Raw genomic sequence first — 54,062 nt, forward strand, 5'->3', positions numbered from 1 at the left:
ACAATTGCCATCCGTTCGTGCATGGCCGCTGGTCCTTCATGCATAATGGCCAGGTCGACAATTTCGAGAAGTTGCGCCGGCCGATCGAAAATCTTCTGCCGGATCATCTCTATGCCGCCCGCAAGGGTACGACGGATTCTGAGCTGATCTTCCTGCTGGCGCTGCATTTTGGCCTCGAAAGCGAACCGCTCGTGGCCTTGCGCGAGGCGATTTCCTTCATCGAACGGTTGGCGGAGCATTACGGGCTCGTGCCCGATGTCCGTTTCACCTCGGCGGTGTCGGATGGCCAGAGGCTGTTTGCCGTGCGCTATGCGACCACAAATCATGCGCCAACGCTCTATGCCGCACCGATGGGGGCTGCGGGCGGTTATTGTCTCGTTTCCGAGCCCTTGGATGACGACCGTGCCAACTGGGTGGGGATTCCCGACGGAAGTGCGGTGGTGATCGGGCCGGAGGGCCTTGATGTTCACGTCTTCGGCCCGGAGACGGAGGCGAATGACGGCATACAAAGGGCGGCCAAATAGCGATTACGCCAAGCCGTCGCAGAGATCGGTCACATCGCGGCGAGTTTTTCGGCAATCAAAGCGACCAGCCTTTCGGCCACAGCGTATTTGTCCATATCCGGCCAGGCTTCGATGCCGTCGCGGCCGACGATATTCACCTGATTGCGGCTGCCGCCCATGATGCCGGTTTCGGGCGAGACGTCATTGGCAACGATGAAATCGGCGCCCTTGCGGTTCAACTTCGCGACCGCATTCTCATGAACATTCTGGGTTTCGGCAGCAAAGCCTACCACCAGCTTCGGTCGATCCGCATGATGGCCGACCGTCTTGAGAATATCGGGATTCTCCGTCAGCGCGAGCGCAGGCGGCGCACCATCGGGATCTTTCTTGATCTTTTCGCCAGCCTGAGCCGCGACCCGCCAATCCGCCACCGCTGCGACCATCACCGCAATATCGGCCGGCAGGGCGGCCAGCACAGCATCGCGCATTTCCTCGGCCCGCTCGATGTGGATCGTACGCACGCCCTTCGGGTCGGGGATTGTCACCGGCCCGGAGACCAGCGTCACTTCGGCACCGGCGCTCGCGAGTGCTGCGGCGATGGCATGCCCCTGCTGCCCAGAGGAGCGATTGGCGATGTAACGCACCGGATCGATCGGCTCATGGGTGGGGCCAGACGTAACAATGGCCTTGCGGCCCGCCAGAGGCTTCGGACGATTGTCGAGCAAAGTCTCGACTTCGGCGACGATGTCGAGCGGTTCGGCCATGCGCCCGGTGCCTGCCTCGCCGCTTTCGGCCATTTCGCCGCGCATCGGCCCGATGAAATGAACGCCGTCGATCAGTAGCTGCGACGCATTGCGACTGACGGCCGGGTTCGACCACATTTTCGGGTTCATGGCCGGCGCCATCAGGACCGGTCGTTCGGTGGCCAGGAGAATGGTCGAAGCGAGATCATTGGCGAGGCCATTGGCCATCTTGCCCATCAGATCGGCGGTTGCAGGCGCGACGAGCACGAGATCGCATTCGCGGGCGAGCCTGATATGGCCGACATCGACCTCGTCATCGCGGGCGAACAGTTCGGTATGGACGCGTTCGGCAGCCAGAGCACCGACGGCGAGCGGTGTGACGAATTCTTCCGCCGCCTTCGTCATGACCGGGACGACCCGCGCGCCGCGTTCGCGCAGCCGACGGATCAGATCGAGGCTTTTGTAGGCGGCGATCCCACCGGAAATGATGAGCAGAATCTTCTTGTCGACGAGAGCCATGACGCTTTCCTGCCGTCTGGTGTGATTGCGGCGCGACGTTAGTCGAGTGCCATCAAAACCGCAATCTTTACCGGCAGGAAAGGCCAAGCGGGGTTAACCGGCGATCGGCCTTCACAAAGGCCGGCAAATCGGCCAAGACTCCGCCATCAGGACAAATGAGGTATGGCATGTCGGACATTATCGATCAGGGCAAACTGGAAAAGCTGGCTGAAGTCGCGGTCAAGGTCGGACTCGACCTGCAGAAGGGGCAGGATCTCGTCATCACTGCACCGCTGGCGGCCGTGCCGCTGGTTCGCCTGATCACCAAACATGCCTATCGCGCCGGCGGCGGGCTGGTCACGGCCTTCTATAACGACGAGGTCGCGACCTTGGCGCGTTACGAGAATGCGGCGGACGATACGTTCGATCGCGCGGCATCCTGGCTCTATGAGGGCATGGCGAAGGCCTATGCATCCGGTGCAGCCAGACTGGCCATCTCGGGCGACAACCCGATGCTGCTGGCCGCGCAGGATCCCGCCAAGGTGGCGCGCGCCAACAGGGCCATGTCGACGGCCTACAAGCCCGCTCTCGAGAAGATTTCGAATTTCGACATCAACTGGAACATCGTCTCCTACCCCAATCCATCCTGGGCAAAGCAGATGTTCCCCGATGACAGCGAAGAGGTGGCGGTTCGCAAGCTCGCTGACGCGATCTTTGCCGCAAGCCGCGTCGATGTGGCCGATCCGGTGGCCGCCTGGAAGGAGCATAATGCAGCGCTGCATCGCCGTTCGAGCTGGCTCAACGAGATGAATTTTGCCGCACTGCATTTCAGCGGTCCCGGCACGGACCTCACTGTTGGCCTGGCCGATGGGCATGAATGGCATGGCGGTGCCTCGGTGGCCAAGAATGGCGTCACCTGCAATCCCAACATTCCGACCGAGGAAGTGTTCACCACGCCGCATGCGCACCGGGTCGAAGGCGTTGTCAGCTCGACCAAGCCGCTCTCGCATCAGGGCACGCTGATCGACAATATCCAGGTGCGCTTCGAAGCTGGCCGTATCGTCGAAGCCAAGGCCTCGAAGGGCGAGGCGGTACTGAAGAAGGTGCTGGAAACCGATGAGGGCGCGAGCCGTCTCGGCGAAGTGGCGCTGGTGCCGCATTCCTCGCCGATCTCGGCTTCGGGCCTTCTGTTCTACAATACGCTGTTCGATGAAAATGCCGCCTGCCACATCGCGCTGGGCCAGTGCTATTCGAAATGTTTCGTCGATGGCGCGTCGCTTTCGCCCGAACAGATTGCGGCGCAGGGTGGCAATTCCAGCCTCATCCATATCGACTGGATGATCGGATCGGGCGAAGTGGATATCGACGGTATCCATCAGGATGGGCGCCGTGTTGCCGTGATGCGCAAGGGCGAATGGGCATGAGCTTGCGGATTGGCGTCATCGGTGGCGGCGGCTGGTTGGCGGGGGCGCTTCTGCGGCCGGCGCTGGCCAAGGGCATCATCGATCCGGCGGCGCTGATCCTGTCGTCACGCAAGGGAGCCGTATCGGGTTTTGAGGCCTGGCCGGCGATTGCGGTTACGAGCGACAATCAGACCCTGGCTGACGGGAGCGATGTCGTCATCCTGTCGGTGCGGCCGGGCGATCTCGATCAATTGACACTCGATCTCAGAGGCAAGCTCATCATCTCGGTCATGGCCGGCATTCCGGCGGCCGATCTCGCCACTCGTTACAGCAGCGATCGCGTTATCCGTTCGATGCCGAATGCCTGTGCGGAATGGCAACAGGGCTTTACGCCCTGGTTTGCCACCGAAGCGGTGACCGGGAGCGATCGCGATATCGCCACCCGCTTCTTCGCGGCATCGGGCAAGACGATCGAGATCCCGCGCGAGGAGGATCTTGATTATTTCACCGCACTCACCGGCTCCGGCGCGTCCATGCCGGCATTGATGGCCGATGCGATGATCGGCGATGCAATCGCTCGCGGCATCGCTCCGGAAATTGCCGAAATGGCAGTGCGCCAGCTTATGCTCGGCGCCGGCACGACGATTGCCCTTGGCGCGGCGAAACCCGGCGCGATCGTGCGCGAATTCTACGATTATGGCGGCACCACCGCCGCAGGGCTGAAAGCGATGATGGATGGCGGGTTGCCACAGGCCGTTGTCGACGGACTGAAGGCGGCGACCGATCGCGCCCGGGCTTATGCCATCAGACAGAGTGCGCCAGACGCCTGACCCGGTCGAGATGGGCCTTGAACTTCGCCTCCGAAGGATGGTCCATGTCATGTAGACTGATCATGCGAAAGCGGGTCTGCGGGCAGCAAAAGGCAACGACCCCGCGCTTGAGGATACGCCGCACCGGATCGCCCATATAGAATTTCACCACCCACCATTTCGAGCCCGTGGTGGTGAGCACATGGAAGAAGCGCAGATTGCCGAGACCCGGAATCAGTTTCTGGGTGGCAGGATCCATGGCAAAGGCCGAGCCGGGGGCGAAGACCCGATCGATGAAGCCTTTCATGATGGCAGGCATGTTGAACCACCATTGCGGAAAGACCAGCACCAGGCCATCGGCTGATTTTATCCGCTCGATAAGAGGGCGGACGGCTGAATCGTCAAAGGGTTCGGAAAAGTAGCTGCCGCGTTCTGCCACCGAAAGAACCGGATCGAAACCCTCGGCATAGAGATCGAGCAGATCGACATCGTGGCCCTTGGCCCGGTGACCTTCAACGGTTTCCCTTGCCACGGAGGCTGCGAAACTGTCGGCAAGCGGGTGAGCCAGCACTACGAGTATGCGCATTGTGATATATCCCAATGATCAGAACAACGAACCCTGGCCACCACTTTCCGGTCGCGACGGACGCGCAGTTGTCTTTTTCGCCTTCGGCTGTGGTTCGGATGGTGTCGTGCCGGGCGAGGCGGAGAGGCGCCCATCGGAAAACTCGATCGAGAGCAGGGCTTCCGTCGCCGCTGCCTCGGCCGAGGTCAGGATGCGATCATCCTCGCCGCGGACCACTGCATAGCCGCGCTTGAGCACATTCTTGTAGGAAAGTGACTGGAGGATGCGATCATGCGACGCCAGAGCCTGCCGGTGACCGTTGAGGATCATGCCGGCGGCGAGATCACCGCGCCGTGCCAGCCCCTGAAGCCTGTCGCGATTGCGGGCCGCCTCCCCTGCCAGTCGCACCGGTAGCGCCGCAAGCGCCGTATCGAAACGGGCAACGCGCGCCTTCAACTGGTCGAGCCTGCGCTCGACAACGCGTTCGGCCCTGACAGAGAGATCCCGGAGACGCTGGCGCCGGTCTGTGATCCGGCTTGCCAGAACATCCGGGCGCAGATCGGCGGTCGCCCGATCAAGAACGCGCCTCTTGTTGAGCACTGTCAGTTCCAGTCCACGCTCGAGCCGGCTTGCGGCCTCATCGAAACGGCGCCGGGGCAATGCGAGGAGCTGGTCGATCGATGGCAGCGCGCGCGCCAGCGCACGCAGGTTCTGACGGTCGCGATCCATCCGGCGATTGATGCAGCCCGACAGGCGCGCGGAGAGATCGGCCAGCCGCGCTTCAAGCTCTGCCTTGACCGGTACCGCCATTTCGGCGGCCCCCGTCGGCGTCGGCGCCCGAACATCGGCCGCGTAATCAATCAGCGTCCAGTCGGTCTCATGGCCGACGGCGGAGATCAGCGGAATATCGGATTGAGCCGCCGCCCGAACGACGATTTCATCGTTGAAACTCCAGAGATCTTCGAGGCTACCGCCACCGCGCGCAACGATGAGCAGATCCGGACGCGGGATCGCGCCGCCGGGTTCGAGCGCATTGAAGCCGCGAATGGCATTGGCGACCTCCTCGCCCGATCCTTCGCCCTGTACCTTGACCGGCCAGACCAGCACATGCAGGGGAAAGCGATCTGAAAGCCGATGCAGAATATCGCGAATGACCGCCCCGGTCGGCGAGGTGACGACGCCGATAACCCTCGGCATGAAGGGCAAAACCTGTTTGCGCGCCGCATCGAACAGACCTTCGGCGGAGAGCTTGCGCTTTCGTTCCTCAAGCATCGCCATCAGCGCGCCGACACCGGCCGGCTCCATGCTTTCGATGACGATCTGATATTTCGACGATCCGGGGAAGGTGGTGATCTTGCCGGTGGCAATCACCTCCATTCCCTCCTCGGGACGGGTTTTCAGGCGCTGGAAGGTTCCCTTCCAGACCACGGCCTCGAGCCGGGCCCGATCATCCTTGAGCGCAAAATAGGCATGGCCCGACGAATGCGGTCCACGATAGCCCGAGATCTCGCCGCGAACGCGCACATGTTCGAAGGTGGTTTCCATGGTCCGCTTGATCGAACCGGACAGTTCCGAAACCGTGTATTCGGCGACGTTGGAAGGCGAATCAGATTCAAAGAAGTTGCTCATGCGGTAACTTTGGCAATTTCCCCGGCCGTTGAACAGAATTACCAGGCGGCCCCTTCAACAACACTTGTGTAAAGCCGCGTCAAAACACCGCTCCGGCTCACCCGCAACTGTTGATGTTGCCTGACCCTTGTCATGGACGGAAGTGGTCTTTTCCGCTAAGGGAGGCAATCGCTCGCAGCACAGCGCGCCCGCGCCTTGCCTTACGTCAACCTGGCGGCCCTTCGCCTTTTCCGCCGCCTCGATTGGAAAAGACATGCAGGACAACAACACCAAGCCGTTTCGCCGGCAGGTTTTCTTCATCAGCGGTTTCGATCCGCGGGGCGTGCTGTTCCTGCACAAGAACATTCAGACCGAGACCGACAAATGGAGCGCCATATCCGGTCATTCGGTCAAGACGGGCGCGCGCAAGAACCATGGCAAACTCGTTCGCCGCTGGACGGTGTCGGGCGAACTTCCCGCCGGCCCCACGGAAACCGAGTTCGACTTTCTGCAGTGGGACGACATCATCCGGCAGAACTGGGACAAGCGCGACTGGATGATCTATCTGCAATCGTTCTTCGGCCTGTTTCGCCTTATGTTTGCCGGCGTCTATTTCCGGACCATTCGCGAAAGCTGGCCGATCGCCGTTGTGATGACTGCGCCTGCGGTTACCGCGCTCCTGCATGGGCTGGGCGTGCTCTTGCCGCTGATCGGACTGCTGGGCCTCTATTTCTTTCCCGGGCCGATCGGTAAGGTGATCGCCCTCGCGCTCATCGGTCTTGGCGCCTACGGGCTCTACTGGATCCGCAGGAACATGGACCGCTACAAGCCGGACTGGAATGGCCGGATCGGCCTCTTCTCAGAGAAAATGATCCGGTCACGCGATCATGTTTCGGGACTGGATGAACGGCTCAACCAGATGGTCGACCATATCATCGAAACGGTCGACAGTGGGAAGCCGGACGAAGCCCTGATCATCGGCCACAGCTTCGGTACGACGCTTGCCACCATCGTCGCATCGCGCGTCCTCGAACGGCGCCCCGAATGGGGCGGCAAGGATTCCCCCCTTGCCCTCATCACGCTCGGCCAGACCCAGTCGATGATCGGCTACCGAAGCAAACGCACCTGGTATCACGACGAGCTTGCGCGCTATGTCCGCTTTCCGGATTTCTGCTGGCTCGACTTCTCCTCGCCGCCGGATGGCGCCTGCTTTGCGATGGTCAATGTGCTCGACTTCCTGCCCGACCGACCGGAGGGCATGCCCAAGCAGTTGAACGCACAGTTTCATCGCATCTTCTCCGAAGAGCATATGAATGCCGCACGTTTCTATCGCATGCTCATGCATTTCTACTATCTCCAGGCCCCCGACTATCCGCAGCTCGACACCGATCTCTATGATTTCGTGCTGTTGATTGCCGGCACCCAGAAGGCACGGGATCGTTATGATGCCCGACCCAGCAGCAAACCTTTCTTCAAGAAGGACTGACATCATGGCCCGTATCACCGGACCCATGCCGCTTATCCGCAAGACACGTCCCTCCCCGCTTACCCGCGTGATCAAGGGACGGCATTCGTCGCTCGACGTCCTGTTCGAACGCAGCTACTCGATGAAGATGGGGGAATTTGCCGGCGCCCGTCGCCGCTTCTACTTCCTGACGCAGCCAGACATTGTCGACCGGATCCTCAACGAGGATGTCGACCGCTACCCCAAGAGCGATCTGATGGGGACGATCCTGCACCAGATTCTCGGCAACGGCGTCTTCGTCTCCAACGGCGAAGTATGGAAACGCCAGCGCCGGATGATGAACCCGGCCTTCGAATTTGCCCGCATTTCGGAAGTGTTCCCGCTGATGATGCAGGCGGCCGAAGCGATGAAAGAGCGGCTCGACAAGGTGGCGGACGGTCGTGAGGTCGCCATCGATTTCGAGATGACCCATGTCACCGCCGACATCATCTTCCGCACCATCTTCTCCGAGCCGATCCCGCCGGAAGATGCAGAATCGATCTTCGATGCCTTCAACCACTATCAGGAACTGGCCTATATCCACGGCGTCTGGAACATGGCCGGGCTGCCGCAGGCTCTCTCCATCCCCCGCCTGCGCGCCATCCGCCATGCACGCAACATTCGCGGCCCGCTGGCCCGCATGGTCCGCAAGCGTTTCGAACAGCTCGAAGCCAGCCCGGCCATCAAGCCGCAGGACATTTTGCAATCGCTGATCGATGCGCGCGACGGCGATGGCTCTCGCTTCACCGAAAAGGAACTGATCGACCAGATCGCGGTGATGTTCCTCGCCGGCCATGAAACATCGGCAAGCGCGCTTTCCTGGGCGCTCTATCTGATTTCGCAGGATCAGGAGATCCAGGAGCGCATGCATGCCGAAACCGAAGTCGCCTTCCTCTCCGATGGCAACTTCCGCCCGGCGCAGTTCAAGCATCTGCGGCTGACGCGCGATGTGTTCCGGGAGACGTTGCGCCTTTATCCGCCCGTCTCCTTCGTGCCGCGCGACGTCACGGTTCCCGAGATCATGCGCGACAAGCATCTCAAGAAGGGATCCGCGATATTCATCTCGCTCTGGCTGATGCAACGCCATCGCGAGATTTGGAAAAACCCGGACATGTTCGATCCGGATCGCTTCACCCGCGAGGATGAAAAGGACGCCATTCGCAGCGCCTATATGCCGTTCAGCCAAGGACCGCGCGTCTGCCTTGGTGCGTCCTTTGCGCTGCAGGAAGCGGCCATCATCCTGTCGGTGATTGCTCATAACTACCGGGTTGCGCCGGTTGAGGGCCATATTCCACGGCCCGTTGCACGGCTCACGCTGCGCTCGGAAAACGGAATTCGCCTGCGACTGACCAAACGCTGATCCTCCTCAAAACGGCAACGTACATCCCCGCCATTCAGGATCAGGGGATGATCGGGCGTTGTCAGTTTTCAGGAGATAAGCATGGCAGACCGTTTCCAGACCACATCACCTTCCCTTTCCGGACCGGCGACGCATGCCTTCGCCATTTCTCCGAATGATACAACCCCGGTGAGCGAGACCACGCGCGCGCTCTATATCGGGGTCGGTGGGAACCTGTCCGTGACCATGGCTTCCGGTGGCAATACCACATTTACGGCCATCGCCTCGGGTACGCTGCTGCCGATAAGGGTCACCAAGATTCTCGCAACCGGGACCACCGCAACCGATATTGTGGGGCTCGTCTGATGCTGGGGCTGCGATTATCGCCGACGTCGCCCGTCCGAGCGCCCTGGTGGCGGGCGCCTGGCTACAGTGCCGAGGGAATAGACAGCGGACAAAGCCTGCCACCATCGGCGATAGCGAATTTTCGCCAAGGACGATACGCGCTGTTGCAACCTCCCGCCGCCGGTATCGCCTCTGCCAGTCCGGGCGAACTCTGCAACATGCAGGAATGTCGGTTCTCAGATGTTTTCACCTTTAGCCGGGCGGGCACCGCGACCTATTGGGATGCCGGCGGCATCCTGAGATCCGCTTCGGCGGACAATCCCCGCTTCGACCATACGAACGGCAAACCGCAATTGCTGCTCGAGGGACCGGCGACCGAACTCGGATGCCAGACGGATCTGACAACTGCCGTGGCCGGCATCATCGGTTCCGGAGGCATGCTGCCCACCGGATGGAGCCACACGGCCGATACGGCCGGTATCACCATCGAAGTCATTGGGCGCGGCACGAGCGGCGTCCTGTCCTACCTCGATCTCAGGATGACCGGCACGCCCACAGCAGCCTTTCGCCTGCGCCCCTGCGCAGCAGGCGGTTTGGCCTGTTCGGCAAGCACACAATATGTCGCCTCAGCTTTCCTGTCGCTTCTGGCCGGGTCGCTAAGCGCTTCGGCACTCCAGATTGGCGCCGGCTGGTTCGATGCGGGTTCAGCCTATCTTTCGCAATCCGTCTCGGCGATCGGCAATCTGGTCGGCAACACGTTGTCGCGGCAGAGTTTTGCCGTAACATCGCCATCCAACGCTGCACGGGCAAGCCACATCCTCTACTTTGCACCAACGATCGGTACCCCGGTCGATTTCACCCTGCGTCTGGCCATGCCGAATCTGACGACTGGAGAGCGTGCGAGTTCACCGATCCTGTCGAGCGGCATGGCAAGCACAAGGGCGGCCGATCTTTGCCAGTTCGGTCCGCGATCGACAGCCTTGCTGGGGCGTAGCCAGTATGGGGCCATCATTCGCGGGCAGGGAATCTGGGGCAGTCAAGGCCGTTTGATCGGTGGATTGGGCACCAATGACCGGCTGGTCGGGATCAACTCATCGCAGACCTCCATTGGCCTTGGCGTGTCATCCGGCTACCTTCAGGTGGCGGCGATAAGTGTGCCCTTGCCGGCTTTCGGTATGGCGGTCGGCTGCAACGCCGCTGGAAAAGCGGGGGCCTATAATGGCGGTGCGGCGGTTTCCGACACATCGCCGCTCGCCATCAACATTGCGAGTGCCTATCTCGGACGCGATGGGGCCGGCAACTATTTTGCCCAGGGCTGGTATGACGAGCTTGCACTCTACGGCTTCAGACCCTCCGCAGTCAGCCTTGCCGCAAGGGCCGTGCCGTTGCCATGACCCGATGTGCTGCAAAAAAGCTATTGCGGCAGGGTGACTCGGAACGATTTGATTTTCGGGTCGTTGCCAAGATCGATCGCCTCGAGCCATACCGGGACCTCTCCGGCAAAAATGCGTCCGACCAGACCGCCCGGGAAATGCTCGCGCAGCGCCTTGACCTGCCCGTCGCCGTCGCAGAGCAGGACATAATCGATCTTAAACTTGCGGATCATGGTAAGCGCCTCATCCGGAGCGGCCATTTCCATTTTCAAGGCCGCCACCATGCCCGACTGATTGCGGTGATAGTTGCCGGTCAGGGCTGAATGGGGCGTATAGCGCAGGATCAGCGAACCCGGATTGGAGCTCGAAAGGATGCGGCCCGGCGGCAGGGTCGCCATGGCCTGCAGTGCCGATTTCGAAGGACAGGTCTGTCGATCGGTTTCCGATGCATTGTCAGCGGCGGCTTCTTCGCTTGCGCTGCCGAATGCCTTGCTGGCAAGCGCGCCTGAAAATGTCCATACCGAGGGAAGGCTCGCCAGCACGGCAAACACGAAAGCGAGTGCCGCGCGGCTGTTGGCGCGATCGGCAATGTAACGCGCGCGCAGACCGGCGATCAGCGCCGAGAGCGGAAGGAAGGCGAGAACATTGGAGAACAGGCTGCCGCGGATCTGGACCGCCGCGACCAGCCAGGAGACGCCAATCAAGGCAAACAGCACGCTATAGGCAAGCCGGTTCTCTGCTTTCAGGATGCGGTAGAGGCAGGTGACCATGGCCAAGAGACCGACGGCATAGAAGCCGCCGAGCGTTGCCGGCTTGTTGATCGCCTCCCTGACGATCGATTGCGCTTCGGTAATCCCGTCCAGCCAGAAGGCCACAAGGAGAGGATCGAGGCTGTCCAGCGGGCTGCGCAGGCATTCCGGCGCGAGCTTCACAGCAATTACTGCGACCAGAACGCCGATAACCGCCAGAGAGGCGAAGCGAACGACAAGCGAAGCCCGCGACACGTACATTGAGGCAATTGCGAGCAGGAAACCACCGGCAACAACGAGACTCAGATAGCCGATCGACAGCGTGTCGCAGGTGACTTGCGAATAAAGAGTTGCCGGCACGATTCCGACAAATGCGAGCAACGCCGAAACGTAAAAGGCCAGACCGAAGCCGATCGCGGCATTGCGATAACGTTCGCCTTGGATGCCCCAGAGCAGGGCAACCGACAGGGCCGCGACCGCCACAAAGGGCGTCGTCTCCGCACCGATTGCCATCGCCAGGGCAGATGCGACCCCGGCAGCGAAAAAATTGCTGAAGCGCGCCAGCGGATCAATAAGAAACGCAGCAATCGCGACGACGAGGATGAGCTGTACATTATGATGATCGATGGCGCCGGGACGGAACCGGACAATCGCGGCCAGCATCATCAGCAGAAGCGCAAGACCGATGAGAAGGCCATGTCTGCCGCCAAGCCTGAAGCAGGCAAGCCCCATCGCCGCCATCAGCGGCAGGATGAGAAGCACCGGCCAGACGCCGACCGCCAGTTTTTCGGCCAGCAGGGCGTCGGAGGTGAAGAGCTGAAAGAACAGGATCAGGGCGGCTATCGGCAGATCGATGAAGCGCGACCAATGCATGAGGGTCCCGCCCTCCGGGCCGAGCCTGTATTGCATGAGGTCGAACCAGCCCTGCCCGTTGAGGAAATCGCGGATCTCCACCAGCCGCATGGAATCGTCCGGATCCGGACCGAGATAATCCTTGAAGGATACAAAATGGGCGACGACCTGCCAGAGCGCTGCCGCAAGCGAAAACAAAAGCACATAGCGCCAGAACAGTCTTGCGGTCAGACCAGCCGTCCCATCCGTCTTTGGCAACCACGAAATCAATCCACCGGCGCTTTCGCCCGATTCCGCTTCGATTTTCATCATCGGGAAACTCTTCCGCGCTAAAACTATCGCCGAGAAAAGCTAGTCGTAACCCTCTCAAGAAAGAGTAAAGCCCGTTCGGGCCAGCTCGACGCGAGCCGAATAATCGGCCGGATCCGGATGAAAGACATGAACGCCAGCTACGATATCGCCGTGCTCATCCCCTGCTACAACGAATCGCTGACGATCGGCGACGTCGTGCGCGGCTTCCGGACGGCACTGCCGACCGCGCGGATCTATGTCTATGACAACAATTCGAGCGACGATACGGCCATGCGGGCCGCCCTTGCTGGCGCGACCGTGTTTCGCGAACGCCGTCAGGGCAAGGGCAATGTCGTTCGCCGGATGTTTGCCGATATCGAGGCCGACATCTATCTGATGGCCGATGGCGACGGCACCTATGCGCCGGAAGATGGCGAAACCCTGATCAACACGCTTCTGACCGAACGGGCCGACATGGTGGTTGGCACTCGCCGCGACGTGACGCGCGATGCCGGCCGCCAGGGCCACGCTTTCGGCAACATGATGTTCAACCGGCTCTATCGTTCGATCTTCGGCAAGGATTTTACCGACATCTTCTCCGGCTATCGCGCCTTTTCGCGCCGGTTCGTGAAGAGTTTTCCGGCCGTCTCGAACGGCTTTGAAATCGAAACCGAAATGTCAGTCCATGCCTCGCGGCTGAAACTGCCGGTCTGCGAAATCGAACTCGACTATGGGCGCCGGCCGGAAGGCTCGACTTCGAAACTCTCGACCTTCAAGGACGGCGGCAAGATCCTCTTCATGTTCGCCATGCTGATGAAGGAGACGCGGCCTTTCGCCTTCTATCTTCTGATCGCAAGCGCGCTTGCCGGAGCGTCCTTCCTGTTCATGACGCCGGTGCTGATCGAATATTTCCAGACCGGGCTCGTGCCGAAATTGCCGACCTGGGTTCTTTCGATGGTGCTTTTGACCATGTCGGTGATGATCTTCACCGCTGGCATCATTCTCGACAGTCTCGCCCGCTCGCGCGCCGAACTCCTGCGCATCCACTATATGGACCTGCCAGCGCTCTCGGCCACGCGCACGACACGGGGCGCCATCCAGCTTTTTGCCGATGGTGAGGTGAGCGCCGAAGCGGCCCGCCAGGCGAGCGCGGCGTGAAGCGCTTTTTCTGGTTCCTCGTTGCGGGTGCCAGCGGATTTGCCGCCGATGCCGGAATGCTGGCGCTTCTTCTTTACGTGACGCCACTCGGCCCGTTCGGTGCCCGCATTCTGGCCATTGCCTTCGCGCTCTTTGTCACCTGGTCCATCAACCGGGCAATCACCTTCGGGCGCAGCCGTTTTCCGCTGGTGGTGGAAGGCGCGCGCTATTCCTCGGTCGGCATCGCTTCTGCCGTGCTGAACTATGGCATCTATGCCGGCATCCTGCTGCTGGTACCAGCGCTTTCACCGTTGGTGGCTATCGCCATCGCCTCGCTTCTGGCAATGGCTTTTTCCTGGACCGGCTATTCGCGCTTCGTCTTCCAGAAGTAATCGTCAGATCGTCTCCCAGCCATCCTTGTCGGATGCGCGGTAAATCGCATCGATGAAGCGCTGGTTGGCGCGGGAATTTTCCAGCGTGACGATTTCTTCCTTCTGACCCAGTGCTGCCCGTGCGAAGGCCTCGGCCTCGCATTTATACTGGCGGCTGTCCTGGAACCGGAAGATCTGCGATTCATTGTGCCGCTGGTTGGTGAGTTCGATTTCCTCGGCGCCATAACGGTCGGCATTGAAGGGTGAGCGCACCTCGATGAAGCCCTGATCGCCATGGAAGACCATGACCTGACGCGCCGCCATCTGGGTCGAGATATAGAAGGTGAGTTCGAAGGTACCGAAATCTGCCTTGACCGAGGAATAGATATCGGTGCCGAATTCCGGATCGCGCTCGGTGACCGCCTGGACCCTGAGCGGTTCCTGACCGGTGGCGAACCGGGTCGTCATGGTGGGATAGACGCCGATATCGGGCAGGCCGCCGCCGCCGAGCGCCGGGATGTTGCGCATGTTGCCGGGATCGCGATTGAAATAGGTGAAGGCGCCCTGCACATGGCGCAACCGGCCGATCGCACCTTCGGCGAGCAGCGAGCGCACCTTCCGCCAGACCGGGGCATAGGTGACCATATAGGCTTCCGATATCACCACCGCCTTACGATCCCTGACGGCAATCAGTTGATCGATCTCGTCGGCCTTGAGCGCAATCGGCTTCTCGCACAGCACATGCTTGCCGGCTTCCGCCGCCTTGAGGCTCCATTCGATATGCTGCGACGTCGGCAGCGGAATATAGACCGCGTCGATCAGATCCGACTGCAGCATCTCGTCATAGGACCCGAACGCATGCGGTACCGAAAAACGGTCCGCCATCGCGCGTGCATTGTCGATATTGCGCGATGCGATCGCCGTAACCACGCAGTTTTCCGCATCCTGGATTGCCGGCACCACAAGCTCGCGCCCGATCCGGGCCGTCGACAGAATTCCAAAGCGCAGCATGTTTCTCTCCCTTGTCTGTTTTGCCGACCATAGCATCGAACGGTCTCATTGCAACGCCACCGCTGACGGACGTACCTCAGGACGACAGGTGAATTCCTGCTTGCCCGAATGCCGGTCGCTGCCTATTCATGCTGCAAATTTCGATTGGAGCCACCATGAGCCTGACCATCCGCGATGCGACACAAGAAGACGAAGCCGGCTGGCGCGATCTCTGGTCCCAATATCTCGCCTTCTACAAGGTTGATCTCGCCGACGATGTGACGGCGGCGACCTGGGCCCGGCTGATGAACCCGGCCTCACCGATGTCGGTGCGGCTGGCGATCAAGGACGGGGAGATGGCCGGATTTGCGATCCATCTTTCGCATCCCTCGACCTGGGTGAAGAATGAGGATTGCTATCTCGAAGATCTCTTTCTCGTCGAGCGCTTCCGCGGCCATGGCATCGGCCGTGCCCTGATCGACGACCTGATCGAGCTTTGCCGCAAGAATGGCTGGGCACGCCTCTACTGGCATACGGACGAAGGCAACACGACCGCTCGGAAGCTCTACGACACCTATGTGAAGACCGACGGGCATGTTCGCTACCGGATGCGGATTTCATCCTGATGGATCGCGACAACATCCTTCTGTTCGTCGATACCGAAACGACGGGCCTGACCCGCGAAGACCGGGTGATCAGCCTCGGCATGGTCGAGCTCGATCTTGAAACCGGAGCGACCTCCTGTCGCCACTTGATCTTCAATCCAGGCCGACCCTCAAACCCGTTCGCCGCAGCCGTGCATGGCTATGACGACTGGACTTTGAAGCATCAACCGCTTTTTGCCGATCATGCCGAAAGCCTCGTCGAGCCCTTCGATCGCGCAGGCCGGATCTTTGCCCACAATGCGGCCTTCGACGAACGGTTCCTGAAAACGGAATTTGCCATCGCCGGCCTCACCCTCGCGGACCGGCGCTTCGATTGCACGCTCAAGGCCTACAAGCGAAAGCACAATCTGCCGGGCGGCCTCGACAAGGTTCTCGACCATATGGGCTTACCGACACGCGGCAAGCAGCACGGCGCGCTTGAGGATGCATGGTTCTGCATGCGGGTGTGGCTCTGGCTCAATGACCTGCCGCTTCCCGCCATGCCCAACGACCTCAACCGGCAGCCAGAAAACTGGATCGAGCCAGAGATGAAGCCGATCCGCGGCATGCGCAAGATCCTCGGTTCTGTCTGACGCTTGCGCGATCAGATCCGGTAGAAATCGACAAAGGCCCGCAGCGCCGGCCGCATCTGTCGCCGTGTCTGGTAGTAGATGTAGAACCCGTCAAACGGCTGGCACCAATCTTCGAGAACGCGGACCAGACGCCCGTCTTCGAGATAGTCCTCGATCCTCTGTTCGAAGAGATAGGCGATGCCAGTGCCGCCGAGGCAGGCCGAAAGGACCAGCCTGTCGTCGCCGAGAATGAGCGGCCCCTTGATATCGACCACCAGTTCCTTGCCATCCTTCTCGAACTCCCAGCGGTAGATCCGTCCACTGGAAAAGCGCCGGCGGATACAGGGAAAACGCAAGAGGTCCTCGGGATGGGCTGGCCGCTCATAGCGCTCGAAGAAGGCTGGCGTCGCCACCACCGCTCCCCGGATCGGCGGGCAGGCACGAACGGCGATCATATCGTCTTCCAGATGCTCGCCCAGCCGCAGGCCCGCATCGAAACCCTTTTCGACAATATCCTCGAAACGATCGTTGATCGCCAGTTCCAGCTCGATTTCGGGATAGAGCGCGAGAAATTCGGCAACGCGCGGGACGATGACGTGATCTGCCGCCAGCCGCGGCAAGGTGATGCGCAACGGCCCTGCCGGTGCTAGGCGGCTATCGGCAAGCGTTTCCACCGCGGCCGAAATGTCCCCAAGCGCCGGCTTCAGCGTTTCGAGAAGCCGACGCCCCTCTTCGGTTGCGGTCACGGCGCGCGTCGTCCGCGCCAGGAGACGTATTCCAAGGCCCTCTTCAAGGGATGCCACCGCATGGCTGACGGCTGATGGAGCGATGCCTAGAACCTCGGCTGCGCGGCGAAACCCGCCATGATCGACCACCGCGAGAAAAACAGCCAGTTGAGACAATTGCACACGATCCATTGTTCTAACAGATAGTACAGTTTGCACTGAATTGCACGACTTATCGCTGAAGAAGAGACGCTCTATCCTGGCGCCATCATCCGAATTACAGGAGACGGACATGCAAAGACGCAACCTCGGCAAAGAGCTCATCGTGTCATCCATCGGTCTCGGCTGCATGGGCATGAGTCATGCCTATGGCACGAACATTGATGAAAAGGCGGCTCAGCGACTGTTCGATCGCGCAGTCGAACTCGGCATCACCTTTTTCGATACGGCCGAAGTCTATGGGCCTTTCACCAACGAGGTCCTGGTCGGACAGGGGCTGCGGAAGCATCGCGATCGGGTGCAGATCGCGACCAAGTTCGGCTTCACCATTGGAGACGAGGCCAGAGCGGCGCGGCCATCCGGGCTTGACAGCCGGCCGGAACATCTACGCGCGGTGGCAGAAGCCTCGCTTAAGCGGCTCGGCGTCGAGGTCATCGACCTCTTCTATCAGCACCGCGTCGATCCCGACGTTCCGATCGAGGAAACCGTTGGCGCCATGGCGGAGCTGGTGCGCGAAGGCAAGGTGAAGGCGCTCGGCCTGTCCGAAGCGAGCGCCGCCACGCTCCGCCGGGCACACGCGGTCCACCCGATCGCCGCCATCCAGAGCGAATATTCTCTCTGGACACGGGATCCGGAAACCAATGGCGTGCTCGCGACCTGCCGCGAACTCGGCATCGGCTTCGTGCCCTTCTCGCCGCTTGGCCGCGGCATGCTGACGGGTGCGCTCAAGGATCTTTCGGCACTCGGCGCCAACGATTTCCGTCGCGGCCTGCCACGCTTCGACCAAGAGAATTTCGATGCCAATCTCGCGCTCGTCGCGGCGCTGGAAACGATGGCGAAAGACAAGGGCGTGACTGCCGGACAGCTAGCACTTGCCTGGGTGCTCGCGCAGGGCGATTTTATCGTGCCCATTCCCGGCACGACCAAGATCGCCAATCTGGAGAGTAATGCGGCAGGTGCCTCGATCATCCTGACAGAAGCAGACGTAGCCCATCTGGGATCGATCGTCTCGCCGGAAAAAGTGGCAGGTGCACGCTACAGCGAGGCCATAGCGAAAATGTCCAATCGCTGAATACTCCAAAAGCACGTAGCGGGCCTGACGACGGCCTGCTAGGTTCGCGGCCAAACAGGGGAGTATGGAATGCAGAAACGCATGCTTGGCCGCACCGGTCTCTCGATCGCGCCGGTTGTCTTTGGCGGTAATGTCTTTGGCTGGACGGCGGATGAAACGACGTCATTCGATCTGCTCGACGCCTTTTTCGAAGCCGGTTTCAACACCATCGATACGGCCGATGTCTATTCGTCCTGGGTGCCGGGCAACGTTGGCGGCGAGTCCGAAACGATCATCGGCAACTGGCTGAAACGAGGATCTGTCGCCCGCGACAAAGTCACGATCGTCACCAAGGTCGGCTTCGACATGGGAGAAGGCAAGACCGGGCTTTCTGCAGCCCGGGTCCGGCAGGCAATCGACGAATCCTTGAAGCGCCTCGGAACTGATTATGTCGATCTCTATCTCGCCCATACGCCGGATGCCGAGACGCCCTATGAGGAAACGCTTTCGGCTTTCGCGCGCCTGAAGGAAGAGGGCAAGATCCGCTCATTCGGTTGTTCCAATCTCGATGCGGAGCAGCTGGCCGCCTCATTTGAGGCCGCCCAAAGCGCCGGGTTGCCGCGTTACGATGTGCTGCAGCCGGAATACAATCTCTATGCCCGCGACCGTTTCGATGGTGCGCTGTCCGATCTCTGCATCCGGGAAGAGATCGGCGTCATCAGCTATTTCGCACTCGCCTCCGGCTTTCTGACCGGCAAATACCGCAAGCCGGAAGACCTGCAAGGCAGCGCGCGCGGCGAAGATCTCGGTGATTATTTTACACCGCGCGGCATGGCAATCCTGGCCGCACTCGATGCGGTTGCTGCCGAGACGCAAACCAGTCCGGCCACCGTTGCCATCGCCTGGGCCGCCGCTCGGCCGGGCATCACAGCGCCCATCGCGTCCGCGACCTCGCTCAACCAGATCAAGAGCCTGATCGCAGCGGGGACCCTTGAGCTTTCAGCCGAGCAGATGCAGCAGCTGAACGAAGCGAGCGCCTGACCAGATAGGGCCGCTCCGGCTACCCACTTATACTTCATGACATGCAAAAGCCGCCGGGTTTCATCCGGCGGCTTTAACTTTGCATCGATCGAAATCAGGCGCGCAGGCTGCCACCGGTCGATTTCTCGACATTGGCAACGATGCGGGCCGTCAAGGCCTCGAAATCCTCATCCGTCAGCGTCCGGTCTGCCGGCTGGATGGAGACCTCGATGGCGACCGACTTACGGCCTTCCCCGACTGATGCGCCTTCGAAAACATCGAAGACGGTGACGCCGGTGATCAGCTTGCGATCGGCGCTCGTTGCCGCCTTGATGATGGCACCGGCCTCGACCGATTTCTCGACAACGAAGGCGAAGTCGCGCTTGACCATCTGGAAGGGCGAGAGATCCAGCGCCGGCTTGGTGCGGGTGGCCTTCTTCTTCGGTTCCGGCAGGGCATCGACATAGATCTCGAAGCCGCAGAGCGTGCCCGAGACATCCAGCGCTTCCAGCGTTTTCGGATGGAATTCACCGAAGGTGCCGAGAATGACCTTGGGGCCCGCCTTGATGGTTCCGGAACGACCGGGATGGTACCATTCCGGCCCGCCCTGTTCGATCTGGACATTGCTCATCGGAATGCCGCAGGCTTCCAGAACCGCAAGCGCATCGGCCTTGGCATCGAAGACATCGACCGGCTTGCCGCCACCCTTGGTGGCATTTGCCCACATGCGGCCTGCGCCCGCGAGCGAAGCGGTGCCGCGGCGGATGCCGCCCGCGACGCGACGCTGGCCTTCCGGCCGGTCGTTCTCATAGGTACCGGACACTTCGAAAATTGCCACATCGCCGAAACCGCGATCCGCATTGCGCTGGGCAGCAGACAGAAGGCCCGGCAAAAGCGACGGACGCATGTCGGACATATCGGCGGCGATGGGGTTGGCGAGCTTGAGGGCCGCGCTGCCGCCACCAAAGAGCTTTGCCTGTTCTTCGGAGATGAAGGACCAGGTGACCGCTTCCAGCATGCCGCGCGAAGCAAGCGCACGTCGGGCCGAGCGGGTGCGGATCTGCAGCGTGGTGAGGATGCGACCATTGACCGAGCGGGTCGGCGGCAGCGGTTCTGGCTTGATCTTGTCGACGCCATGCATGCGCATGACTTCCTCGACGAGATCCGCCTTGCCATCGACATCCGGGCGCCAGGACGGCACGGAAACCTTGGCTGCCTTGTCATCGCCCGAAAGGATCTCGAAACCGAGCGCCGAAAGGATCTGGCGCGACTCATCATTGGAGACGGTGAGGCCCGTCAGACGCTTCACTTCCGAATAGGGGAAATCGACGATCTTCTTCTGATGACCCTTGTAGCCTGTGACCTTCTTTTCAGCGGCGACGCCGCCGCACATTTCGAGCACCAGCTCGGTGGTACGCTCGAGGCCCGGGACCATATACTCCGGATCGACCCCACGCTCGAAACGGTAGCGGGCATCGGTGATGATGCCGTGGCCGCGACCGGTCTTGGCAATGTTGATCGGATCCCAGAGAGCGGACTCGATCAGCACATTGACCGTGTTCTCATCGCAGCCGGAATGTTCGCCCCCCATGATGCCGCCGATGGATTCGACACCATTGTCATCGGCGATGACGACATTGTTCGGGTTGAGCTTGTAGGTTCGGGTGTCGAGCGCGAGGATCTCCTCGCCTTCCTTTGCCCGACGCACAACGAGCGCGCCCTTGACCTTGTCAGCGTCGAAAACATGCATCGGTCGGCCCTGGTCAAAGGTCATGTAGTTGGTGACGTCGACGAGGGCGGAGATCGGGCGCAGGCCGATGGCCAGCAGCCGCTGCTGCATCCATTTCGGGCTCGGGCCGTTCTTGACGCCGCGCACGAGGCGATAGGCGAAACCGGGGCAGAGATGCTCCTCGAGTTCGAGCTTGACCTCATGCGGGGTTTCGCCTTCGACCTTGAAAGCCGGCGCCTTCGGCGCTTTCAGCGTGCCGAGACCGGAGGCTGCCAGATCACGGGCAATGCCATAGACGGACGTGCAATCCGGACGGTTCGGCGTCAGGTTGATCTCGATGACCGGATCGTCAAGGCCCGCGTAAGATGCGAAGGACGTACCGACCGGCGCATCCTCGGGCAGATCGATGATGCCGTTATGGTCGTCGGAAATGTTGAGCTCCTTTTCGGAGCACATCATACCGTGGCTTTCGACACCGCGGATCTTGCCGACCGAGAGCGTCACGTCGATGCCCGGAACATAGGTGCCGGGACGCGCGAGTGCACCAACGAGGCCGGCGCGCGCATTCGGAGCGCCGCAGACGATCTGTACCGGCTTGCCGTCGCCGGCATCAACGGTCAGAACCTTGAGCCGGTCGGCTTCCGGATGCTTGTCCGCCGTCAGGATCCTGGCGATGACGAAGGGCTTGTAGGCCGCCTTGTCATCGACATCCTCGACTTCGAGGCCGATCGCGGTCAGGCGCTCGCAGATCTCGTTGAGCGTGGCATCGGTATCCAGATGGTCCTTGAGCCAGGAGAGTGTGAATTTCATCTCTTAATCCTCCTTACACGCTCAGGCCGCCGAACAGCGTCGGCACGTCGAGCGGGCGGAAACCGTAATGGCTCATCCAGCGCACATCGGCATTGAAGAAGTCTCTCAGGTCCGGCATGCCGTATTTCAGCATGGCGATACGATCGAGCCCCATGCCCCAGGCAAAGCCCTGATATTCATCAGGATCGAGACCGCCGGCGCGCAACACGTTCGGGTGAACCATGCCGCAGCCGAGAATTTCCATCCAGTCCTTGCCCTCGCCGAACTTGACGATCGGACCGGACGAGCGATCGCACTGGATATCAACCTCGAACGACGGTTCGGTGAAGGGGAAGAAGGACGGCCGGAAGCGCATCACGACATTGTCGACCTCGAAGAAGGCCTTGCAGAATTCCTCGAGAATCCAGCGCAGATGGCCGACATTGGCGGTCTTGTCGATGACGAGGCCTTCGACCTGATGGAACATCGGCGAATGGGTGGCGTCACTGTCCTGCCGGTAGGTCTTGCCGGGAATGACGATGCGGATCGGCGGCTTCTGTGCTTCCATGGTGCGCACCTGCACCGGCGACGTGTGTGTGCGCAGTACCTTGCGCTCACCCTTCTCATCCGGCTGGAGGAAGAAGGTGTCGTGCATCTCGCGGGCCGGATGGCCTTCGGGGAAGTTCAATGCCGTGAAATTGTAATAGTCGGTCTCGACATCAGGACCTTCGGCGATCGAGAAGCCCATGTCGGCGAAGATCGCCGTGATTTCATCGACGATCTGGCTGATCGGATGAATGCGGCCGCGTTCGGCTGGCGAGGAGCGGACCGGCAGCGAGACATCGACGGTTTCGCGGGCGAGCCGTTCGGCGATCGCCTGATCCTTGAGCGCCGCCTTGCGGGCGGTGATCGCTTCGGTCACCTCGTTCTTGAGGAGGTTGATCGCGGCACCGCGGGTCTGTCGCTCTTCCGGGCTCATGACGCCCAGCGTCTTCAGAAGCTCGGAAATGGAACCCTTCTTGCCGAGCGCGTTGACGCGAACGGCTTCGATCGACGGTTCGTCTGCGGCGGCGGCAATGTCCGCCAGGAGGGAGGTCTTCAATTGGTCGAGATCAGACATCGATGCTGCTCACTGAATTGCGATCGCGGCGGGTAAAGAAAAACCCGCGCCAGCCCTGCCAGCGCGGGTTTCCCAATAAAGATGCTCGTTTGGGAAGCGCTGGCTTACTTGACCGCGCTTTCAAACTCGTTGGTCGTGCCCTTGTCCTTCAGGTAGGACAGAGCCTTCTTGGAGGCTTCGACGAGCGCGCCGAAAGCTTCCGACTGGGTGATCGCCATGTTCGACAGAACCTTGCGGTCGACTTCGATGCCAGCCTTGTTGAGGCCGTCGATGAAGCGGCCGTAGGTCAGGCCATGCTCGCGGACGGCAGCATTGATGCGCTGGATCCACAGAGCGCGGAAATTGCGCTTCTTGACGCGACGATCGCGCGTTGCATACTGCATCGAACGATCGACGGCAGCCTTCGCAGCGCGGATGGTGTTCTTGCGGCGGCCGTAGAAACCCTTGGCTGCCTTCAAAACCTTGTTATGCTTGGCGCGGGAGACGACGCCTCTCTTTACACGTGCCATTTCATGATCTCCTTAAAACAACAAAAACCGCAGTCTCAGAGACCGTTCGGCAGATAATTCTTGATCACCTTGCGGCCATCTGGTTCAGCAAGAACCATGGTACCGCGGGCGTCGCGAATGAACTTGTTGGTACGCTTGATCATGCCATGGCGCTTGCCAGCGGCGGCGGCCTTCACCTTGCCGGTCGCGGTGATCTTGAACCGCTTCTTGGCAGACGATTTCGTCTTCATCTTGGGCATTTTGCTACTCCGTTTTTCTCAATTGTGTGAAACAGATTGACGAGATCCGTTTCGAGCGTGAAGAACGGCCACGGCATGCCCTGCCGGACCGTTCGGACGGGCGCTTATAACCGCAGGGCCGACAAAGCGCAACCGGTGCGCGGAGGAATCTTTTCAGCGCTCTGGCAACCGGCCCGAACAGGGCGCGATCAGGCAGGACTGGGCTTCGACCGGCGAACAGGATTGGCCGGAAACGCGAGCCTGACTTCGAGACCGCCGAGCGTCGATTTTCCGAAAGTCAGACTGCCGCCATAGGCTTCGGCAATATCGCGCGAGATGGCAAGTCCGAGGCCGGAACCGCCTTCCTCGCCATCGGCATGGACACCACGCTCTAAGATCGTCGCATAGGCGGATGCTTCGACGCCCGGCCCGTCATCGCCGACAAGCACGAGAATCGTATCCCTGTCGCGTTCAGCGCGGATCGAAATCTCCGAACGCGCCCATTTGGTGGCATTGTCGAGAATATTACCGATCGCCTCGGCAAGATCGGCAGGATCGGCCTGGATGGACAGATTGCCATCGGTTTGCAGGCGCCAGGCAACCGCACGCGCTTCGGTGGCGGGTCTGAGCACATGAATGAGCTTGCCGATCAGCGATCCAAGATCGGTCGAGGCCATCTGTTCGACCCCGAGTCTTGCGGCCTGCAACTGACGGTCCGCACGCTGGCGAATGATTTCGACCTGCCGCAGCGCCATATCGGCCGCCTCGGGCTCCATGCGTTCGGCCAGTTGCGAAAGCACGGTCAGCGGTGTCTTGAAGCCATGCGCGAGATCCGATGCCCGCGCTCGCGCCCGTTCCACCGCGGTTTCCCGCTCGGCCAGCAGCAGATTGATTTCCCCCACCAGCGGCCGGACTTCTGCCGGCCCCTCGTCACGGATGCCTGCGCTTTCACCAGCGCGGATACGCGCCACTTCCCGCCGCAGCCGCCCGAGCGGTGCGAGGCCGATCGCAGCCTGGATGAAGGCGGCGGCGGCCAGAACGAGCGCGGTGACGATCAGCATGCGGGCAAGCTGGCCGTGGTAGGCCTGAAGGGCATTTTCGAGTTCGACAAGCGGAAAGGCCGTACGGATGACGAAGCTGTGGGCATCCTTGCCCTCGCCCAGCGATGATTTCTGCTCGAGAACCAGAATTTTGGCACCATCCGGGCCGGTGGCTTCGGTGAACAGGCCGGCACCATAGGATGAAGGCGGCCCGGTCGAAATGACCGTATCCCAGAGCGACCGCGAGCGTTCCGGCACCTGCCCCGCCGCCTCGAACTGCCAGTAGCGCCCGCTAGCCGGCAGCGACAGCCGGGGATCGGAAGGCGTCGAGGTGAGGACCAGCTTGCCATCCTTGACGACCACGCCGGCCGCGAGCGAATCCGAGAGCACCGTCATCTCTTCGCGATAGGAACCGACGACATAATCAATGAACAGGCGGCTGAGAGAGGCCCAGACAGTCATCAGCGACAGTGCGATCGCCACAAAGGCACCGACGGCCAGGCGAAAGCGCAAGGACCTTATCATGGCGCCTCGTCACGCAGGCAGTAGCCGAAACCGCGACGGTTTTCGATGGCCTCCGGCGCGGTCTTCTTGCGAAGCCGCGCAACCATGGCCTCGACGGCATTCTTGGCCGTGTCGTCATCGCGCCCTTGAACATGGGCCGCGAGATCGATGGCAGCGATCGTTTCGCCCTTATGGGCGGCAAGATGGGCAAGAAGCCGGTATTCCATCGGGCTGACTTCGACCGGACGCCCCTCATAGAGGACCCGTTTTGCCGCTTCATCGAGCGTGAAGCCTCCGGCCCTGATGACCGGGTTGGAACGGATGGCCGAGCGACGCAGGAGCGCGCGCAGGCGGGCAATCAGTTCCTCGGACCGGAAAGGCTTGGGCAGATAGTCATCAGCGCCGGCTTCAAAGCCGTCAACCCGTTCCATCCAGGAGCCGCGCGCCGTCAGAACCAGGACAGGCGTTTCAACGCCCGTGCGGCGCCAGCGCTTGAGAATGGAAAGACCATCCATACCCGGCAGACCGAGATCGAGAATGATTGCGGAATAATCTCCTGTTTCGCCAAGCTCCCACACCTCCGGGCCGCTTGCTGCAATTTCGGCCAGGTAACCGGCTTCCTCGATTTGCCGCTTGAGAAGCGCTGCAATCGACTGATCGTCTTCCGCAAGAAGGATGCGCATGATGTTTCAAAACCCCAGGAAAGACACGAATCGACCCGTTCGGGCATCCAGGCGAACCGTACGGATGACGCCCTCCTTGCTGCGGATCTTCACCTGATAATAGGGACGGTTGAATGTGCGTGTCAGTTTGACATCGATGACCTTGCCGTCATGCTTGTGACTGACGATTTCCAGTGCCGACTTCAGCGGAATGATTGCGCCACGCTCTTTTGCGGCAAGCGCATCATTCTGATCGAGCCCGTGACGGCCATTATCCTTGCCGCCATCATCGTCTCCCCCGTCATCATCGCCGCCACCGTCATCATCGCCGCCCTTGTCGTCGCCGCCATTGTCATCCCCTCCGTTGTCGTCACCGCCGTTATCATCTCCGCCGTTATCGTCACCCCCATTGTCGTCACCGCCGTTGTCATCACCGCCATGACCATCGCTATCGCCGCCATCGCGTGCATAGACGGAGGCCGGCACTGCGTTAACCAGGGCCGTCAACAGCATCAGCTGCAGAAGCAGGCGCCGCGTTGTCATTTCTTCCTCACTCCGGAAACAGATCTTCCAACAGTAGATCCGACATACCGATCCGTCCATGGCAAAAGGAAGAGGCTCGCCTTGGGGAAGGCGAGCCCCCGGTCCTTTGAAATCCGGGCGGCGGCGATGGATTTTAAAGGACCTTACCGATCAAACCGGATGGGGAATCCGGCGTGATCGCAGTCCTTCAGCCACCATTGCGGCTCTTGTTACGGTTCTGGTGGGTGCCATGGTCGTCATCGAGATCATGGCTGGAATCATCGTCCTGACCATTGTCGTCGGAACCATCGTCATCCTGGCCATTATCGTCCGACCCATCGTCGTCCTGGCCATTGTCGTCCTGGCCATTGTCGTCATCATTCATGTCGTCGTCGCTATCGTCGAACTCGTCATGAAAGGAATCGTTGTCGTCGTCCTCGTTGTCGTCCTTCGCATTCTTCGGGTTGCGGCTCTTGTTCTTGCCATTCTTGCCGCCCTTGTCGTCCTTGCCGGCATGTTTGCCTTCGTGCTTGCCACCATGCTTGCCATCGTGCTTGCCGCCACTATGGGCTTCGCGGGCAGCCGCCGAGGTGCCGTTATCGAGCCCGAGCGGCATCATTGGCTGCGAAACAAGCCATGCGAAGGCGACCGTGGATGCCAGGATGGCGCGGCGGGCAGCGGCAGTCAGATTCAACGTCATATCAAGATCTCCATGTTGTGACCGGTGCGCTCAGGCTTCCGATCCATCCCTCCAAGGCCGATGTCCTTCGACCGTGAAATGGAGATTGACACAGGTCTGCTGACAGACAGCTGAGCCGCCCTGTCAGCAAGCAATCAGCAAAGAAAAACCGCCCGGAGCAGGCTCACGGGCGGTTGCAAAAACATCGGTCAGGCTGCCGTTCACTTCGGCGCCAGCACCATCATCATCTGGCGGCCTTCGAGCTTCGGTTCGGCTTCCACCTTGGCGATTGCCTGGGTATCTTCCTTCACCTGAAGCAAAAGCTTCATGCCAAGTTCCATATGCGCCATTTCACGACCGCGGAACTTGAGCGTGACCTTGACCTTGTCGCCTTCCTCGAAGAAGCGCTGAATCGCCTTCATCTTCACCTCATAATCATGGGTGTCGATGTTCGGACGCATCTTGATCTCCTTGATCTCGATGATCTTCTGCTTCTTGCGGGCTTCGGCCGCTTTCTTCTGGGTCTGATACTTCAGCTTGCCGAGGTCGAGGATCTTGCAGACGGGCGGCTCGGTGTTCGGCGAAATCTCAACGAGGTCGAGACCCGCTTCCTCAGCCATGGCCAATGCCTGATCGGTCGGCACGATGCCCAGGTTCTGGCCTTCTGCGTTAATCAGCTGAATGCGCGGAATGCGGATTTCCCGGTTGGAACGCGGGCCGTCCCTGGTCGGGCCTTCTGCCTTGAAAGGTCTGCGAATGGTCGTATTCTCCTAGTGGTTTACAAACGGGGTTCTATCTGCCATCAGCGCCATGCGAAAGCAATCGCCGATTGGCCGGGTGCGAAGTATTAGCACGGATTTTTCGACAAATCATCATCGGAAATCTCGATATAGGACCGGCTTGGCGGCGATTCCAGACCATTGTTCAAGGCGGAGACCAGGAGATGATGCATATCGATGTCGGTCAGGAACCCAACCTGCGGCAGATTGCCGTCATCGAGAGCGAGGCGCCGGCGGGTGATCTCAGCCTCGTCTGGCTGGGCGGCTATCGATCGGACATGAGCGGAACCAAGGCGGTCGAGCTCGAAGCCCATGCAGCCAGGCAGGGCCTGCATTGCCTGCGCTTCGACTATTCGGGGCATGGCGCTTCTTCCGGGCATTATACCGATGGCACGATTTCGCAATGGCTCGAAGAAGCGCTCGCCGTCATTACCCGTTTCGGGCGCAAGCGCCTCATCCTGGTCGGCTCGTCGATGGGCGGCTGGATCGCGCTGCGGCTTGCTGAAATCCTGAAGGGCACGAATGATCGAAAGCTCGCCGGAATGGTGCTGATCGCGCCTGCGCCGGATTTTACAGCGGCGCTGATCGAACCGAACCTGACCGACAGGGAACGGCAATCGCTGGCAGACAATGGCTATTTCGAAGAGCCTTCAGAATATTCGAACGAACCCAATCGCTTTACCCGCGCCCTGATCGAGGATGGTCGCAGGAACCTCACCATGACGGGCCTGATTGAACCCGGTTGCCCGGTTCATATTCTGCAGGGCATGGCGGATCCGGATGTTCCCTTCCAGCATGCCCTCAAAATCATGGAGAAAATCGTCGCAGACGATGCGATCCTGACGCTGATACGCGACGGCGATCACCGCCTCTCAAGGCCGCAGGATATCGAGCGGATGCTGAGCGCCGTCGATGGAATTGTGACGCACGCACAATCGCCAGACACAATTTAACCATATTCAGGAACAGTCGAGGTTAACGGTTCCTTAACGATTGACTTGCCCCCGGGAAAGCTCTTTAACTTCTTGTTAAGAATTGCAAGGGTTGGGCATGATGTCGGGACGAATGAACAAGGCCGCAGCGGTGGCGTTGATCGTATTTGCAGGGTGGATGGGCCCTGCAAATGCTGCATCCCGTTTCATGCAGACAGGTGCCGTAACCTCGCAGCCAATCGGCCATTACGAGTTCTGCGAGCTGCATCGCGACGAATGCTCGGTCCGCTCCACCAATACGGCTGCGCCGAAGCTCACCGACTATGGCTGGAACGTCGTGCGCGAGGTCAATGCGCGCATCAACGCCGAAATCATGCCGGTGACCGACATGGAGATCTACGGCCGCGATGAAGTCTGGGCTTATCCGACCGATGCCGGCGACTGCGAGGACTTCGTGCTTCTCAAGCGCAAGGAACTGATGGAGCGCGGATTTTCAGCCTCGTCCCTGCTGATCACCGTTGTGCGCAAGCCGGATGGCGAAGGCCATGCCGTGCTCACGCTCCGGACCTCCGAAGGCGACTTCATCCTCGACAATCTCGAAAACGAAGTGAAGCTCTGGAACGAGACACCCTACCGCTATCTGAAGCGCCAGGCTGCCTTCAACAGCGGCCGCTGGGTGACGATCGAAAATGCCGACGAACTGCTGGTCGGTTCGGTCGACTGATCCTCAAGACATTCCGGCGCCCGACCGGGGTTATGAAATGGGGCCGTTTGGCCCCATTTTCGCATTCAGGCATTGCCGATCAGGATGCCGGCAGCGAGAACCAGCGCCCCACCGAGCACGACCTGCAGAACGGCCCGGAAGAAGGGTGTTTCCATATATTTGTTCTGGATGAAGGCAATGGCCCAGAGTTCCACAAACACAACGGCAATCGCGAGCGCGGTTGCGGTCACGAAGTCCGGAATGAGGTAGGGCAAGGCATGGCCGAGACCGCCGACGGCCGTCATGAGGCCGGAAGCCAGACCGCGCTTGAGGGGTGATCCACGTCCGGAGATCACGCCATCATCATGGGCCGCTTCGGTAAAGCCCATCGAAATGCCGGCACCGACCGAGGCGGACAGGCCGACGAGAAAGGTCTGCATCGTATCGCCGGTCGCAAAGGCAGCCGCGAAGATCGGCGCGAGCGTGGAGACGGAGCCGTCCATCAGGCCTGCGAGACCCGGCTGGACCCAGGTCAGCACGAATTGACGATGGGCCGTTTGATCTTCCTCGCGTCGAACATCATCCGGCGTATGGATTTCTCCCAGCCGGCGGGCGAGGTTCTCATGGCCTTTTTCAGCCAGGGCGAGATCACCAAGAAGTTTGCGGGTCGAGGCATCCGTCGTGCGTGATGCCGCATTCTGATAGAAGCGTTCGGCGGCGGCTTCCATGGCCTGCGCCTGTTCGCGCGCTTCGGAAATCGGAATTTCGCGGATCAGCCAGTCCGGCTTGCGTTCGGGAAATTCACGCACATGTTCGCGTCGAACCAGAGGGATGCGCGGGCCGAATCTCTCGACATGAAGGTCGATCAGCATCTGGCGATGATGGCTTTCCTCTTCCGCCATCTCCTCGAAAACCTTGGCGGAATTCGGATAGCTCGCCCGCAGCGCATCGGCATAGGCCATGTAGATGCGCCCGTCATCTTCCTCGTTGGAAATTGCCAGAGCAAGGACTTCCTGCTCGGAGAGCGAGGAAAGGGAACGTTTCGAACTGCCGAACAACCGAGTGAGCATGGGGCGCCTCTTTTTAGAATAATTCTAAATACTGGCATCCCTCTGTCGGGTCAAGCCACGAGACGACGAAAGGCCGGCGCGTTGCCGCGCCGGCCTTTCGAACACAATCAACCGAATGGACTACTCGACGAGATCGATCGTCTCGGTCTTGCCGCCTTCGCAGGTGTAGCAGCAATCGGTGCAGCTCTGCTGGTTGTCCGGGCCGACGCCCCAATAGGTTTCGCGATCACCCGAGATCCAGGCGCCATAGCAGATCTTTTCACCGGATTCGCACGAAAGCGGAATTTCCTTGGTTTCGCCGTCATCGAACAGATAGATTTCGCCACCGCCCGGCCAGACATGGTTGCGATCCTGGCTGTAAAGCTCAACCTCGACCGCATTCGGGTGGCTATTGCGGATCGAGAAGGTAACTTCGTCGGCCTGAACGAAGGAGGTGCCCGCAGCAACGAGCGACAGGGCGAGAAGGCCCAGCGACAGCAGCTTTTTCATGAAATCATTGTCCCCACAATACGTTGGCGGCGCGCCAACGGAACGGATTGTTACCATGGCCGAATTTTTTCGACTACTGGATTGTTGACCGGAATGAAAATTTTGTCGTCCGCAATTGGGGCGCCCCATTCCGTTGCTACAGCCTTGACAAGGGCCGCCAGCGGGATCAGTGAACATGTAAACTATCGAGGGTCACCATGGATATCTCCGATTTCAGACATTGGTCACATCGTGCTGCCGACTGGGGTGCAGACTATCGCGAAACAGTCGGTGAGAAGCCAGTACGGGCGCAGACGAAGCCGGGCGATATTGCGGGACAGATAGAAAAAAGCCCGCCGGAAGCTGGCGAGCCGATGGAAACGATCTTTGCCGATTTCGAACGGATCGTCCCGCCCGGGCTGACACATTGGCAGCATCCCCGCTTCTTTGCCTATTTCCCGGCCAATGCAGCGCCTGTTTCCGTCATCGCCGATTATCTGGTGACCGCCGTCGCTGCCCAATGCATGCTCTGGCAGACATCTCCAGCTGCCACCGAAATGGAAACGGTCGTGCTCGACTGGCTGCGGCAGGCACTAGGCCTGAGTGACGGCTTTGCCGGCGTGATCCAGGATTCGGCCTCTTCGGCGACGCTTGCTGCCGTTCTCGTCATGCGTGAACGTGCCCTTGGCTGGAAGGGCAACACGGACGGCCTGGCCAATCATGCGCCGGTCCGCATCTATGCGACCAAGGAGGTGCATACCTCGATCGACCGGGCGATCTGGATCTCGGGCGTCGGGCAGGCCAATCTGGTCCGTATCCCGACAAAGGGGCCGCTGAAGGGCATGGACCCAGAGGCGCTCGATCGCGCAATCGAAGCCGATCGTGCAGCGGGACTTCTCCCCGCCGGCGTGATTGCCTGTGTCGGCGGCACCTCGGTTGGCGCCTGCGATCCGATCGGCGACGTTGCGGCAGTTGCGCAGAAACACGGCTTGTATCTGCATGTGGATGCCGCCTGGGCGGGATCGGCCATGATCTGCCCCGAATTCTGCGCACTCTGGGAAGGTATCGATGCGGCCGATTCCATCGTCTTCAATCCGCACAAATGGCTGGGCGCGCAGTTCGATTGCTCGGTGCAGTTCCTGAAGACGCCTGCCGAACAGGTGCGTACGCTCGCGATCCAGCCGGAATATCTGAAGACGCATGGCCATGACGGAATTATCAACTATTCGGAATGGTCGGTACCGCTCGGTCGCCGCTTCAGGGCTCTGAAACTGTGGTTCCTCATGCGCCACCATGGTCTCGAAGGCCTTCGCGGCATGATCCGAAATCATGTCGCCTGGTCTGTCGAGCTTGCGGAACGGTTGCGCGGCGAACCCGATTTCGAGATCGTGACCGAACCGGTTCTGTCGCTCTTCTCCTTCCGCCACAAGCACGAGACGGCGCCGGACCAGCACAATATCGCGCTTGTCCAGGCCATCAATGATGATGGTCGCATCTACCTGACCCAGACCCGCGTCGATGATGCGATCGCCATTCGCTTTCAGGCCGGTCAGTTCGACATGACCCGTGCAGATATGGAAACGGCCTTCGAGGTGATCACCGAGATCGCGCGCCGGCTGTAAGGGAGGCGCATTAGGCCTCTCATCCGAAGAGCTCAGATCACCTTGCGGAAATAGTCGATCGTGCGGCGCAAGCCTTCCCGCAGAGGCACCTGCGGTTCCCAATCGAGATATTCCTTGGCCCGGGAAATATCCGGGCAACGCTGCATCGGATCGTCCTCCGGCAGTGGCATATTGACCAGCTTCGATCGTGAGCCGGTCTCTTCCAGAACGATTTCGGCCAGTTCCAGAATGGTGAACTCACCCGGATTGCCAATATTGACCGGAAAACTCACATGGTCCGGTGCATTCATGAGCCGGATCATCGCCTCGATCAGATCATCGCGGTAGCAGAAGGAGCGCGTCTGGCCACCATCGCCATAAATGGTGATATCCTCGCCCTTCAATGCCTGGATGATGAAATTCGAAACGACGCGCCCGTCTTCGGGATGCATCCCCGGCCCATAGGTGTTGAAGATGCGGGCGACCCGGACATTGACGCCACGCGAGCGCTGGTAATCGTAAAGGCAGGTCTCTGCGCCACGCTTGCCCTCGTCATAGCAGGAGCGGATGCCGATGGTGTTGACATTGCCCCAATAGGTTTCTGGCTGCGGATGCACATGCGGATCGCCATAGACTTCCGACGTAGAGGCCTGCAGCACCTTGGCGCCGGTGCGTTCGGCGAGCCTCAGGATGTTGATCGTGCCGAGGATGGAGGTCTCGAACGTATAGACGGGGTCCATCTGGTAATGGACCGGCGAAGCCGGACAAGCGAGATTGTAGATCTCGTCAAATTCGCCATCAAACGGCTCGACCACCGACTGTTCGACGACCCGAAACCGGTTCGAACTCTGCAAGGCAGCGATGTTTCGGGGATTGCCGGTGAAATAATTGTCGAGACATGTCACCTCGGCATCGGCCGCCAACAGTCTCTCGCAGAGGTGGGCGCCGAGAAAGCCGGCGCCACCGGTGACCAAGATTTTCTTCATTACCTGTCCATCAACTTGCATCGGCGCGGGCAGGAGCCGAATCGCGGAGAATTCAAACCGGTTTTCCCGAGGCAAGGATATGACCGAGGCCCGCGCCAAGCACAATCAGCGACGCGACGATTGTCCAACTATTTCTCCATAACGACAGGCATCACGCACTTGCCGGTTGATCGACGGACGATGGCCGCGTTAGCGTCTCTTCATGGGGAATCGGGAGGTGAAGGTGTCAGACATCTACAATGGACAATGTTTCTGCGGCCAGGTGCGGTTCCGGATGCACGGCAAACCGATGTTCATTCATTGCTGCCATTGCACCGACTGCCAGCGCCAGACCGGATCGGCCTTTGCCCTCAACGGCATGATCGAAACGGAATGTCTCGAGATCACTGACGGTGAGCCTGTTGCGACAAGAATGCGGACCGACAGCGGCTATCCGCATGACATCTACCGCTGCGACACTTGCCAGACCGCGCTCTGGAGCGACTATGGCGGCCGGCCCTGGCTGCGTTTCGTCCGCATCACCACGCTTGCGGATGGCGGCGACCTCGTTCCGGATGTGCACATCTATACCCGCTCGAAGCTGCCATGGGTCGGGCTGCCGGCAAACGCGCAGACATTCGACGGCTATTACGATGCGAAAACGGTGTGGCCGCCAGAAGCCATGGCACGCCTCAAGGCCGCGCGCGCCAAAGCCGGCTGATCATCTTTTTACCCTGCGGCCATAAAGCTTCGCGGTCCAGGCGAACCACAGGCCGGGAACCGCAATCAGGATAAAGAAGGGCAGAGCGAGCTTGACCGCGATGAGGTTGTTGCGCGGCCCAACCTCCGTGCCCGTGGCATCGAGGCAGACCATGCGGATGCCCTTGCCGTTGCTGCCGGTGGTATGATCGATCTTCTGCCCTTCACCGCAAAGAATTCGTCCCATCGCGGTTGAAGATCGCAGGCTGTTGCCCGCGACCTTGTAGAGAATACCGCTTGCGGCAAAACCCATGACCAGCGCGATCAGGACCATGACAATCGACAGATAGATGCGTCCGCGCGTCGTTATGAGTGTGGCGTCGTTTACCGCCATGACGCGATCAATCGCCGGTTTCGTCGATCACCGGGGCGCCGGGCGCGTTCTTCTTCACCGATTCAACACAGTTCTTGGCGCCTGCCTTGGCAGAATAGGTTTCCGAACGCATCATCGTCTGGCCATTGGCTGCAACGAAACGGACGAAGGTTTCGCCATTCTTGGCTTCAGCAAGCTCGAAACGGTAGCCTTTGGCGGCCTCACCGGTCGCAAGATCGGCAGTCGCAGCCGCGGGCGCATTCTTCTTGACCGATTCCACGCAGTTCTTGGCGCTGGCGCGGGATTTGTAATTCTCCGACCAGATCATGATTTCGGAGTTGTAGAGAAACTGGACGCGGAACTCTTTGTTGGCTGCCTTCACGATCTTGAACTTGTGCATTGCATTCACTCCCAATCGCGCGATTTCTCGCCTGCCACGATACATCTCTAAAATGTGTAATAGACAGTCGGGGACGAAGCAAGGCCGCCGGATACGGCTCGGCTTGCAGGATCAAGCGATCCGTATCTCTGTACCCAAGTCGTCGGGGATCGCCTGATCATCGCAATCGACTTCGATGCGATTGCGGCCATTATGCTTGGCACCATAGAGCGCCCTGTCTGCCCGCTCCAGCAGATGATCGAATGTACCGGAAGAGCCATTGGCGGCGACGCCGAGGCTGGCGGTCACATAGGGCGATGTCGCCGTTCCACCGTTGCGGATATGCAGCGCCTCGATGGCATGGCGGATCCGCTCCGCCAGATCGGCTGCCTCCCCGAGATCAACACCCGGCACCAACACCAGCATTTCCTCGCCGCCATAGCGGAAGACCTTGCCCCGATCTCCCACCAGCGATGCCACGCAACGGCTGACCTCGCGCAGGCAGCCATCGCCCTCGACATGGCCGTGGCGATCATTGAACAGCTTGAAATGATCGATATCGAACAGGATGGCCGCAATGGCTTGCGGCTGCTTGCCGGGCGCCCAATGTTCTTCGCTGAAGCGATTGAGGCTGCGGCGATTGAGAAGTCCGGTCAGTTCATCCCGCTCGGCATTGTAGCGCAACTGGTCCTGCAGCAAGGTTCCGCGCAGGCGGTGAAGGAAATTCATGCGGTCGGTATATTCGAGATAATAGGCGCCGGCGGCCATGAAGACGGCGGCGGTGAGCACGAAGGAGAGGATGCTCGAATAGGTGAGATCATCAAATTTTCCCGCCATCGTCACCGTATGGATGGTGGTCATCAGCGTCAGGCCCAGGAGGGCGACCGGAAAACGCGGCCTCAGGACGATGACGAAGAACATCAGGGCCGCGACATTGCCGTTCTGATAGGTGAAGAGGTTGCCACCATGGGTTTCGCTGGCAATAACCATCGGCAGAAACGAACCGACGACGCCCGTCCAGAGCGTCAGAAGATCGTAGCGGATCGCAGAGGTCTTTCGCATGACAAGAGCCAGCCCGATGAGCGCACCGGGTGCAAAGATGGCGACGCGCGCCACCAAGAGTTCGGGAAAGACATCCGGCGTCAGGTTATAGTCGTCGGTGAGCTGGAACAGGTACATGGCAAGGCCAATGAGGGCCCAGAGCGGCGCCAGCCGCGAACGGTTGGCGGCATAGTCCTCGACGAACAGTCTCTCGATTTGCTGCTGGAAGCGGAAGACAACCGCCCGACGCCCGATCTGGCGCTCAACGTCTTCCAATGTCACGGCGCTCATCGCCATCCCCGTCTGTCATGCCTATGGGTCTACAGTAGGGCGCAAGTCTGAATAAGGGGTTTCGGTTTATGAGCGACTTCTGATGGTAAGATCGCCAGATTCCGGCGCTTGACATTCATCCAAATATTTGGATGATTTAAATCCATGAATGATTCAGCGCGCTTCAAGGTCCTTGCGGACGTCCACCGACAGGCGATCGTCGAACATTTGTCGGCGGGACCGGCGACCGTTGTCGAATTGACCAAAGTGCTGGGAATAAGCCAACCGGCGGTTTCCCATCATCTGAAACTGATGCGCCAGGCCCAGTTGGTGCGCTTTGCGCCTTCCGGTGCCAGCAACGTCTACCAGATAGATCCCGCTGGGCTCGCAGCAATGCGGGCATGGCTCGACCAACATTGGAGCCGCGCACTGGCGGCCTATCAGGACAGTTTCGAGGATGTGACTGATAAAGATGCGACAGATTGACCCGGCCCCCATCCGCAAGGAATTTGTGGTCCGCGCTCCGATAGCGCGCGCCTTCTCTACTTTCTTCGATAACATGCATCTGTGGAGCCCAAAGACGCACACGCTGTCGGGCGGAGAACGCGGCAACCTCTTTGTCGAGCCCAGGGTCGGCGGCCGCTGGTATGAGATCGATCGGAACGGCCAGGAATGCGATTGGGGCGTGGTTCTTGAGTGGGATCCGCCGCATGGCGCCCTCATGCTCTGGCAGATCGATTCCAGCTTTCGTTATGACCCGACCGTGCGCACCGAGGTATCCGTTCGTTTCGAGGAAATCGGCGGCGGACGGACGAAGGTGACATTCGAACATCGCAAGCTCGCATCGCTGGGCGGCGATACTGTCCGCACGCGCGGCATCCTCGATGGCGACAATGGTTGGGGCGGTGCGCTCGAAAACTACAAACGTCTGATTATGGGAGACAATGGATGAAAATTGCCCGTTACGCCTTCGCGATCCTGTTGGGCCTCAGCGGCCTCGGTCACTCGGTCGGAACATTTCTTTTCTACACACCGGGCACGGACGTTTTCGTCTGGTCGCTTGCCGCGAGCGCCTTTGTTGTAGCGGTCATTATCTTCAATCTCTTTGCGCTGTCAGGCCGTCCGGAGCATCTGATTGTGGCAACCGGAGCGGCGCTGGTCTGGATCGGTCTGGTTTTCGGCTTTGGTCAGGCGATCGGCAACCTGCTTGATCCGCGCATCCTGATGCATGCTGTCGCAGCAGGAGGACTGGTTGCGGTCAACGTCATCGAACTGGTTCGCGGTCAGCGGAATGCCGCCCTTCCGGCGGTATAGGCAGGCTCTTAAAACCCCTGAAACAGGAAATCCGTTGCCGCAACAATGCGATCACGTTGCTGAGAAAGATCAGCAACATAGGGACCGATCTCAGAGGTGCTGATTGCGGCCATGCGCTGTGTCGCCATCACATATTGCTTGCCCGCAACCTCGAAATGCGGATTCAGGTGAGCAATGGCCCACGGCATCTGATCGACAGGGATCAGCGGCGCCACAATTCTTGTCTTCAACACATCGAGAAGATCGGCCTGCAGATCCAGTAAAAGAGTGTCATCACGCCGCAGGCGATAGACATGAAACCGAGGCATTAAAACTGCCGCAGATCCGCAAGTGGCAAACCGTGCTGTTCGGTATGCTCATTTTCGCGCCTGATGGCTTCGGCGTTTTCTGCCAGCCAATTCTCATGCTGCGCAAGACGCGCGCTGTCGATATCGGCACCATCACGCGTCGAATGATCAACCGAGTTCCTGGCATTGCCTGAATTGCTCGCGCGCTGTCGCATTTATTTCTCCTGGGGCGCAGTATACCTCAGGTCGTCGAAGTCGCAAGCCTACTCGTCACTCATCCGCAGTGCCGCAATAAAGGCTTCCTGCGGGATTTCGACCTTGCCGAACTGCCGCATGCGCTTCTTGCCTTCCTTCTGCTTGTCGAGCAGCTTGCGCTTGCGGGTGGCGTCGCCGCCGTAGCACTTGGCCGTCACGTCCTTGCGCAGTGCCGAGATCGTCTCGCGGGCAATGACGTTGCCGCCGATCGCCGCCTGGATCGGGATCTTGAACATATGTTTCGGGATCAGATCCTTGAGCTTTTCGCACATGTCGCGACCGCGCTTTTCCGCTGCCGAACGGTGGACCAGCATCGAAAGCGCGTCGACCGGCTCGCCGTTGACGAGGATCGACATCTTGACGAGGTTGCCTTCCTGATAATCCGTCAGGTGATAGTCGAACGAGGCATAACCCTTCGAGATCGACTTCAGGCGATCATAGAAATCGAACACGACTTCGTTGAGCGGCAGATCATAGGTCACCATGGCGCGGGTGCCGGCATAGGTGAGTTCGACCTGGATGCCGCGGCGATCCTGGCACAGCTTGAGGACCGAGCCGAGATAATCGTCCGGCGTCATGATCGTGGCGCGGATCCACGGTTCGCGGATTTCCTTGATCTTGACGACATCCGGCATATCGGCCGGGTTATGCAGTTCGCGTTCGCTGCCATCGGTCATGGTGAGCTGATAAACGACCGAGGGGGCGGTGGCGATGAGATCGAGGTTGAACTCGCGCTCGAGACGTTCCTGGATGATTTCGAGATGCAGCAGGCCGAGGAAGCCGCAACGGAAGCCGAAGCCGAGCGCGGCGGACGATTCCATTTCGAAGGAGAAGGAAGCATCGTTGAGGCGAAGCTTGCCCATGGCGGCGCGCAGATCTTCGAAGTCGGCGGCATCGACCGGAAAGAGACCGCAGAAGACGACCGGCTGGGCCGGCTTGAAGCCCGGCAGCGCTTCGGCCGTGGGCTTGCGATCATCGGTGATCGTGTCGCCGACGCGGGTATCGGCCACTTCCTTGATCGAGGCGGTGATGAAGCCGACCTCGCCCGGGCCGAGTTCATCGACATTGACCATTTTCGGCGTAAGCACGCCGATCCGTTCGATGCCGTATTTCGCATCGGTTCCCATCATGCGGATGATCTGGCCCTTCTTCATCACGCCGTCGATGACGCGGACGAGAACCATGACGCCGAGATAGGTGTCATACCAGCTGTCGACCAGCATGGCCTTGAGAGGCGCATTTTCATCGCCGATCTTCGGGGCCGGCAGACGCGTGACGATCGCCTCCAGCACATCGGGAATGCCAATGCCGGTTTTGGCGGAAATCATCACCGCATCAGACGCATCGAGGCCGATGACATCCTCGATCTGCTGCTTGATACGGTCGGGTTCCGCGGCCGGCAGATCGATCTTGTTGAGGACGGGCACGATTTCATGGTTGGCATCGAGCGCCTGATAGACATTGGCGAGCGTCTGGGCTTCGACACCCTGCGAGGCATCGACCACGAGCAGCGAGCCTTCGCAAGCGGCGAGCGACCGCGAGACTTCATAGGCGAAGTCGACATGGCCGGGCGTATCCATGAGATTGAGGATGTAGGTCTCGCCATCCTTGGCCTTGTAGTGCAGACGCACGGTCTGGGCCTTGATGGTGATGCCGCGTTCCTTCTCGATCTCCATATTGTCGAGAACCTGTTCGCTCATTTCGCGATCGGCCAGCCCGCCCGTCGTCTGGATCAGACGGTCGGCAAGGGTCGATTTCCCGTGGTCGATATGGGCCACGATCGAGAAATTGCGGATATGGGAAAGAGGAATGCGGTTTTCTGTGCTCATGGCCGCCCGCATACAATGAAACCGGTAAAAGTGTAAAGATCAGAGCCTGCGAAAGCCGCCGAATTCAGGAGTTTCAAGCCTGCCGCTCGGCTTTCGTCATGGCCTGGATCGGCCGCGCCTGTATTTCTGCCAACGGCGCTCCACCCAATAAATGGCATGACGGATGGGCCTTCTCAGGCGCGGAAAATCCTGCGCCAGGAAAATCAGCCCCAGCGGCACCATCCAGAAACCCAGAACCGGCAGAAAGCCGAGGAAGCCGCCGATCACCAGAAGGATACCGAGCGGAATGCGGATGATGCGGGCGCGCGGGTTGCGAATCGCATCGAAAAACCATGACAACCACGATGGCAGCCGGCCGGATAGGGAATCCAGCTTGCGGTCCAATCGGTGGCTGTCACGGTCTGTCATCATCATCTTTCGCATCCTGTTCGAATGACAGATAGGAATGCTGGGGCCGGGTTTCCAGCATTGGGCTTGTCGCGGCGGCTGCAGCCGGCTCGCGAAGGCCGCATTCAGGTCGGGCGACGAACCGTCAGCGCTACGAGCTTCATCACCAGAGGCCGCACCGTCAGAACCACGAAGAATGCTGTCGGCATGGCGATCTGCCAGGTGTGCAGAACACGGGCCAGATAGTCTCCCGACAGGCCGCTATTGATGGCGACGATGACGAAGCACATGAAGAGCGACATCAGGAGGGCCATGTAGAAAGAAAAGACGATTGGGGTGAAGCGGGCCGGAATGCCGAAACCCGTGTTTGATTGTTTGCTCATGATCGATTGCTCCTTGTGACGGTGTTCAGATAGCGCTCGCCATTCACACAGATAAGATTTATAGTTTTTAGTATATTCGCAATCAAAACTAATGAATTGGATCGATCTTGGACCAGTTTCGCTCGATCGAGAGTTTCCTCACCACTGTCGAATGCGGTTCGATCGCCGCTGCCGCACGAAAGATGGGCGTAACCGCCGCCGCCGTCAGCCAGTCACTGCGCAGGCTCGAAAACGAGCTGAACGTGTTGCTGCTGACCCGGACCACGCGCCGGATCAGCCTGACGGAAGCTGGTGCCACCTATTATGAACGGATCAAACCGCTCGTGGCCGGTCTGGAGGCTGCAGCGGAAGAGATTTCCGAGCGGGAGGGCGAAGCCACCGGCCGGCTGCGGATCGCCGCATCGGTCGCCTATGGCCGTCACCGGATTGCGGCCATCGTCGGTCGTTTCGCGAGCATGCACCCGAAACTTTCGGTGGAACTGATCCTGGCTGATCGCAGCGTTGATCATGTCAGCGAAGATATCGACATATCCATCCGGTTCGGCCTTCTCCTGGAGCCGGGTCTGATCGCGCAAAAAGTCTCGACCGAGCCGATGTTCCTCTGCGCAGCCCCGTCCTATCTCGAACGACGCGGCTGGCCATCCATTCCCGACGACCTCGGCCATCATGATTGCCTGACCTTCAGGTTCCCTGTCGACGGGCGGCAGTTGCGCTGGAGTTTCAACGTCGATGGCGTGCGCGTAACGCCAGTACTCAAATCCTTTGTGATGGCAAACGATATCGATGCGCTGGTGGAAATGGCGATCGCCGGCGTCGGCATCACCCGCCTCGGTCGCTTCATCATTGGCGATCATCTTGATCGCGGCCGGTTGGTGCCGCTCTTCACCGGCACCCATGGGCCCCGGATCGATCCGGAGCCGTTCGATTTCTACGCCTGCTATCTCGACCGCCGATCGAAGAGCCCCAAGGTGCGGCTCTTCATCGACTATCTGAAGCAGTCGCTGCGGGATTGATCTCAGTCTTTCGGGCAGAGATCGATCGGTGTCGGCACCATGCCGAGATGCAGCTGGCTTCCCGACCAGGGATGCGCGTCACAGACGCTTTCATCGAGTTCGACACCCAGACCGGGCTCGGTCGACGGGATGACATAGCCTTCCTCCAGCACGATCTTCTTCTTCAGCAACGTTTCGTGGAAGCCGTCGAAGGTCTTGATCGCCTCGAGAATGAGGAAGTTCGGCAAGGTCGCGGCGAGCTGGATGTTGGCCGCAGCCTCGATCGGGCCGCAATAACAATGCGGCGCCACCTGGATATGGTAGGCTTCGGCCATCGCCGCGATCTTCTTCGTTTCGAGCAACCCGCCAGAACGTCCGAGATTGGGCTGCAGGATGGCGGCGGCGCGATGTTCGATCACGCGTGCGAATTCCCATTTGGTGGTCAGGCGTTCGCCTGTCGCCACCGGAATGCTCGTTCCTCGGGCCACCTGCGCCATGACTTCCGGCATATCGGGCGGCACCGGCTCCTCGAACCACAGCGGATCGTATTTCTCCAGCGCACGCGCCATCCGGAGTGCACCGGCTGCTGTGAACTGGCCATGGGTGCCGAAGAGAATATCGGCCCTGTTTCCAACCGCCTCGCGAACCGCGCGCACCATCCGTTCCGAGAGATCGATATCGTAGAGGCGAGGCTGGTGCCCATCATAGATGGTATAGGGGCCTGCCGGATCGAACTTGAGCGCGGTGAAGCCTTCCTTGACATATTCGAGAGCGGTCGCGGCGGCCATGTCCGGATCATTATAGACATTCTTGCCCTGGATCTCCGCCGGAACCACCGAGCCGCTCTTCGGATAGAGATAGGTGTAGGTGCGGATCCGTTCATTGACGAGACCACCGAGCAGCTTGTGAACCGGCTTGCCGGCTTCCTTGCCGATAATGTCCCAGCAGGCCATTTCGAGCGCCGATACGCAGCCCATGATCGTCACATCCGGCCTCTGCGTGAAGCCGGACGAATAGGCATTGCGGAAGAAGCTCTCGATATCATGCGGATCGCGACCAACCAGGTAACGTTCGGCGCAATCCTCGATCAGTTTTGCCGTCAGGTGCGGATCGAATGTCGCATTGTAAGCTTCGCCATAGCCGACGACATTGGAATCCGTCGTCAGCCTCACGAAAATGAAATAACGCCCGCCGGCGCCCGGCGGCGGATTGCCAACGACCCAGGTTTTGACATCGGTGATTTTCATGAAGCGTTCCCTCGTTTGTCGGCAACGGTTTAGCCGATTTCGGCTACGGATGCCCGCGCAATCCCGTCAGGAAAAAGGCGGAAATGGAACCGGCTGTGCAGAATGCAATTTTGGCCTTGTGCCGGCGAAAGCAATCCGCTTGGCTCATGGCGAAGGGAACGGACCATGGCAGACACGATCAAACTGGATGAAAGCTGGAAGGCGGCATTGGCGGGCGAGTTTTCCGCGCCCTACATGGCGAGCCTCAAGAGCTTCCTGCAGGCGGAAAAGCAGGCCGGAAAGGTGATCTTCCCGAAAGGTTCGGAATATTTCCGGGCGCTCGATCTCACCCCGCTCGGCAAGGTCAGAGTGGTCATTCTCGGCCAGGACCCCTATCACGGGGACGGTCAGGCGCACGGACTCTGCTTCTCAGTGCTGCCCGGCGTCCGCATTCCGCCCTCGCTCGTCAACATCTACAAGGAAATGCAGTCGGACCTCGGCATCCCACCGGCCAAGCACGGCTATCTCGAACATTGGGCGGACCAGGGTGTTCTTTTGCTCAACAGCGTCTTGACGGTGGAACGGTCGCTTGCCGCCTCGCATCAGGGCCGCGGCTGGGAGAAATTCACCGATGCCGTCATCGCTCGGGTGAACGAGCAGGCCGATCCCGCCGTCTTCATGCTCTGGGGCTCCTATGCCCAGAAAAAGGCGGCCTTCGTCGACCAGACGAAGCACCTGGTCCTCAAAGCGCCGCACCCTTCGCCGCTGTCAGCCCATAACGGCTTCTTCGGCTGCCGGCATTTCTCCAAGGCCAATCATTTCCTCGAGGAACACGGCATGGCGCCGATCGACTGGCAACTGCCCGCGCAGGTCTGATCCTGTCAAAGCGTGATCGCGTAGCGGACGAACTGGTCGCGCTTGGTATAATGGTCATAAAGCCGGCGGGCGGTTTCGTTGTCTTCCGCCGTGATCCAGTAGACCGACGCCCAGCCCTTTTGCCGGCCAAGCGCCAGAAGGTCATCGAGCAGCGCCTGCCCGACCCGCAGACCACGTGCCGTCGGGCTGACGAACAGGTCCTCGAGATAGGCGACCGGGCGCGTGTCCCAGGTCGTCAGATGCGTATGGTGATGGGCAAAGCCAACCATATTGCCGCCGACCTCCGCCACGCGGCAGGTCAGTTCGCACATCGGATCGAGAATGCGCGCCCAGGTGGCCATCGTGATCTGCGGCTCGATTTCGACACCGTAGAATTCGCAATAGCCCTGCCAGAGCGGCATCCATTCGGAGAGATCTCCGGGTCTTGCATCGCGGATGGTCGCCACCATGGACCTGCTCCTTCAGCCGTGAAATTGCGCGGTGAGTTTTACCATCAGTTCGCCGAGCAGCGCCTCGGTCGTCTCTGCCGCGCCGGTTTCGATATAGAGCCGCATTTCGGGTGCGTTGCCGGACTGGCGAAAATGCACCGTATCGCTGTTATCGAGCTCCATGCGCACCCCATCGAGCGTTGAAACCGCTTTCGGATCGGCAATGCGCGCATCGAACGACAGACGCGCATCCCGCGATGTCTCCATGGATTTCAGGAACACCGACGCCTTGTCGGCCGGAACGTCCTTGACGCGGTCCGCCTTCATAAACCGGGGCGGCAATGTCGCCACCAGTTCGGCGAGAGTCTTGCCCTGTTGCCGCGCCAGAACCAGACCGGACACCGCGGGCAGGATCGCATCGCGCGTCGGCAAGGGATCGAGCCTGCCATTTGGAAGATCAATGGCATCCTGCAGCAGGAAACCGCCATTGGCCTCGAAACCGACTACCGGATGGTCCTCGCCGACCGCCATGCCGGCGACCACGTAGGGAGAGCCGATGCGGGTACGATCGACCCTGGCGAACCAGCCCGATTGTTCGATCGCCGAGGTGGAGGAGAGCGGCGTTACCACCGTCCGGGCACCGAGGGCTTTCGCGGTCAGCATGCCAAGCACATCGCCATTGATCTGGCGGCCGGTTCCATCGATCACCAGCGGCCGGTCACCATCGCCATCGGTGGAGATCACTGCGTCGAGCTGATGTTCGGCAATCATGGTGCGCGAGCGCCTGATATCTTCGGGATCGAGCGCCTCGGTATCGACAGCGACGAACCTCTCCACCCGCCGGAACGGATGGATCTCGGCACCCAGCCCCGTAAAGATCCGCACCGTCAAATCGCGGCCAACCGCCGAATGAAGATCGATGCCGATCCTGTAACCGTTGAGCGCGCCGGCGCCGAAAGCATCAACATAGCGCGCCACATAGGCTTCGGCGATCGCAGGATCCGCCTCGCCTGTCTCGGCGCTTTCGGCCGGAATGCCCGTTGCCATGATCGCTTCGGCGCGCTCGCGCACCGGCGCCTCGTCCTCTTTCAGGAACTCGCCATCGGGCCGATAGAACTTGATGCCGTTATAGGTTTCGGGAATGTGGCTGCCGGTGATCATGATCGCCGGGCATTTGCGTGCCATCGCATAGGCGGCTAGCGCGGGCGTCGGCACGTTGCCGGCCCAGACGCCCTGCCAGCCCATGGCACGGATTGCGGCAATGACCTGGCCGGCGATCCGCGGACTGGAATCGCGCAGATCAGCGCCGACATAGGCGGTCTTTTCTTCAGCTTCATCGGCACAGCGCTCGAGAAAGGCGGTGATATAGGCCTTGCAGAGTTCAGAGGTAAAATCGATTGCCGGCCCTCTCAGGCCCGAAGTACCAAATGCTGCAGCCACCCGAATCTCCCTTGAACATCAAGCGCGCACCGTTCCTAGCTGCTTTTCAGGCGGAAGTAAAAACCATCCGCAGACCGTGGTAAATCGCGTTTCGACCCGGTTGGAAATCGTTGAAATCTGCAAGACTCATGCTATTAATTCGGCACGGTTGGCGCCTCACGCGACAATCGGGCCGTGGGGCTATAGCTCAGCTGGGAGAGCGCTACGTTCGCAATGTAGAGGCCAGGAGTTCGATCCTCCTTAGCTCCACCAGCATTCCCGCATGACGATGATATAAGACGCAAATCCGGCGATGCAATTGACGGTGGCGCCCTTCGCCGTGACGCCAGTGTCTCCACCGACCACAGGATCGTGGACATCCAGTGCAACGGAACGTTGGGGGCACCTACAGCCGACACCGTTTGCCTCGAAGAAAGCCAGCTCCTTAAAGCCAGGCAGAACGCTGAATAAAGCCCCGGATTTCGGCGAAATATTTCCAGATTCCTTGCGCCTCCCCCTTCAAAGCGAGGATAGAAATTATATATCGTCACTTCTATTGGTTATTCCCTTTATTTTCCGCCAATTTATTTGCGCTCCCGGCAAATGAAATCGAATACATTTTTGCTTTTATTTCGTTTTCCCTTGCATTTTATAGAGAAAAAGCCCATATTTCAATTGAGTTGATTTGGCCGATTTGGCTTCTGCGGTGTCAGAGACCCGCCTTTACCCCCGAACTCTCAAAAAGACTGTATGCTGCGTATACGGCAGCAATCACATTTCGTTCAAAGTCGGATCTGTCCTGACTGATGCCGTCCTTCGATGGCCGGATGATGCAGCATTCCGGCTCCCGCGAGACCGCCAACCCAAACCGTTTCAATCCAATGGAGGTCGAAATGTTGACGCGCAGCACCCAGACGATCGCGCATTTCGCTTCGCCCTTTCGTTTGACCGCATTTGAAGCCCCGCTCCCTGCCGGCGATTACCGCATCGACTATGACGAGGAGCAAATCGAAGTCGCCAGCCGTCTCGCTTGGCATCGAACCGGCGCATTCATCTTTCTTCCCGCCATCGGTTCGGTGAGCACATCCCAACAGATGGTGCCGATCGCGATGAGCGACCTTCACAACCTATTGCAAGAGGACCATGAAAACTCATGACCATACATAGCAAACACAAAATCAACCGACGCCCCATGACCAATGGAGCAGCAACCCATCTTTACGTGATCGGGCAGACGGTGAAGCCTAGGCGCGGCCTGCCGATGTCCGTCGGACATCCGGCCGAGATCTACCACATCACCGCAGCACTGCCCGCGTCCGGCGATGTGCTGCAATATCGCATCCGCAGTGACAATGAAAATTTCGACAGGGTCGTGACGCAGGATCTGGTGGAACCCGCCGTTTCGCGCCAGTCACGCTCTGGCTCCACACTTCTCACGGAGACTTTCGGTCATGGCTAAGGGTCAAAAGAAAAGCAATCGCGAGGTTCGCAAGCCCAAGAAGGAAAAGGTTGCTCCCGTGCCGGAGACCACCTTCGGCAGCCAGGTGAAGCTTGCCGCCACAGGCAAGGAAAAAGGCACAAAGCCGAAGCATTGAAACCAGGTCGCCTGGCCGCGCTTTTCCTGGCCGGGAATGTGTTTAGAAGGAGTGGATCATCATGACCGCCAACACCAAAATTTCTCTCCGCAAGTTTCCGAGCGCCGCAATCTGCGCCTGGGAAAACGAAGGTGGCGCCGTCGGCCCCAACATGGATGAATTCCAGTTTGGTCGCCGCATCGAGATGGATCGATCCTGGACCGTCTATCACGTTTTCAGCGGCGTTCCCGCTGTCATCGAGGGTGAACGGCTCACGGGACTGAACAAGGATTCCGCCACACGGGGTATGCTGTCTCTCAACCAGCACCATGCCGCACACCAGAAGGCGGGGATCATACGGTTCACGCAGCCGAAGCCTCTTTCACCGAAGGCGTTCTGATCATGGCACTGGCTTTCCCCAATGCAAGCCGCAGTTATGACGAGGTCCGCAAAGCCATCCGCTTTTCGGGTCATGACGGCATGTTCGAAATCCGGTTCTATGTCGAAGCGGAGGCGATCGCCGGAATGCGCTCACCTCCGACCCAGGCCGAGGCCGTCGAGGCTTCCCTGCTGTCTGCGTTTGATCGTCACCGAACTTCCATCTACGATGCTGCACAGAAGGCCTATTCCAGAGGGCGCAGCAACGTCTTCACCCTGACTGCGACTGATTTTCACTGATTGGCACGCCATGTTCATCCGATACGGATATGAAATGACATTATCCTGCCAGCAGCCGACAGCGCTGGTCTGTCTGCTCTCCGTCCACCAGGATCGGGCAGCAGATATTCGTGTCCCAGAGACAACCTTCACAAATCCCGATATTGCAACCTCAACCTACCTCGACCTCTTTGGCAATCGCTGCCGACGGCTCGTGGCACCAGTGGGCGACCTGACGATCTGGGGTGATGCAACGATCTGGGATTCCGGAAAGCTGGACGATTATCTGCCGCTGGCACGTGAACTCGCCGTATGGGATTTGCCGGATGATTGCCTCGTGTACCTGACCGGCAGCCGTTACTGTGAAACCGATCGCCTCAGTCAGGTCGCATGGGATATGTTTGGCAACATCAATCCCGGCTGGGGGCGTGTGCAGGCGATTTGCGATTTCGTGAATAACCATATCCACTTCGACTACATGCAAGCGCGATCCACCCGGACGGCTTTTGAGACTTTTCAGGAGCGGGTTGGTGTGTGTCGAGACTTCGCCCACCTTGCCCTGGCCTTCTGTCGCTGCCTCAATATTCCGGCGCGCTATGTCAACGGGCATCTTGGCGACATCGGTGTGCCGGTGGTGGATCCGATGGATTTCAGCGCCTGGATCGAAGTCTATCTGGATGGCGCCTGGCGCACGTTCGACCCCCGCAACAATACGCCACGAATCGGCAGGATTGTGGTGGCCCGTGGGCGCGATGCGGCCGATATTCCGTTGATCAATTCGTTTGGCCCGCACATTCTGAAATCGTTTCGGGTCTGGACCTATCAGGTGCCTGAGCCGGGTTTGTGAATCCAGTTGGGTACCGGGTCTTTATGCGTCGCGCGGCCCACTTGACGATTTACGCAAGATCGCAGCCCTAGCCTGCGCGGCCATTGCTGCCCGTCTGTCTGTTGCGGGAGCGATCGTCCTGCATAGTGCCTTCGAACACGCCCCCTTCGAGCACGACCTGATTTCGACCCGCTTCTTTTGCGGCGTAGAGGCACTCATCAGCGATCGCCAGCGCCGCTTTCATCGCATTTTGCTCGACCGACGCCGCAGACGCAACGCCAAAACTGATGGTGATCTGGCGATTGATGCCGATGGGCCGCCAGTCACGGGTCGAAAAACGCATGCGGGCTGTGTGAGCGATCAACCCGCCTTCCGCGAGACTTGCGCCGGGAACGAAGGCCACGAATTCCTCGCCACCAAACCGAGCCGAGATGGCATGCGGCGGCAGAGAACGCAGAAGTTCATGCGCCAGGCCAGCGATGACCCGGTCACCGGCAGCGTGACCGAATTTGTCATTGACCTGTTTGAAATGATCGATGTCACAGGTCATGATGACACCTGCCTGCATTTCATCGCCCGTCAGGGCTTCGATCTGGCTCTCGAAGCCACGGCGATTGAACAATCCCGTCAAAGGATCGCGCTCTGCGGCATCGCGATAGTGCCTCAGCACCCGCATGACCAGCGAGCCCATGACCGACAGGGCGAAGAAAACACCAAGCCCGCCTGCCATCAGTTCGCCGACGCTCAAGTAGAGTTCGACCGAAAAGGTTTCGGTTCCCTGGATGAGTGCGCCGAGCAGGCCGAAAATCAACAGCCGCGTCAATGCATCAAGCACAAGCAGGCTGGACGTGATCACCAATGCCCGCTCGTCGCGGTAACGCGCCTTGCGCATAATGTCTAGCAACGGCAGACCGAGCATGACGGCGACCACAAGATCGTTCAGCAGAACCTGGATACGCGCATCGCCAAAGGCGAACACCACGAAGGTTTCGAACGGAATATAGGCCAGAAGAATCCACTGCCGGATCCGTTGTGCGGTCGGTTGACCGAAATGAACCAGCAGGGCCTGCCCATAGAAGAAATAGCCGAAAGCGAAAGAGACATCGGACAACACGACCGCGAAGGGTTCATGCTCGAAGGGAATCTGAAACAGAAATCCGAGAGCGCACAGGCCGAAGCCCAGGCCCCATTGCAGCGCCGCCTGCAAGCCAAGACGCGACAGGGCCAGGCAGGTCGTTGCCACGGCCAGCATCATGACAGGCAGAATAAACGACTGATATTCAATCGTGTCCATTCAACTTCCTTGCGCCCCATAACGGGCGCTTGGCACTATAGTCCCGACGTATTAAGAAGAGCTAAAAACCGACATTCCGACTGAGGCTCGCTGGCTGTTACCCGGCGCGACAAAGCGAGATTTCAACCCTTTGCGAACAGCGAAAAAACATGAGCATGACGACAATCTTTGGCATCAAGAATTGCGACACGATGAAAAAAGCCTTCGTCTGGCTGGATCAGCACGGCGTTTCCTACCGCTTCCATGACTACAAGAAAGAGGGCATCGATCAGGATACGCTCGCGCGCTGGGTCGATGCGCTCGGATGGGAGCGCGTGCTTAATCGGGCCGGAACCACCTTCCGCAAGCTTTCCGAGGAAGACAAGGCGGGGCTCGATGCGGCAAAGGCGATCGCGCTCATGCAGAGGGAACCGTCCATGATCAAGCGCCCGATCCTCGACCCAGACAAGGGGCCACTGACAGCCGGCTTCAGCCCGGATCTCTATGAAAGCCTGTTCGGAGTGAAGTGATGTCGAAATCGACCCGGGCAACGCAGGCCTTGCAGAAGGCGGGCGTCGCCTTTGAAACGCTCACCTACGACTATGACCCGGATGCCGACCGGATCGGCATTCAGGCTGCCGAAGCCATCGGCGTTTCGCCGTCGATCGTGCTCAAGACGCTGATGGCGGAGGTGGATGGCAAGGCCGTCTGTGCCGTGGTGCCTTCCGACCGGGAAGTGTCGATGAAGAAGCTCGCCGCCGCCTTCAAGGGCAAATCGGCCAACATGATGAAGCCGGCGCAGGCCGAAAAGGCGACCGGCTATGTGGTAGGCGGTATTTCGGCCTTCGGCCAGAAGAAGACGGTTCCGACCGTCATCGAAGCCGAAGCGATGGAGCACGCCTTCATTTTCATGAATGGCGGGCAGCGCGGCCTGCAGGTCAAGCTCGCCCCGCAAGATGCAGCGAGGGCCATCGATTCGATCGTGGCCCCCGTCGTTGCCTGAGAAATCGTAGACGGCTCAGTTGGCGGCTTCAGCCGCGCCGTTTGCAGTCTCGGCCTTCGGGCCACCCTTCGACACGCCAACCATCGCCGGCCGCAGCACGCGGTCACCGATGACATAGCCATCCTGCACGACCTGGATCACGGTGTTGTTCGGCAGTTCGGTGTTGGGAACCTCGAACATGGCCTGATGGAAATTCGGGTCGAACTTCTGGCCATTCGGCTCGATCTTCTTGACGCCGTGACGCTCCAGCGCCGACAGCATCGCACGTTCGGTCATTTCCACGCCTTCGATCAGCGCCGTCAAGCCGGCATCGGCTCCGGCGCGGGCTTCGGCCGGAATGGCATCGAGTGCCCGACGCAGATTGTCCGAAACCGACAGCATGTCACGCGCAAAAGATGCTGCCGAATAGGTCTTGGCATCCTTGATCTCGCGTTCGGTGCGCCGGCGCAGATTGTCCATGTCGGCAGCAAGACGCAGATAGCGATCCTTGAGATCGGCGTTTTCGGCTCTCAGAAGCTCGACGGGATCCATTTCCGCTGCGGCTTCCGTCGTCACGGTGTCCGCGCTGGCATCCGCTACCTTTTCATTTGCGTCCGTTTGATCTGGGCTCTTATTTTCGTCCGTCATCTCGGTCTCCGCATTTTCCGTTTATTGGATTTGCACGGGATATCGATGCTTGAGGCGAAAAAATCAAGTGTTTCAAGCAAAATCTGAACATCCGATCGCCTGCAACCGCATCGATGTCGCAGGCAGACACCATCTTAGGGCCGAATGGCCGCCTTCGTCAGATTTTTCCCGCCAGTTTCGAGATCAACTGGGCGGTATAATCCACCATCGGCACGATCCGCGAGTAATTGAGCCGCGTCGGGCCGATCACGCCCACGGCCCCGACAATCCGCTCCTCGCTGTCCCGGTAGGGTGCAACGATCAGCGACGAACCCGAAAGCGAAAAGAGCGTGTTCTCCGAACCGATGAAGATGCGAACGCCCTGACCGCCTTCGGCAAGGTTGAGGATGTCGGAGAGCGATTCCTTTTTCTCGAGATCATCGAACAGCAGGCGCAGCCGCTCGATATCCTCCTCGCCTTCCAGACCATCGAGCAGGTTGGATCGACCGCGAACGATGAGGCGGGCCGGTTTGCCATCCTCTTCGGCGCCCGACCAGATGGCAAGCCCGCGCTCCACCAGATCGCGCGACAATTGATCGAGCTCGCTACGGATCGTCTCCTTGAGCCTGTCGATCCGGCCTCGCGCCTCGCTCAGCGTCAGGCCGGACAGATGCGCATTGAGAAAGTTTGCCGCCGCTGCCAGTTGAGAGGCCGTGACGCCGGCCGGAAGCGAGATGATGCGGTTTTCCACCTCATCCTTGTCACCCACCAGCACTGCGAGAGCCTTTTCCGGCGACAGGCGAACGAATTCGATATGCTTGAGCAGCGTGTCGCTCTTGGTCGTGATCACGAGGCCGGCGCCGCGCGAGAGCGACGACAGCATCTGGGTCGCACCCGTGAGGGCATTTTCCACCGGCACATCCCGTCCATCCGGCCGCATCTGGCGTTCGATCTCGCGGCGCTCGTCCTGCGAAAGATCGCCGACCTGCATGAAAGCATCGACGAAAAAGCGTAATCCCTGCTGTGTCGGCAAGCGGCCCGCGGAAATATGCGGCGAATAGATGAGACCCAGATCTTCCAGATCGCTCATCACATTGCGGATCGAAGCCGGCGACAGCGAAATTGGCAAAAGCCGCGACAGCGATCTGGAGCCCAACGGCTCACCGTTGCCGAGATAGGATTCGACAATCCGGCGAAAGATTTCGCCGGAACGTTCGTCCAGGCCCCGCAGGGCATTGTTCCCATCTTTCTTCAACATCACATTCCCGGATCAGTATGGCTTCCGAAACACCAGAATATAGGAATTCGCAGTGGTTTCGCAAAAGCAATTTCCAGCCTTTTCCTTTGCAAAATCGCCCGCAGACGCTTATGACCCCTGCAAACAGACAAATAGTAAGCGAGGAACCAATGCGCCCGTCCGGACGAAAGACAGATCAGATGCGCAAGATCAGCTTCGAGCGCGCCTTCTCAAAGCATGCCGAAGGTTCCTGCCTGGTGAAGTTTGGCGACACCCATGTTCTTTGCACGGCCAGCGTCGAAGAAAAGCCGCCGGCATGGCTGCGCAACACCGGCAAAGGCTGGGTTACGGCAGAATATGGCATGCTGCCGCGTTCGACCGGCGAGCGCATGCGCCGCGAGGCGGCATCCGGCAAGCAGGGCGGCCGCACGCAGGAGATCCAGCGTCTCATCGGTCGGTCGCTGCGCGCCGTCGTCAATCTCGAGGCGATGGGCGAGCGCCAGATCACTGTCGACTGCGACGTCATCCAGGCCGATGGCGGCACCCGCACCGCCGCGATCACCGGCGGGTGGATTGCTCTGCATGACTGTCTGAAATGGATGGAATCGCGCGGCATGGTTAAGGTCGAGAAGGTCCTCAAGGACCACGTGGCCGCCATTTCTTGCGGCATCTTTGCCAACCAGCCCGTGATCGATCTCGATTATCTCGAGGATTCCTCGGCCGAAACCGATGCGAATTTCGTCATGACCGGTTCGGGCGGCATCGTTGAGATCCAGGGGACAGCCGAAGGCGCACCCTTCAGCGAAGAAGAACTCCTGACGCTCATGGGCCTGGCCAAGAACGGTATCGCCGAACTCGTTGCCCTGCAGAAGCAGGCCATCGGCTGAGGCATGGAGACCGTCAACGCTCCCGACGCGATCCTGGAATCGGCACTCTATGTCGATGATCTCGATCGCGCCGAGGCGTTCTACGGAAAAATTCTCGGACTTGAAAAGATCAGCCGCGCCGCAAACCGGCATGTGTTTTTCCGCTGTGGCAGCGGCATTCTGCTGATCTTCAATCCGGCGGAAACAGAGAAGCCGCACGAGCCCGGCCAACTCGCCGTTCCCGCCCATGGTGCGCGCGGT

64 protein-coding genes and 1 tRNA gene (2 of these 65 cut by a window edge) are annotated in these 54,062 nt (G+C 59.8%); 33 read left to right on the forward strand and 32 right to left on the reverse strand.

Features of this window, described 5'->3' with window-relative positions; translation table 11 throughout:
• Positions 1–524 carry the 3' portion of a class II glutamine amidotransferase gene (locus tag Q4481_RS16165; protein WP_304377594.1) on the forward strand. Its footprint begins 289 nt before the window's first position, so the window shows 524 of its 813 coding nt (coding positions 290–813); the start codon falls outside the window, past its left edge; it ends in the stop codon at positions 522–524.
• Positions 525–553: 29 nt separating this feature from the next.
• Here Q4481_RS16165 and coaBC read toward each other — a convergent pair whose 3' ends face one another.
• Entirely contained in the window at positions 554–1,765 is a 1,212-nt protein-coding gene (gene coaBC / locus Q4481_RS16170; RefSeq protein WP_304377439.1) for a bifunctional phosphopantothenoylcysteine decarboxylase/phosphopantothenate--cysteine ligase CoaBC, read from the reverse strand.
• A 167-nt stretch (positions 1,766–1,932) separates the two neighbouring features.
• Between coaBC and Q4481_RS16175 the strand changes: the two genes are divergently transcribed.
• Positions 1,933–3,168 (forward strand): aminopeptidase, encoded by a 1,236-nt coding sequence (locus Q4481_RS16175; RefSeq protein ID WP_304377440.1) that lies wholly within the window; start codon positions 1,933–1,935, stop codon positions 3,166–3,168.
• Complete coding sequence (locus Q4481_RS16180; protein ID WP_304377441.1) at positions 3,165–3,977, forward strand: pyrroline-5-carboxylate reductase family protein; 813 nt, start codon at positions 3,165–3,167, stop codon at positions 3,975–3,977. Before Q4481_RS16175 ends, Q4481_RS16180 begins: the two co-directional genes overlap by 4 nt.
• Here Q4481_RS16180 and Q4481_RS16185 read toward each other — a convergent pair.
• Both Q4481_RS16185 and xseA read right to left on the reverse strand, forming a co-directional pair.
• Complete coding sequence (locus Q4481_RS16185) at positions 3,952–4,542, reverse strand: NAD(P)H-dependent oxidoreductase (protein ID WP_304377442.1); 591 nt, start codon at positions 4,540–4,542, stop codon at positions 3,952–3,954. The two genes, Q4481_RS16180 and Q4481_RS16185, sit on opposite strands and share 26 nt — an antisense overlap.
• An 18-nt stretch (positions 4,543–4,560) precedes the next feature.
• Positions 4,561–6,150, reverse strand: coding sequence for an exodeoxyribonuclease VII large subunit (gene xseA / locus Q4481_RS16190; RefSeq protein ID WP_304377443.1), 1,590 nt, complete (start codon positions 6,148–6,150; stop codon positions 4,561–4,563).
• 253 nt (positions 6,151–6,403) lie between these two features.
• Between xseA and Q4481_RS16195 the strand changes: the two genes are divergently transcribed.
• From Q4481_RS16195 to Q4481_RS16210, 4 genes are all read left to right on the forward strand, one after another.
• Entirely contained in the window at positions 6,404–7,615 is a 1,212-nt protein-coding gene (locus Q4481_RS16195) for a lipase family protein (protein ID WP_304377444.1), read from the forward strand.
• Between the two features lie 4 nt (positions 7,616–7,619).
• Entirely contained in the window at positions 7,620–8,993 is a 1,374-nt protein-coding gene (locus Q4481_RS16200; protein ID WP_304377445.1) for a cytochrome P450, read from the forward strand.
• Positions 8,994–9,074: 81 nt separating this feature from the next.
• Entirely contained in the window at positions 9,075–9,338 is a 264-nt protein-coding gene (locus Q4481_RS16205; protein WP_304377446.1) for a spike base protein, RCAP_Rcc01079 family, read from the forward strand.
• 143 nt (positions 9,339–9,481) lie between these two features.
• Entirely contained in the window at positions 9,482–10,711 is a 1,230-nt protein-coding gene (locus Q4481_RS16210; RefSeq protein ID WP_304377447.1) for a hypothetical protein, read from the forward strand.
• A gap of 20 nt (positions 10,712–10,731) precedes the next feature.
• Here Q4481_RS16210 and Q4481_RS16215 read toward each other — a convergent pair whose 3' ends face one another.
• Complete coding sequence (locus Q4481_RS16215) at positions 10,732–12,603, reverse strand: hypothetical protein (RefSeq protein ID WP_304377448.1); 1,872 nt, start codon at positions 12,601–12,603, stop codon at positions 10,732–10,734.
• Between the two features lie 117 nt (positions 12,604–12,720).
• Here Q4481_RS16215 and Q4481_RS16220 point away from each other — a divergent pair, with 117 nt between their 5' ends.
• Together Q4481_RS16220 and Q4481_RS16225 are read left to right on the forward strand one after the other, a co-directional pair.
• Positions 12,721–13,740, forward strand: a complete 1,020-nt coding sequence (locus tag Q4481_RS16220) for a glycosyltransferase (protein ID WP_304377449.1) — start codon at positions 12,721–12,723, stop codon at positions 13,738–13,740.
• Complete coding sequence (locus Q4481_RS16225) at positions 13,737–14,111, forward strand: GtrA family protein (RefSeq protein ID WP_304377450.1); 375 nt, start codon at positions 13,737–13,739, stop codon at positions 14,109–14,111. Before Q4481_RS16220 ends, Q4481_RS16225 begins: the two co-directional genes overlap by 4 nt.
• A 3-nt stretch (positions 14,112–14,114) precedes the next feature.
• On the opposite strand, the gene Q4481_RS16230 is transcribed toward Q4481_RS16225, so the two are convergent.
• A complete protein-coding gene (locus tag Q4481_RS16230) occupies positions 14,115–15,101 on the reverse strand; it encodes a Gfo/Idh/MocA family protein (protein WP_304377451.1) in 987 nt (328 codons plus the stop codon).
• A 155-nt stretch (positions 15,102–15,256) separates the two neighbouring features.
• On the opposite strand from Q4481_RS16230, the gene Q4481_RS16235 reads away from it, so the two are divergent.
• Both Q4481_RS16235 and Q4481_RS16240 read left to right on the forward strand, forming a co-directional pair.
• Positions 15,257–15,706: a GNAT family N-acetyltransferase gene (locus Q4481_RS16235; protein WP_304377452.1), complete on the forward strand. Its 450-nt coding sequence runs from the start codon at positions 15,257–15,259 to the stop codon at positions 15,704–15,706.
• Positions 15,706–16,317, forward strand: coding sequence for a 3'-5' exonuclease (locus Q4481_RS16240; protein ID WP_304377453.1), 612 nt, complete (start codon positions 15,706–15,708; stop codon positions 16,315–16,317). Before Q4481_RS16235 ends, Q4481_RS16240 begins: the two co-directional genes overlap by 1 nt.
• A gap of 11 nt (positions 16,318–16,328) precedes the next feature.
• On the opposite strand, the gene Q4481_RS16245 is transcribed toward Q4481_RS16240, so the two are convergent.
• Complete coding sequence (locus Q4481_RS16245) at positions 16,329–17,213, reverse strand: LysR family transcriptional regulator (protein ID WP_304377454.1); 885 nt, start codon at positions 17,211–17,213, stop codon at positions 16,329–16,331.
• Between the two features lie 100 nt (positions 17,214–17,313).
• Between Q4481_RS16245 and Q4481_RS16250 the strand changes: the two genes are divergently transcribed.
• Complete coding sequence (locus Q4481_RS16250; RefSeq protein WP_304377455.1) at positions 17,314–18,312, forward strand: aldo/keto reductase; 999 nt, start codon at positions 17,314–17,316, stop codon at positions 18,310–18,312.
• Positions 18,313–18,381: 69 nt separating this feature from the next.
• Entirely contained in the window at positions 18,382–19,332 is a 951-nt protein-coding gene (locus Q4481_RS16255; RefSeq protein ID WP_304377456.1) for an aldo/keto reductase, read from the forward strand.
• A gap of 94 nt (positions 19,333–19,426) precedes the next feature.
• Here Q4481_RS16255 and pheT read toward each other — a convergent pair whose 3' ends face one another.
• The 9 genes from pheT to infC form a co-directional block, all read right to left on the reverse strand.
• Positions 19,427–21,850, reverse strand: coding sequence for a phenylalanine--tRNA ligase subunit beta (gene pheT / locus Q4481_RS16260; RefSeq protein WP_304377457.1), 2,424 nt, complete (start codon positions 21,848–21,850; stop codon positions 19,427–19,429).
• A 13-nt stretch (positions 21,851–21,863) separates the two neighbouring features.
• Positions 21,864–22,949, reverse strand: coding sequence for a phenylalanine--tRNA ligase subunit alpha (gene pheS / locus Q4481_RS16265; RefSeq protein WP_304377458.1), 1,086 nt, complete (start codon positions 22,947–22,949; stop codon positions 21,864–21,866).
• Between the two features lie 104 nt (positions 22,950–23,053).
• Entirely contained in the window at positions 23,054–23,458 is a 405-nt protein-coding gene (gene rplT / locus Q4481_RS16270; RefSeq protein ID WP_304377459.1) for a 50S ribosomal protein L20, read from the reverse strand.
• Positions 23,459–23,493: 35 nt separating this feature from the next.
• A complete protein-coding gene (rpmI, locus tag Q4481_RS16275) occupies positions 23,494–23,697 on the reverse strand; it encodes a 50S ribosomal protein L35 (protein WP_003570998.1) in 204 nt (67 codons plus the stop codon).
• A gap of 188 nt (positions 23,698–23,885) precedes the next feature.
• Complete coding sequence (locus Q4481_RS16280; protein ID WP_304377461.1) at positions 23,886–25,241, reverse strand: sensor histidine kinase; 1,356 nt, start codon at positions 25,239–25,241, stop codon at positions 23,886–23,888.
• The gene (locus Q4481_RS16285) at positions 25,238–25,903 is read right to left on the reverse strand and encodes a response regulator transcription factor (protein ID WP_304377462.1); all 666 of its coding nucleotides are present in this window, start codon (positions 25,901–25,903) and stop codon (positions 25,238–25,240) included. The genes Q4481_RS16280 and Q4481_RS16285 overlap by 4 nt, the downstream gene beginning before the upstream one ends.
• A gap of 6 nt (positions 25,904–25,909) precedes the next feature.
• The gene (locus Q4481_RS16290) at positions 25,910–26,425 is read right to left on the reverse strand and encodes a PepSY domain-containing protein (protein WP_304377463.1); all 516 of its coding nucleotides are present in this window, start codon (positions 26,423–26,425) and stop codon (positions 25,910–25,912) included.
• Positions 26,426–26,612: 187 nt separating this feature from the next.
• Positions 26,613–27,104, reverse strand: coding sequence for a hypothetical protein (locus tag Q4481_RS16295; protein ID WP_304377464.1), 492 nt, complete (start codon positions 27,102–27,104; stop codon positions 26,613–26,615).
• Positions 27,105–27,304: 200 nt separating this feature from the next.
• Positions 27,305–27,841, reverse strand: a complete 537-nt coding sequence (gene infC / locus Q4481_RS16300; protein WP_304377595.1) for a translation initiation factor IF-3 — start codon at positions 27,839–27,841, stop codon at positions 27,305–27,307.
• Positions 27,842–28,026: 185 nt separating this feature from the next.
• Between infC and Q4481_RS16305 the strand changes: the two genes are divergently transcribed.
• Positions 28,027–28,815 carry an alpha/beta hydrolase gene (locus Q4481_RS16305; protein ID WP_304377465.1) on the forward strand — a complete coding sequence of 263 codons (789 nt, stop codon included), beginning with the start codon at positions 28,027–28,029 and terminating at the stop codon, positions 28,813–28,815.
• Positions 28,816–28,915: 100 nt separating this feature from the next.
• Entirely contained in the window at positions 28,916–29,518 is a 603-nt protein-coding gene (locus Q4481_RS16310; protein ID WP_377352882.1) for a transglutaminase-like cysteine peptidase, read from the forward strand.
• Positions 29,519–29,583: 65 nt separating this feature from the next.
• On the opposite strand, the gene mbfA is transcribed toward Q4481_RS16310, so the two are convergent.
• Both mbfA and Q4481_RS16320 read right to left on the reverse strand, forming a co-directional pair.
• A complete protein-coding gene (gene mbfA / locus Q4481_RS16315) occupies positions 29,584–30,567 on the reverse strand; it encodes an iron exporter MbfA (protein ID WP_304377467.1) in 984 nt (327 codons plus the stop codon).
• A gap of 120 nt (positions 30,568–30,687) precedes the next feature.
• On the reverse strand, positions 30,688–31,056 hold the full coding sequence (locus Q4481_RS16320; RefSeq protein WP_304377468.1) for a hypothetical protein: 369 nt from the start codon (positions 31,054–31,056) through the stop codon (positions 30,688–30,690).
• Positions 31,057–31,253: 197 nt separating this feature from the next.
• On the opposite strand from Q4481_RS16320, the gene Q4481_RS16325 reads away from it, so the two are divergent.
• Positions 31,254–32,657: a pyridoxal phosphate-dependent decarboxylase family protein gene (locus tag Q4481_RS16325; RefSeq protein WP_304377469.1), complete on the forward strand. Its 1,404-nt coding sequence runs from the start codon at positions 31,254–31,256 to the stop codon at positions 32,655–32,657.
• Positions 32,658–32,689: 32 nt separating this feature from the next.
• On the opposite strand, the gene Q4481_RS16330 is transcribed toward Q4481_RS16325, so the two are convergent.
• The gene (locus tag Q4481_RS16330) at positions 32,690–33,622 is read right to left on the reverse strand and encodes a UDP-glucuronic acid decarboxylase family protein (RefSeq protein WP_304377470.1); all 933 of its coding nucleotides are present in this window, start codon (positions 33,620–33,622) and stop codon (positions 32,690–32,692) included.
• Between the two features lie 223 nt (positions 33,623–33,845).
• On the opposite strand from Q4481_RS16330, the gene Q4481_RS16335 reads away from it, so the two are divergent.
• On the forward strand, positions 33,846–34,322 hold the full coding sequence (locus tag Q4481_RS16335) for a GFA family protein (protein WP_304377471.1): 477 nt from the start codon (positions 33,846–33,848) through the stop codon (positions 34,320–34,322).
• Here the strand turns inward: Q4481_RS16335 and Q4481_RS16340 are convergent, their stop codons facing one another.
• From Q4481_RS16340 to Q4481_RS16355, 3 genes are all read right to left on the reverse strand, one after another.
• Positions 34,323–34,694 (reverse strand): hypothetical protein, encoded by a 372-nt coding sequence (locus Q4481_RS16340; protein ID WP_304377472.1) that lies wholly within the window; start codon positions 34,692–34,694, stop codon positions 34,323–34,325.
• A gap of 7 nt (positions 34,695–34,701) precedes the next feature.
• Complete coding sequence (locus Q4481_RS24665; protein ID WP_377352772.1) at positions 34,702–35,073, reverse strand: YegP family protein; 372 nt, start codon at positions 35,071–35,073, stop codon at positions 34,702–34,704.
• Between the two features lie 111 nt (positions 35,074–35,184).
• Entirely contained in the window at positions 35,185–36,384 is a 1,200-nt protein-coding gene (locus Q4481_RS16355; RefSeq protein ID WP_304377473.1) for a GGDEF domain-containing protein, read from the reverse strand.
• 144 nt (positions 36,385–36,528) lie between these two features.
• Between Q4481_RS16355 and Q4481_RS16360 the strand changes: the two genes are divergently transcribed.
• Genes Q4481_RS16360 through Q4481_RS16370 form a run of 3 tightly spaced genes read left to right on the forward strand, consistent with a single transcriptional unit; the run spans position 36,529 to position 37,677 of the window.
• On the forward strand, positions 36,529–36,849 hold the full coding sequence (locus Q4481_RS16360; RefSeq protein ID WP_304377474.1) for an ArsR/SmtB family transcription factor: 321 nt from the start codon (positions 36,529–36,531) through the stop codon (positions 36,847–36,849).
• Positions 36,836–37,315 carry an SRPBCC family protein gene (locus Q4481_RS16365; RefSeq protein WP_304377475.1) on the forward strand — a complete coding sequence of 160 codons (480 nt, stop codon included), beginning with the start codon at positions 36,836–36,838 and terminating at the stop codon, positions 37,313–37,315. Before Q4481_RS16360 ends, Q4481_RS16365 begins: the two co-directional genes overlap by 14 nt.
• Positions 37,312–37,677 carry a hypothetical protein gene (locus Q4481_RS16370; RefSeq protein ID WP_304377476.1) on the forward strand — a complete coding sequence of 122 codons (366 nt, stop codon included), beginning with the start codon at positions 37,312–37,314 and terminating at the stop codon, positions 37,675–37,677. The genes Q4481_RS16365 and Q4481_RS16370 overlap by 4 nt, the downstream gene beginning before the upstream one ends.
• Positions 37,678–37,685: 8 nt before the next feature.
• Here Q4481_RS16370 and Q4481_RS16375 read toward each other — a convergent pair whose 3' ends face one another.
• The 5 genes from Q4481_RS16375 to Q4481_RS16395 form a co-directional block, all read right to left on the reverse strand.
• Positions 37,686–37,985: a CcdB family protein gene (locus tag Q4481_RS16375; protein ID WP_304377477.1), complete on the reverse strand. Its 300-nt coding sequence runs from the start codon at positions 37,983–37,985 to the stop codon at positions 37,686–37,688.
• Positions 37,985–38,179 carry a type II toxin-antitoxin system CcdA family antitoxin gene (locus tag Q4481_RS16380; RefSeq protein WP_304377478.1) on the reverse strand — a complete coding sequence of 65 codons (195 nt, stop codon included), beginning with the start codon at positions 38,177–38,179 and terminating at the stop codon, positions 37,985–37,987. Before Q4481_RS16380 ends, Q4481_RS16375 begins: the two co-directional genes overlap by 1 nt.
• 48 nt (positions 38,180–38,227) lie before the next feature.
• Positions 38,228–40,060 carry a translation elongation factor 4 gene (lepA, locus tag Q4481_RS16385; protein WP_377352776.1) on the reverse strand — a complete coding sequence of 611 codons (1,833 nt, stop codon included), beginning with the start codon at positions 40,058–40,060 and terminating at the stop codon, positions 38,228–38,230.
• A gap of 84 nt (positions 40,061–40,144) precedes the next feature.
• The gene (locus tag Q4481_RS16390; protein WP_304377480.1) at positions 40,145–40,462 is read right to left on the reverse strand and encodes a hypothetical protein; all 318 of its coding nucleotides are present in this window, start codon (positions 40,460–40,462) and stop codon (positions 40,145–40,147) included.
• A gap of 98 nt (positions 40,463–40,560) precedes the next feature.
• Positions 40,561–40,818, reverse strand: a complete 258-nt coding sequence (locus Q4481_RS16395) for a DUF2798 domain-containing protein (protein WP_304377481.1) — start codon at positions 40,816–40,818, stop codon at positions 40,561–40,563.
• Positions 40,819–40,925: 107 nt separating this feature from the next.
• Here Q4481_RS16395 and Q4481_RS16400 point away from each other — a divergent pair, with 107 nt between their 5' ends.
• Complete coding sequence (locus Q4481_RS16400; protein ID WP_304377482.1) at positions 40,926–41,831, forward strand: LysR family transcriptional regulator; 906 nt, start codon at positions 40,926–40,928, stop codon at positions 41,829–41,831.
• A 2-nt stretch (positions 41,832–41,833) separates the two neighbouring features.
• Here the strand turns inward: Q4481_RS16400 and Q4481_RS16405 are convergent, their stop codons facing one another.
• Positions 41,834–43,057: a mandelate racemase/muconate lactonizing enzyme family protein gene (locus Q4481_RS16405; RefSeq protein ID WP_304377483.1), complete on the reverse strand. Its 1,224-nt coding sequence runs from the start codon at positions 43,055–43,057 to the stop codon at positions 41,834–41,836.
• A 165-nt stretch (positions 43,058–43,222) separates the two neighbouring features.
• Here Q4481_RS16405 and ung point away from each other — a divergent pair, with 165 nt between their 5' ends.
• A complete protein-coding gene (ung, locus tag Q4481_RS16410; RefSeq protein ID WP_304377484.1) occupies positions 43,223–43,912 on the forward strand; it encodes a uracil-DNA glycosylase in 690 nt (229 codons plus the stop codon).
• 5 nt (positions 43,913–43,917) lie between these two features.
• Here ung and Q4481_RS16415 read toward each other — a convergent pair whose 3' ends face one another.
• Together Q4481_RS16415 and Q4481_RS16420 are read right to left on the reverse strand one after the other, a co-directional pair.
• Complete coding sequence (locus tag Q4481_RS16415) at positions 43,918–44,361, reverse strand: GNAT family N-acetyltransferase (protein WP_304377485.1); 444 nt, start codon at positions 44,359–44,361, stop codon at positions 43,918–43,920.
• A gap of 12 nt (positions 44,362–44,373) precedes the next feature.
• Positions 44,374–45,780 carry a phosphomannomutase gene (locus Q4481_RS16420; RefSeq protein WP_304377486.1) on the reverse strand — a complete coding sequence of 469 codons (1,407 nt, stop codon included), beginning with the start codon at positions 45,778–45,780 and terminating at the stop codon, positions 44,374–44,376.
• A gap of 176 nt (positions 45,781–45,956) precedes the next feature.
• Here Q4481_RS16420 and Q4481_RS16425 point away from each other — a divergent pair.
• From Q4481_RS16425 to Q4481_RS16455, 7 genes are all read left to right on the forward strand, one after another.
• Positions 45,957–46,032 (forward strand) — tRNA-Ala (locus Q4481_RS16425).
• Between the two features lie 533 nt (positions 46,033–46,565).
• Entirely contained in the window at positions 46,566–46,916 is a 351-nt protein-coding gene (locus Q4481_RS16430; RefSeq protein ID WP_304377487.1) for a hypothetical protein, read from the forward strand.
• Between the two features lie 35 nt (positions 46,917–46,951).
• Positions 46,952–47,218 (forward strand): hypothetical protein, encoded by a 267-nt coding sequence (locus tag Q4481_RS16435; protein WP_304377488.1) that lies wholly within the window; start codon positions 46,952–46,954, stop codon positions 47,216–47,218.
• The gene (locus Q4481_RS16440) at positions 47,211–47,354 is read left to right on the forward strand and encodes a hypothetical protein (protein WP_304377489.1); all 144 of its coding nucleotides are present in this window, start codon (positions 47,211–47,213) and stop codon (positions 47,352–47,354) included. Before Q4481_RS16435 ends, Q4481_RS16440 begins: the two co-directional genes overlap by 8 nt.
• Positions 47,355–47,415: 61 nt before the next feature.
• A complete protein-coding gene (locus Q4481_RS16445) occupies positions 47,416–47,733 on the forward strand; it encodes a hypothetical protein (protein ID WP_304377490.1) in 318 nt (105 codons plus the stop codon).
• A 2-nt stretch (positions 47,734–47,735) separates the two neighbouring features.
• Positions 47,736–48,011: a DUF1488 family protein gene (locus tag Q4481_RS16450; protein ID WP_304377491.1), complete on the forward strand. Its 276-nt coding sequence runs from the start codon at positions 47,736–47,738 to the stop codon at positions 48,009–48,011.
• A gap of 10 nt (positions 48,012–48,021) precedes the next feature.
• Positions 48,022–48,837: a transglutaminase-like domain-containing protein gene (locus Q4481_RS16455; protein ID WP_304377492.1), complete on the forward strand. Its 816-nt coding sequence runs from the start codon at positions 48,022–48,024 to the stop codon at positions 48,835–48,837.
• Between the two features lie 67 nt (positions 48,838–48,904).
• On the opposite strand, the gene Q4481_RS16460 is transcribed toward Q4481_RS16455, so the two are convergent.
• Positions 48,905–50,110, reverse strand: a complete 1,206-nt coding sequence (locus Q4481_RS16460) for a GGDEF domain-containing protein (RefSeq protein ID WP_304377493.1) — start codon at positions 50,108–50,110, stop codon at positions 48,905–48,907.
• 155 nt (positions 50,111–50,265) lie between these two features.
• Between Q4481_RS16460 and Q4481_RS16465 the strand changes: the two genes are divergently transcribed.
• On the forward strand, positions 50,266–50,619 hold the full coding sequence (locus Q4481_RS16465; RefSeq protein WP_304377596.1) for an ArsC family reductase: 354 nt from the start codon (positions 50,266–50,268) through the stop codon (positions 50,617–50,619).
• Entirely contained in the window at positions 50,619–51,092 is a 474-nt protein-coding gene (ybaK, locus tag Q4481_RS16470) for a Cys-tRNA(Pro) deacylase (protein WP_304377494.1), read from the forward strand. Before Q4481_RS16465 ends, ybaK begins: the two co-directional genes overlap by 1 nt.
• 15 nt (positions 51,093–51,107) lie before the next feature.
• On the opposite strand, the gene grpE is transcribed toward ybaK, so the two are convergent.
• Both grpE and hrcA read right to left on the reverse strand, forming a co-directional pair.
• Positions 51,108–51,719, reverse strand: a complete 612-nt coding sequence (gene grpE, locus Q4481_RS16475) for a nucleotide exchange factor GrpE (protein WP_304377495.1) — start codon at positions 51,717–51,719, stop codon at positions 51,108–51,110.
• A 157-nt stretch (positions 51,720–51,876) separates the two neighbouring features.
• Positions 51,877–52,956: a heat-inducible transcriptional repressor HrcA gene (gene hrcA, locus Q4481_RS16480; RefSeq protein WP_304377496.1), complete on the reverse strand. Its 1,080-nt coding sequence runs from the start codon at positions 52,954–52,956 to the stop codon at positions 51,877–51,879.
• A gap of 149 nt (positions 52,957–53,105) precedes the next feature.
• On the opposite strand from hrcA, the gene rph reads away from it, so the two are divergent.
• On the forward strand, positions 53,106–53,822 hold the full coding sequence (rph, locus tag Q4481_RS16485) for a ribonuclease PH (RefSeq protein ID WP_304377497.1): 717 nt from the start codon (positions 53,106–53,108) through the stop codon (positions 53,820–53,822).
• A gap of 3 nt (positions 53,823–53,825) precedes the next feature.
• Positions 53,826–54,062, forward strand: the 5' portion of a protein-coding gene (locus tag Q4481_RS16490) for a VOC family protein (protein ID WP_304377498.1). It continues 183 nt past the right edge of the window; the window shows 237 of its 420 coding nt (coding positions 1–237); it begins with the start codon at positions 53,826–53,828; the stop codon falls past the right edge of the window.

The sequence above is a fragment of the Fluviirhizobium alvei genome (assembly GCF_030551875.1).
GTDB lineage: Bacteria > Pseudomonadota > Alphaproteobacteria > Rhizobiales > Rhizobiaceae > Rhizobium_E > Rhizobium_E alvei.

Coding starts and splice junctions, on each gene's coding strand:
- coaBC (WP_304377439.1), bottom strand. CDS start 1,765: ATGGCTCTCGTCGACAAGAAGATTCTGCTCATCATTTCCGGTGGGATC.
- Q4481_RS16175 (WP_304377440.1), top strand. CDS start 1,933: ATGTCGGACATTATCGATCAGGGCAAACTGGAAAAGCTGGCTGAAGTC.
- Q4481_RS16180 (WP_304377441.1), top strand. CDS start 3,165: ATGAGCTTGCGGATTGGCGTCATCGGTGGCGGCGGCTGGTTGGCGGGG.
- Q4481_RS16185 (WP_304377442.1), bottom strand. CDS start 4,542: ATGCGCATACTCGTAGTGCTGGCTCACCCGCTTGCCGACAGTTTCGCA.
- xseA (WP_304377443.1), bottom strand. CDS start 6,150: ATGAGCAACTTCTTTGAATCTGATTCGCCTTCCAACGTCGCCGAATAC.
- Q4481_RS16195 (WP_304377444.1), top strand. CDS start 6,404: ATGCAGGACAACAACACCAAGCCGTTTCGCCGGCAGGTTTTCTTCATC.
- Q4481_RS16200 (WP_304377445.1), top strand. CDS start 7,620: ATGGCCCGTATCACCGGACCCATGCCGCTTATCCGCAAGACACGTCCC.
- Q4481_RS16205 (WP_304377446.1), top strand. CDS start 9,075: ATGGCAGACCGTTTCCAGACCACATCACCTTCCCTTTCCGGACCGGCG.
- Q4481_RS16215 (WP_304377448.1), bottom strand. CDS start 12,603: ATGATGAAAATCGAAGCGGAATCGGGCGAAAGCGCCGGTGGATTGATT.
- Q4481_RS16220 (WP_304377449.1), top strand. CDS start 12,721: ATGAAAGACATGAACGCCAGCTACGATATCGCCGTGCTCATCCCCTGC.
- Q4481_RS16230 (WP_304377451.1), bottom strand. CDS start 15,101: ATGCTGCGCTTTGGAATTCTGTCGACGGCCCGGATCGGGCGCGAGCTT.
- Q4481_RS16235 (WP_304377452.1), top strand. CDS start 15,257: ATGAGCCTGACCATCCGCGATGCGACACAAGAAGACGAAGCCGGCTGG.
- Q4481_RS16240 (WP_304377453.1), top strand. CDS start 15,706: ATGGATCGCGACAACATCCTTCTGTTCGTCGATACCGAAACGACGGGC.
- Q4481_RS16245 (WP_304377454.1), bottom strand. CDS start 17,213: ATGGATCGTGTGCAATTGTCTCAACTGGCTGTTTTTCTCGCGGTGGTC.
- Q4481_RS16250 (WP_304377455.1), top strand. CDS start 17,314: ATGCAAAGACGCAACCTCGGCAAAGAGCTCATCGTGTCATCCATCGGT.
- Q4481_RS16255 (WP_304377456.1), top strand. CDS start 18,382: ATGCAGAAACGCATGCTTGGCCGCACCGGTCTCTCGATCGCGCCGGTT.
- pheT (WP_304377457.1), bottom strand. CDS start 21,850: ATGAAATTCACACTCTCCTGGCTCAAGGACCATCTGGATACCGATGCC.
- pheS (WP_304377458.1), bottom strand. CDS start 22,949: ATGTCTGATCTCGACCAATTGAAGACCTCCCTCCTGGCGGACATTGCC.
- rplT (WP_304377459.1), bottom strand. CDS start 23,458: ATGGCACGTGTAAAGAGAGGCGTCGTCTCCCGCGCCAAGCATAACAAG.
- rpmI (WP_003570998.1), bottom strand. CDS start 23,697: ATGCCCAAGATGAAGACGAAATCGTCTGCCAAGAAGCGGTTCAAGATC.
- Q4481_RS16280 (WP_304377461.1), bottom strand. CDS start 25,241: ATGATAAGGTCCTTGCGCTTTCGCCTGGCCGTCGGTGCCTTTGTGGCG.
- Q4481_RS16285 (WP_304377462.1), bottom strand. CDS start 25,903: ATGCGCATCCTTCTTGCGGAAGACGATCAGTCGATTGCAGCGCTTCTC.
- Q4481_RS16290 (WP_304377463.1), bottom strand. CDS start 26,425: ATGACAACGCGGCGCCTGCTTCTGCAGCTGATGCTGTTGACGGCCCTG.
- Q4481_RS16295 (WP_304377464.1), bottom strand. CDS start 27,104: ATGACGTTGAATCTGACTGCCGCTGCCCGCCGCGCCATCCTGGCATCC.
- Q4481_RS16305 (WP_304377465.1), top strand. CDS start 28,027: ATGATGCATATCGATGTCGGTCAGGAACCCAACCTGCGGCAGATTGCC.
- Q4481_RS16310 (WP_377352882.1), top strand. CDS start 28,916: ATGTCGGGACGAATGAACAAGGCCGCAGCGGTGGCGTTGATCGTATTT.
- mbfA (WP_304377467.1), bottom strand. CDS start 30,567: ATGCTCACTCGGTTGTTCGGCAGTTCGAAACGTTCCCTTTCCTCGCTC.
- Q4481_RS16320 (WP_304377468.1), bottom strand. CDS start 31,056: ATGAAAAAGCTGCTGTCGCTGGGCCTTCTCGCCCTGTCGCTCGTTGCT.
- Q4481_RS16325 (WP_304377469.1), top strand. CDS start 31,254: ATGGATATCTCCGATTTCAGACATTGGTCACATCGTGCTGCCGACTGG.
- Q4481_RS16330 (WP_304377470.1), bottom strand. CDS start 33,622: ATGAAGAAAATCTTGGTCACCGGTGGCGCCGGCTTTCTCGGCGCCCAC.
- Q4481_RS16340 (WP_304377472.1), bottom strand. CDS start 34,694: ATGGCGGTAAACGACGCCACACTCATAACGACGCGCGGACGCATCTAT.
- Q4481_RS24665 (WP_377352772.1), bottom strand. CDS start 35,073: ATGCACAAGTTCAAGATCGTGAAGGCAGCCAACAAAGAGTTCCGCGTC.
- Q4481_RS16355 (WP_304377473.1), bottom strand. CDS start 36,384: ATGAGCGCCGTGACATTGGAAGACGTTGAGCGCCAGATCGGGCGTCGG.
- Q4481_RS16360 (WP_304377474.1), top strand. CDS start 36,529: ATGAATGATTCAGCGCGCTTCAAGGTCCTTGCGGACGTCCACCGACAG.
- Q4481_RS16365 (WP_304377475.1), top strand. CDS start 36,836: ATGCGACAGATTGACCCGGCCCCCATCCGCAAGGAATTTGTGGTCCGC.
- Q4481_RS16370 (WP_304377476.1), top strand. CDS start 37,312: ATGAAAATTGCCCGTTACGCCTTCGCGATCCTGTTGGGCCTCAGCGGC.
- Q4481_RS16375 (WP_304377477.1), bottom strand. CDS start 37,985: ATGCCTCGGTTTCATGTCTATCGCCTGCGGCGTGATGACACTCTTTTA.
- Q4481_RS16380 (WP_304377478.1), bottom strand. CDS start 38,179: ATGCGACAGCGCGCGAGCAATTCAGGCAATGCCAGGAACTCGGTTGAT.
- lepA (WP_377352776.1), bottom strand. CDS start 40,060: ATGCGGGCGGCCATGAGCACAGAAAACCGCATTCCTCTTTCCCATATC.
- Q4481_RS16390 (WP_304377480.1), bottom strand. CDS start 40,462: ATGATGATGACAGACCGTGACAGCCACCGATTGGACCGCAAGCTGGAT.
- Q4481_RS16395 (WP_304377481.1), bottom strand. CDS start 40,818: ATGAGCAAACAATCAAACACGGGTTTCGGCATTCCGGCCCGCTTCACC.
- Q4481_RS16405 (WP_304377483.1), bottom strand. CDS start 43,057: ATGAAAATCACCGATGTCAAAACCTGGGTCGTTGGCAATCCGCCGCCG.
- ung (WP_304377484.1), top strand. CDS start 43,223: ATGGCAGACACGATCAAACTGGATGAAAGCTGGAAGGCGGCATTGGCG.
- Q4481_RS16415 (WP_304377485.1), bottom strand. CDS start 44,361: ATGGTGGCGACCATCCGCGATGCAAGACCCGGAGATCTCTCCGAATGG.
- Q4481_RS16430 (WP_304377487.1), top strand. CDS start 46,566: ATGCCGTCCTTCGATGGCCGGATGATGCAGCATTCCGGCTCCCGCGAG.
- Q4481_RS16435 (WP_304377488.1), top strand. CDS start 46,952: ATGACCAATGGAGCAGCAACCCATCTTTACGTGATCGGGCAGACGGTG.
- Q4481_RS16440 (WP_304377489.1), top strand. CDS start 47,211: ATGGCTAAGGGTCAAAAGAAAAGCAATCGCGAGGTTCGCAAGCCCAAG.
- Q4481_RS16445 (WP_304377490.1), top strand. CDS start 47,416: ATGACCGCCAACACCAAAATTTCTCTCCGCAAGTTTCCGAGCGCCGCA.
- Q4481_RS16450 (WP_304377491.1), top strand. CDS start 47,736: ATGGCACTGGCTTTCCCCAATGCAAGCCGCAGTTATGACGAGGTCCGC.
- Q4481_RS16455 (WP_304377492.1), top strand. CDS start 48,022: ATGTTCATCCGATACGGATATGAAATGACATTATCCTGCCAGCAGCCG.
- Q4481_RS16460 (WP_304377493.1), bottom strand. CDS start 50,110: ATGGACACGATTGAATATCAGTCGTTTATTCTGCCTGTCATGATGCTG.
- Q4481_RS16465 (WP_304377596.1), top strand. CDS start 50,266: ATGACGACAATCTTTGGCATCAAGAATTGCGACACGATGAAAAAAGCC.
- ybaK (WP_304377494.1), top strand. CDS start 50,619: ATGTCGAAATCGACCCGGGCAACGCAGGCCTTGCAGAAGGCGGGCGTC.
- grpE (WP_304377495.1), bottom strand. CDS start 51,719: ATGACGGACGAAAATAAGAGCCCAGATCAAACGGACGCAAATGAAAAG.
- hrcA (WP_304377496.1), bottom strand. CDS start 52,956: ATGTTGAAGAAAGATGGGAACAATGCCCTGCGGGGCCTGGACGAACGT.
- rph (WP_304377497.1), top strand. CDS start 53,106: ATGCGCCCGTCCGGACGAAAGACAGATCAGATGCGCAAGATCAGCTTC.